Genomic DNA, 57,671 nt, shown 5'->3' with positions numbered 1-57,671 from the left:
ATATATTTTCTAAAATATCAAAATTGCTTGTCACGCCATAACCCAGCCTTAATCCAGGTAATCCAAAAAATTTAGTAGCCGCTTTAATTATAAATAAATTCTTATTTTTTTCTACATATTTTAATAGAGAATAATCTTGTTCATTCACAACAAATTCCATAAAAGTTTCATCTACAATAAGTAGTTTATTATTCTTATTTAACAAATTCATAAGATCTACTATATACTGAACATTTCCAGTCGGATTATTAGGATTACAGATAAATAGGCTATCAAATCGCTCAATTTTTTTTTCTATCTCAGCAATATCAAATGCGAAACCTTTTTCTTTGTGGAGTAACAAATCAACTACTTCTAGACCATTTAAAGATGCAGCTCTCCCATATTCTGAAAAAGTGGGATTTAGAATCGCCATCCTTTTTCCAATAGACTTCATAAGTAAATATATTATTTCAGTTGCTCCATTACCTGGTATTATGTACCTAGTATCAACTTTTAAATAACTTTCTAAATTATTTCTAAGATTTTGATAATCTATATCCGGATAGCTTGTGCATAGTTTAAACCCTTCGTATACATGTTTTTCTATATTTTTTACTGTGTTTGGATTTATATTAGAACTAAAATCTATTATATCTTCTGGTTTTTTATTATATAGTTTTGCTAGGCTATTTATATCGGCACCATGCCCTAATTCTTTCATCTAATCACCTCTATTCTTTAATTTGGTTTAGCTTAAAGTTTAATTTAAAAGATATTTAATTTATTATATATATATAAATATTACCTTATTTTTTACAGTTTAATTACAAAGCAAATTAATTAAAGTATAAACTAACGTAAATATAAGCAGTGATACTAACGAAGACATATACATTATTCTATTCGTATCCATTATATTTTCTACATTTATATTTGTCATTTTATCTCCAATTGTGGGCTTATACACTTCTTTTCCGAAATACACATTTGTTCCTCCAAGTTGTATACCTAGAGCTCCTGCAACCGCGCCCTCTGAGAGTGCACAATTTGGACTTTTATGATTTTTCCTATCTCTAATTCCAATCTTAAAACTATTTTTTGCATTATATCCCAAGATCATACTTGCGATTGGCATAAATAAGACTGACAATCTAGCGGGTACGTAGTTGACTATATCATCTAATTTCGCAGAAGCAAATCCAAGATTTAAGTACTTATCATTTTTATATCCTACAGTTGAATCCAATGTATTTATTGCCTTATACGCCATCGCAAGTGGTGCTCCACCTACAAATGCATAAAACATCGGCGATATGATGCCGTCAACTGCGTTTTCAGCAACGGTTTCAACAGTAGCTCGTATTATCTCTTTTTCATTTAACTCGGTTGTGTCTCTTCCCACTATATAAGATAATTGGATTCGTGATTTCTCTAAATCGCCAGTTTTTAAAACATTATAGACTTTTATCGCTTCATCTTTAAGACATTTTGTTGCTAAAGTTGTGTATATTACAAAACCATTAACTAAAATATACAATATATAGTTAAATTTAAATATATTTACAAATAGATATGTGACTATATAGGCTATAGCTACTGTAGCTATACAAAGTATAAAACCTCCAAATTTAAGAAGACCTTCAGTTTTAAAAACCCTTCTAATAAAACTCTCTAGTGTTTTTATTAGTTTTCCAATATACTTGACTGGATGGGGAAATGAATATGGATCCCCAATTATTAGATCAAGTATATATCCTAAATAAATAGATATTAAATTCATTCTTATTCATTTCCTCTTATTAAAAAATTCTTTAAACAGTCTATGTTATCATAAAAATGTGTGTGTAGATAAGTGGCTAAAGTATTTTTCTTACTGTAGCCTCCATCCCACTCAGACAATATTTTTGAATCTCTTTCTTTTACCATTGTATATGAACAATCCTCTGAACTTTCAAATGTAGAATGGTGAAATTCATGCCCTCTAATAACCTCTCCCTTATTAGATAAAACCGTATCAATTTTAGCGATTCCATAACAATATCCAAATCTTTTTAGAGAACTCGTCATTTTGCTAGTCCCTTCAAATATTCCAACCATGTCATAACTAACATCATCTAAATCTTTTAAATTACTTCCAAGATACATAAGGCCACCACATTCTGCATATATAGGTGTTCCATTTTTATGAAAGTTTAGTATAGAATTTCTCATATTTTCATTTATATATAGCTCTTTTGCATAAATTTCAGGAAAACCCCCGCCAATGTAAATATAGTCAGACTTAGGGACTTCTTTATCATTAAGTGGACTAAAAAATTCCACATTAAGACCTATTCTATATAAAAGATCGATATTTTCTCTATAGTAAAAATTAAATGCTTTATCAAAAGCAACTGCTATAGTTTTCCCGTTAGCATATTCTCTAAGATTCTTTGATTCAATCATCTGATCTAAATTGTAATCACTTGAAACATATTCGCTTTCCGAAATCTCTAGAATCCTATCAAGATCTACATACTTTTCTATCTCAGAAGCCAGTATATTAAGTTTTTGTTCTAAAGATTCTATTTCCATACTTGGTATCAACCCCAAATGTCTACTTTCTAATGAAAGTTGGTTATTAGGTGGTAAATAACCTAAAACTTCAACTCCACAGTATTTTTCTATAGATTCTTTTACAATACTAAAATGGCTTTCTGTCTTTATATTGTTTATTATAATCCCTTTTATATTTACATTTTTATCTAACTGTTGATACCCCAGCACTGTTGCAGCGCTTGACGCACCCATTGCCTTCCCATTGATAACTAGAATGACCGGGGATTTTAGAATTTTCGAAGTATACGAAGTAGTACAATTGTCTATATCTGTTCCAAAACCATCATAAAGCCCCATAACGCCTTCGATTATTGAAATATCTGCATCTACAGATGACTCTGAAACAATGTACTTTATCTTTTCATCATCTAACATATAAGAATCTAGGTTTCTAGAATATCTACCAGTTATAAATGTATGATAAGATGGATCAATATAATCAGGACCCACCTTGAAAGGTTGAACTTTCAGGCCTCTATTTTTAAGCGCTTTCATTAAACCAAGAGATATGGTAGTCTTACCAACTCCACTGCTTGTTCCAGCAATAACTATCTTCCTCACTGCTTCACCCCAATTCATAATAATAAAGATTAATAAAAATTGTGTAGTATTTATTATTTCATGATTTCATATATTTTTTTAATATCTAGATGTTCTCTTAAGAAATCTGCTAATCTATCATACTCTTTATTTTTATAATCTTTATAAGATTTAATATTGCTATCTAAACTTTGTAATCCCTTTAATTCTCTTATATTATTTAGAAGTGTCCTGGTAAATTCGATATCATCAAATATTCCATGTATATAGGTACCTATTACATTTCCCGCATTGTTTACACTACCCTCTGTATAACAGACCTTTTCACCAAGCTTATCAACTATAGTATCTAAACTTTTAGCATTCTGTCCTAAACTGGAATTTCCCATGTGTATCTCATATCCTGTGATAGCTTTGTTTCTTAATCCTTTTAGATAAACACCTTCGCCTGTGTTTATTCTAGCCTTAACTTGGGTAGTGGTTTTTTCTTTACTAAATGTTGTTTGAATATCCAAAAGCCCAAGACCCTCAATTTCTAATGTATTTGATTCTATAAATTCTGGGTCTTTTAACTTTTTACCTAACATTTGATAACCTCCACATATTCCAATAACCAATCCACCTTTTCTTTCAAATGCCTTAATCTGTTCATCGTAACCGTAAGTTTTTAAATACTTCAAATCCTCTATAGTATTCTTGGTACCCGGTATTATCACAATATCTGGATTACTCATAAATTCTCCACGTTCTACATATCTTAAACTTACATCTTCCTGAGTTTCTAGAATATCGAAGTCTGTAAAATTTGACATATACGGAGTTCTAATCACTTCAATATGTATATCTTTTCTTGAAGACTTTTGCTTAAACTTATTAGTAACACTATCTTCGTCTTCAATATTTATGTCACTATACGGAATTACACCTAAAACTGGGATTTCTATTATTTTTTCCAACATTTCTACTCCACTAGCAAGAAGTTCTTTTCTACCTCTGAATTTATTTATTACAACTCCCTTTACTCTATTTCTATCTGCTTCATCCATTAAGTTTAGTGTCCCGACTACAGATGCAAAAACGCCGCCCCTGTCTATATCAGAGATTAAAATAACAGGAGCATCTGCTATTTCAGCCATTTTCATATTTGATATGTCTCTATCCATCAGATTTATTTCGGCTGCACTCCCTGCCCCTTCCATAACAACCACATCAAACTCAGTTTTAAGTTCTTCAAAACTCGTTTTTAAAATATCCATAAGCTCTAATTTATAGTCATAGTATTCATTCGAGTTCATATTGCCAATTGGTTTTCCTAAAACGACAACCTGTGAGGCATTATTTCCTGAGGGTTTCAGCAATACTGGGTTCATAATGGCTTTTGGTTTTATATTGGCTGCTTCAGCTTGAAAAGCTTGAGCTCTTCCAATTTCTAAACCTTCTTCAGTTATAAATGAATTCAGAGCCATATTTTGAGACTTGAAAGGAGAAACCTTATATCCATCTTGACTAAATATTCTACACAAACCCGCTGCAATTATACTTTTACCTACATTTGAAGCCGTTCCCTGTAACATCACTTTTTTACCCATTTTATCACCTCATTCTATATATTTATGTTCGGATCTACTAAAAAAAGCCCTAATTTTCGGAAATTAGGACTTATACTATCATCATGCTATATATAAGTAAAAATCTTTCACCCCGAAGACTCTATAACAACCAAATAAGGCAGGTATCCTGGCTCGACTTCAACCTAGTCCTATAACCTTCCCATCCTAGGATAGTGGCTTTTCTATAGTTTCGTCAGTCTTACAGTAGCGGGGGCTGCAAAGGCATTTAACCTTTTTCCCTTTTAATATTTAATAACCTTCTTCAGTATTATTATTCTATTTTAAAAACTCTGTGTTATTTAGCATCGTTAAAACGGAAAATCCGTTTTCTATTTCGACAACTGATACAGAGGCGTTGTCAATTTTATAATTCCAGTGATTTTTATAATCCTTTGAAATCAAATACGCAACTATATTTCTAATAGTTCCAGCATGAGAACATATAACAATCGTTTTGCTTTTCTTTGAATTTACTCTTTCTAACTCTGAACTAATATTGTCCAATTCCGAAATATTCGTATCTAAATTTAACGTATCTTTAATTATAGAGTCTAATTCTTGTGAAACTCTGTTATAAGATTCTATAAGAGATTCTCCATTAGGAAACTTATAATTATTTCCTTCTTTTATAAGTTTTAAGTATTCAACCGGGAATTTTTCTTCGATTTCTTTAAATTTCCATCCATCAAAGTCACCAAAATCGAGTTCATTGAGATTTTTTTTAATTCTAATATCTATACCCTTATAACCAGCAAATAAATCTATAGTTTTTTTTGTTCTAGTTGAGCTAGATGTATAAATTTTGTCAACAGTTTGATACTTTAGATAATCTGTTAGTTTCTCTACCTGATTTTTTCCTGTCTCACTTAAATCACATTCACTTATGCCAGACAACTCACCTTTTTCATTAGCACATGTAGCAGCGTGCCTAACTAATATTAATTTTATCATATTATCACCATATAATTATTATAAAAATAAAAAAATATATAAAAATATTATATAGAATATTTCTGAAAGTTCAATTGTACACCCTAGTATATCACCTGTAATACCATCTATTTTTGAGTATACATGTCTTTTGAATATCTCTACAAATACAAAAACTACTGCTATAGTAAAAATTATTCCTAAAAAGTCGAATCTATTAAGCAGAAACACCCATTTACCTAAAGTAAAAATAATAGCTATACAATATATCATAGCAGTACCTATCATCGTAATAGTTGCTTTTCCAATAAATACATTCCCCATACCTTTTTCTCTAGGTGATTCTGTTTTATACAATATCCACATTACAGCAAATCTTGAGACCATAGGCATAAATAAAACAGCCCACAACATATTTTCTACTATAAAACTATGTATAAATGCGACCTTCAATAGTACTAAAAATACTATAGCCAGTAATGAATTTGTTCCCAATCTTGAATCCTTCATTATCTCAAGCATCTTTTCTTTATTCCTATAGCTATAAAGTGCATCAAAAGTATCACCTAATCCATCTATATGAAGACCACCTGTAAGTAACACTTCTACCAATACTATTAAAACAGATGTTACTAATGCAGGGAATATATTTAACGATAATAATCCAACAAAGTATGCAATAAGTCCCACTACAAATCCTACAAGAGGGAAATATACAATTCCCTTGTAAAATTCTTCATCAAATCCTAAATTATATTTTATTGGTATCTTTGTTAAAAATTGTAAAGTTAATAAAAATCTTTTCATATTTACCCCTTTATCTTCATAGGAATTCCACAAACCACAAAAAACACTTCATCACTCATTTTTGCAATGTATTGGTTTACCTTACCAGCAATATCAGTATAAATTCTACTCAATTTATTATCAGGCATAACCCCCATTCCAAGTTCATTTGTGACAAATACAAAATACAGATCAGTATTTCGTATTTCAACCATCAATTTTTCTATTTGATCATAGATGTATTCTTTCATCTTATCTATCTCATCTGTACTCATATTTTCTATATCTAGGCCGTAGTCAAACATTAAATTATTGACTAGGAGCGTTATGCAATCTAGTATTACAGTTCTATATTTAGAACCGATTTTCTGTATTTCTTTATGTACATCTTTATATATTTCATATGTATCCCATTCACTACTTCTTTGTTCTCTGTGTTTTTTTACTCTATCAGCCATTTCTTCGTCAAACGGTATTGAAGTAGCTATGTATGCAGTACTGTTATTTTGACCTGAACATAAAGATTCTGCGAAGCAGCTTTTGCCTGACCTAGAACCTCCAGTTACAAGAACTATATTATTACTCATAACCTATCTCCCCATATCTATTTCATCAAAAGTAGCCATGTTTTTATATGTAAAGACAGCCGCATCGATTATATTAAAACCTAGACAAGCTCCACTACCTTCTCCAAGTCTCATATTCATATCCAAAAATGGACTTAATTTTAAAATTTCCAATGCCTTTTTCGCCCCCACCTCTGATGATAAATGAGATGATAAGGTATATTCTAATACTTTAGGATTTATTCTGTAAGCAATTAGTGCTGCTGCATATGATATATATCCATCTAGTACAACTGGAATTCTATTAGCGCTGCATCCTAGAATAACTCCAGCCATCGCTCCGATTTCAAACCCACCTACTTTGTGAAGCACATCTATTCCATCTGTTGGATTTGGATTGTTTATCTCTATAGAATTTCTGATTACTTGAGCCTTATGTTTAAGCTTCTCTGCTTTTAATCCTGAACCCTTATCTGTTATCTCCTCAGGATCGCATCCTGACATTACAGAAATTATGGCAGTAGTCGGCGTCGTGTTTGCAATTCCCATCTCACCTATACCTATTATTTTATAATCATTGACAATACATCTTTCAGCTATCTCTATCCCTATTTCTAAAGATTTTACAGCTTCTTCTCTTGTCATTGCTGGTCCCTTTGCCATATTAGACGTGGATTTTCTTATCTTGTAATCCAAAACTCCTTCAAGTTCTTCATCAGAGTTGATTCCAACATCTACAGCAACTACATCAGCTCCGACAAATTTGCTAAGGGCTCCGACACCACATATACCCTTTACAAAGTTTGGAAATTGAAGTCTTGTTATATCTTGTGAGTCTGGTGCAACGCCTTCCTCATAAACACCATGATCACATGCAAAAGCAATTATAGCTTTTTTTTGCGTATCAAAATCGTCATTTTCGTATATTCCTGCTAACTTTATACATATATCTTCAAGTTTTCCTAAACTTTCTTTTGGGTGTATCAATCTATCTAGCCTCTTTTTAGTCTTATCCATAGCTTTTTCGTTTAGAGAATATATATTTCTCGAAATACTTTGTAATAAACTCACGTTAATCCCCTTTCTGTTTTTATTTTTATATTACTAGTTTAGAGTAAATTTTACATCATATAAAATAAACTTTAAAATTTTTTTGTCGGTAATATACATTTTACACTTATATTCAATATATTACTCCTTTTATAAATAATTTCCCAGGAAATTATTCTTTTTTTTACATAAAAAATTATTGTATATATTTTTCAAACTTTAGCAAGAATATAAATATCAACAAAAAAATTTATATGTTAGGAGTTATATAATATGAATAGCCTTTCAAAATATGAAAATCTCTACAACAATGGTTATAAATGTATATACTACAATAAAATAAACAGTAAGCATACTGTTTATTTGAAAAACTTCGAAGACGAAAAATCTGAAACATTAGAATTTCCAAACGACAGTGATTTCAATAAATTCAAAGATCACATTAAATCTCAAAAGTTTTATTAGCAATCAAAATAGGGAGTTTACACTCCCTATTTTGTTATAACAGCCTTTGTAATTAACTTAAGCAATTCTTCTCTATCTGCTTCCAATTGTTTTTTTCTGTCTTTATACTTTTGAAAGTTAACAATTTGCGCCTTAGATTTTTTCATAATCTCACTTCCTATTTCATTATTAACTTATTTACTTATATTCAATATAAGTAGTCATATTTCCTTCTAGAAAAATACAAAATATTTAATAAGGTACTATAATAAAACTTATTTTTCATTATAATGTATTATTCTACAATATCTAAAATAACATTAATTTTTTTTAAAATCAAATATTTTTATTAATTTAACTATTGGTAATTATTACTATATTATTATTATAGATGTTTTTTCAATTTCTTATACATTATTTAGCTATTTCTTTTTGAAGCCATTCTATTGCAATATCTAATTGTTTTGATTCATCTTTTTCTTCAATTGTCGGCTTTATTCCCTTTTCATTTATATAGTCTCCGTTTGGCGTAAAGTATTGAGCTGTTGTTAGTTTATATCCTGTACCATCTTTTAGACCTTTGACTGACTGCACCAACCCTTTACCAAAAGTCTTCGTACCAACAGATATACCAGCTTTATTATCAATTATAGCTGCAGTTAATATTTCAGATGCTGATGCACTTTCACCATTTGTTAAAACAACTATCGGAAGCCCAAGCTTTCTTTTGTCTGATTTGATATATTCAGTATTTCCCTTATTATCCTTTGTGTATACGATTGTACCTTCACCTATAAGGGCGTCTGCTACTTCACCTACTATTTCTAGATTACCACCCGGATTACTTCTTAGATCAATAACTAATCCTTTTATATTCTTTTTCTTTAATTTGTTTAGTTCTTTGTCGAAATCGTCATAAGTCGTATTTATAAACTGTTTAATTTTAATGTAACCTAAATTGTCATCAACAACTTTGCCTTCGATAGTATGATCTACTATTTCTTCTCTTTTTATTTTAAATTCCTTCTCTTTACCATCTCTTTTTACCACTAAGTCCACAGTGGTTCCTTCTTTTCCTTTTATAAGGCTAACAGCCTCATCAGAATTTTTTGCAGAAACTAATTTCCCGCTAACTTTAACTAGAATATCGCCTTCCTTTATACCGCCTTTCTGAGCTGGAGATCCATCCATCGGTATAACTGTTAACTCACCTACTTCTGACGAGCCTATATACATTCCTACCCCTACATAAGAACCTTCATTTTCTTCCATTAGTCTATTCATCTCTTCTTTTGTATAATAAGTTGAATATCTATCTTCTGTACCTGCAAACAAGCCTTTTATAGCGCCATCAACTAAACTCTCATCATTTGGTTTTTTATAGTAGTCTTCTTTTATTACTGATTCAAGCGCCAAAAGTTTGTTATATTTTTTGTACTGCTCATATGTATCTCTTTCGATCATAACTTTGTCGCCCAAAGCGAGCGTAACTGTTGAAGTTGTTAAAGCCGTTAGAACAACCAATACTATCGCAATGAGTAATGCTTTTTTCTTTGATATCATTAAGTGCATCTCCTTTTAAATAAACTCTTATATATTATATGTTTTACCTTTTTTTTAATACGTTTAACTAAATTAATTATTTAATTGCATTAAAAAATTAAATAATATAATATAGTTGTAAATCATGTTCACATTATAACATAGGGAAAGGAATTTAATATGAAAAAATCTTTAAGAAAGAATATTTTAGAAATCAGAGAAAGTATGAACCATAACTTTATAAATGATGCATCTAATAACATAATAGATAAAATTTTAAACCTCAATGAAATTGTAAATGCAGAAAATGTAATGGTCTATTTGGACTTTAGAAATGAAGTAAAAATGGATAGACTAGTTAAAGAGTTAAAGTCTCTTGGCAAAGTAGTGTGTAGTCCTATTACAATAATTGATCAAAAAAAATTAATTCCTGTTGCAATTACAAATTTAGAAGAGGGAATCACTATAAGTGATTATGGAATACGTGAGCCCATAGTTTCAAATTTACATATAAAAGTCAAGTCAATCGATTTAGTGATTGTACCAGGAGTAGCTTTTGATTTAAATAAGTATAGGGTCGGTTACGGAGCGGGACTGTATGATCGTTTCTTAGAGAATATAAGAACTGATACTAAAACAATCGGAGTTGGTTTTGATTTTCAAATTTTAGATAATGTTCCGACTGATCCTCACGACAAGCAGCTAGATATGATTATAACTGACAAGAGACATATTCTATAAAATTAATTCGTCATATATAAGATACAAATAAATATTAAAACAAGACCCAGGCTGTAAAGTACATTTTCTACAACCTAGGTCTTGTTTGTCTATTTATCTCTTGTGATTTTTATTTTGTAATTTCAAGTTCAACTCTATCCGGAAGGTTTTCTAAATTAGTCTCTACTATTAAATAAGGCATGGAATCTTCTTTATCTTTATATCTTGCCTTTACCCTTATTACTTCTTTCCCATCCTCATCAAACTTTTCTATACTGTCCATTTCAATACCGTACTTCTTTTCCCCCCTTGTAACCATTATGTATATTTTATTTCCCATTTTCGCAACTAAAGCTCTTTCTTCATTTGTGTATTTATCCATCATATCTAGTATCTTTTCCGGAACTGCTTCCCTTTGGAGTACTGTATAATCTATAGGTTTTGTCTTCTCTACAAACATGCTTGGAATAACTAAAAAACCACCTAGCACAAGTACTAAAATAATGATTCCGTATACTAAGCCCTTCATATTAAACCTAATTTTCAAATTTATCACTCCTATCTAATTACTAATATGATTTTTCATTATTAATTAGACCTTTTATTATTTTTCTGTTTAAAAAATAATAAGTAAAAAGAGAGCTATTTTTTTAATAGCTCTCCCTATATATACTTTATATTTATTTTTATATTTATTTATACGTATTACATTACTTATTTCTAACTATTTTAGCACCTTTTTTTTGATACTGTGATACATCTCCCCATTTGCCTGTGATTTGTCTCACAAGTGCACAAACTAGGATAAGTACTCCCATGTAACCTGTATATGGATACAGTATACCGACAAGTTTATCAAAAGGTAAGAAACCTCCTACTAAACCTAATATTGTAATTATGAGTACAGTTATTTTAAATTTAGGAGAATCTTGTGTTACAAGTCTATTTGTTACTGACCATAATAAAGGTGTTGCAGTTGTGTATATACCAAGTATAAGTATAACTGAGAATGCTACCCCCACTAAAGGAGATATTTTATCAGCTAAAAAAAGAGCTGGTATCGCTTTAGTATATAGATTCCCTATATCTGAAAGTATTGCCAAATGCATTACTATAGCCGCTGACATAAGTGCAACTGCGCCTATTATTCCACCCCACATACCTTCTTTTTTGGTTTTGGATGTGGCTCCAAGTCCAGTTAAAAACGCCATAACTATAATAACATTATAACTTGCATAAATAATACCTGATAAATACTCATTAGGAGTCGGCTTCGCAACATCTAAAGTCTTAATCAAGTCAGCACTTGCTGCTAAATTTCCAAAATTTTTATATAAACTTATAGCACCTACGAAAATCGTAAATACAATTATTATTGGTCCTATACCACCAAGTATTTTAGATAATTTATCAAGTCCTAAAGAAACTGTTATGAAAGCTACTACTGCCATTCCAATTCTACCTACCATTGGATGTAGACCATAATACTCCGTGAGTGTGGCACCTGCTCCTGATATCATTACTACAAATACTCCAAATAAGAAAGCCGGGCCAAACCACTCGAAAAACGTTCCTAAAACTCTACCACAAAATACATGGTAAATTTTATTATCATCTTTAAGTTGTAGTTCTTTTCCTTTCATCATTAGCAATGCGCCAATCCACATAAAGACTATCATAGATATAATTCCCGCTACAATTCCTCCATAACCGTAGAATGTGAAGAATTGCATAATTTCTTGACCTGTTGCAAATCCTGAACCTATAACTGTCGCAACATATGCTCCAGCAAAACTTATTATCGTTCCAAAACTGGCTTTATTTTCATTCATAATGTACCCCCCTCTAAAACATTTTGCTCCACTCTAAAAGCCTAAAAATTAGAAATTTTCTGACTTTATAATGTTTTTTTAATTATATAATAATTCCATTCTCTAAGCAAGATTTCAAAATGCAATCATTTAATCTATTTTTAACAAAAACCCTATTTATTTAGCTTATAATTAACATTTTATTTTAATTTTCAAACTAAAATAAGGTATTTTATATAAATGACTTGAAATAATCAATTCTGATTATTTTTTTTCATATTTTAAAGATTAGAATTAAGTATTAAAAATAATTAGTTCTTATATATCTCTATATATTATCCTTCTATATTATAGTATTAACTCCTTTAAAATTAAGTCTAAGCTTTTAATTTTTAATTATAATAAATTTAATTTTTCATATATTTCTTTTGTCCTATATTTACTAAATAAAAAAAGCACTTCACAACAATATAAATATCGAAGTAAAGTACTTTCTACATTTTAATAACTTAAATTTTTAAATTCCATTACGTTTATGGCTTTAATTGAATAATTATAAAAATTAATTATTTAAGGCCTCTTTTACTGTATTTACTATATCATCAGAAGTTAAGCCATATTTTTTAAGTAATTCAGCGGGTGTACCTGATTCTCCAAAAGTATCTTTAACTCCTACCTTTTTAACACATACAGGTGACTCCTCAGAAACCACTTCACTAACAGCAGATCCAAGTCCACCTATAACACTATGTTCTTCTACTGTTACGATTATTTTTGTCTTTTTAGCTGATTCTAATATTAACTCTTTATCAATAGGTTTAATAGTAGACATATTGACTACTCTTGCACTTATTCCTTCTGATGCAAGCTTATCCTGCGCATCTAGAGCTTCACTAACCATAATACCACAAGCTATAATAGTTACATCTTCTCCATCTTTGATAACAGTCCCTTTTCCTATTTCGAATTTATAGTTCTCATCAAATATAGTAGGTACCGCACTTCTACCTAATCTAACATATACTGGTCCATTATAGTCAGCTGCTGCAAATATCATTTGCTCAGTCTCCTCAGCATCTGCTGGAACTAATACAGTCATGTTAGGTATAACTCTCATCAAAGCTATGTCTTCAATGCTTTGATGTGAAGCACCGTCTTCTCCTACAGTAAGTCCTGCATGTGTAGCACAAACTTTTACGTTTAATTTTGGATAACATACTGAGTTTCTTATTATTTCATATGCTCTTCCAGTTGCAAACATAGCAAATGTGCTTGCAAAAGGTATTTTACCAGTTGTAGATAGCCCGCAAGCTGCCCCAATTAAGTTTTGCTCCGCTATCCCCATATTGAAAAATCTTTCTGGAAATTCTATTTTAAAGTCGTGAGTTTTAGTTGATTTAGATAAATCTGCATCTAAAACCACTACATTATCATTTGTTTGCCCTAATTTTACTAAAGCTTTACCATATGCTTCTCTTGTAGCTATTTTACTCATTGTCGTTACCTCCTAACTCCGCAAGTGCTCTTTCAAGCTCTTCATCGTTTGGCGCTTTGCCATGCCATCCTGCTTGATCTTCCATAAAAGATACGCCTTTACCTTTTATAGTTTTGGCAACTATCATAGTAGGCTTGTCGACTGTTGATCTTGCCATATCTAATGCTGCAAATATTTGATCAAAATCATGACCATCTATTTCTATCACATTCCATCCGAACGACTTAAATTTATTTACTATCGATCCTACGTCCATAACATCTTCAATATTTCCATCTATTTGAAGTCCGTTGTTATCTAAAAATACAACCATGTTATCTAGTTTATAGTGGGCTGCACTCATGGCTGCTTCCCAAACTATACCTTCTTGGATCTCTCCATCACCAAGTAAAGCATATATATTCCACGGTGCATTATCTAATTTTGAGGCCATAGCCATACCACAAGCTGCTGAAAATCCTTGTCCTAAAGATCCTGTAGATATCTCAACTCCAGGCGTCCCTTTCATATCAGGATGCCCTTGCAACATTCTGCCTATTTTTCTTAGTCCATTTAACTCCTCTTTATCAAAGTAGCCCTTCTCAGCTAAAACTGCATAAAGAGCAGGGGCTGCATGTCCTTTTGATAATACAAATCTATCTCTATCTTCCATCTTAGGCTTTGAGGAATCTATATTCATTTCATCAAAATATAGAGCAGTAAGAATTTCAACTGCTGATAGTGACCCCCCTGGATGTCCTGATTTAGCGTCATGAACCATCGTAACTATATCTTTTCTAATAGTACATGCGCGCTCATTTAATCCTTTATGGTCTCTCATTCGATTACCTCCCTTAAATTATTAATGTTTGTCAATTCCTTACTATTATATCACTTTTGAATTATTTTTTTTATGTTTTTTTCAATTTGTAACATATAGTATCATTATAATATTATTTACTTAAATTTTCAAAATATATGCTGAAATACAAATTCCAAGTAATAGCTAAAACAGATCGTTTTTTTATTCCATTAACATATTATTATCAGGGATTCTTTTACATATTTATAATTATTTACTAATGACCTAAAAAAGAGCCTCAACATTGTTAAGACTCTACGATAAATTCTAGTTTATAGAACAAATAGCCCTAGACTTATCTGAAGACCAGCTTCAACCTTCATCATCATATCTTCATCAAGGCAACCAATTTTTTCTCTTAATCTTTTTTTGTCTATCGTTCTTATCTGCTCCAATAAAATTACTGAATCCTTATTAAGTCCATATTCATTAGAACTAATTTCAACATGCGTAGGTAATTTTGCCTTGTTTATCTGCGAAGTTATAGCTGATACTATCACAGTAGGGCTGTATTTGTTACCGACATCATTTTGTACAATTAAAACGGGTCTTACTCCCCCTTGTTCCGATCCAATTACTGGACTTAAATCTGCGTAGTACAAATCCCCACGCTTTATATCATTATTATTAGTACTCACCTTTAGCAATCTCCCCCTCATCTTTTTCGTCGGAAGATAAAACTTCTATTGTCATTCCAAGTTCTGCTAAAGATAAATTAATTTGACCCATTTCTTTATAACCCGCTTTCATCGATTCATTTGAAAAAATCCTTTTTTTCTGAGTTATATAGAACTGAAAAGCTGCTTTTGCAAAATCTTCTCTATTAGTATTCTCCAACTGAACTATTGTATCAACTTCAGTTATAAGAGAATCAGGTAGAGTAAATTCAATTTTTTCATTATAGTTATCTTGCACAAAATCGCCTCCCAGAATATACTTTATAACCTATTTTAACAAATAACTAGTCACTTTGGCAATTCTATTATTTTCCATGTATACTCTATCAACTCTTCTTGATACCATACACAGAACTTCGTAGTTTATAGTACCTAAATCTTTAGCTATTCTCTCTGCGGTTGCTTCACCTTCTCCAAATAGTATAACCTCATCGCCAACTTTTATGTCTAAATCTTTGTCTATTCTTACCATAAGTTGATCCATACAAATTCTACCAACTACATCACACATTTGATCTTTTATTAAAACTTTTGCATTTTTTTGTAGTCTAGTAAATCCATCTGCATAGCCAACTGCAACAGTCGCTACTGTTTCAGGTTTTTCAGCTATATAAGTAAATCCATAACTTATACCGTCACCCTTTTCCACCCTCTTAATGTTCGTAATTGTAGATTTAAACTTAAGTACAGGTCTAAGCTCTATTCTATCTTTAAAAACTTCATCTGATGGATAGTGGCCGTACAGCATTATTCCCGGTCTTACCATATTGAAATTTGCCTCAGGTAAATCAATAGTAGCTGCGCTATTTGATACATGCTCTATAGGTGCACTTACCCCTTTTGCTTTTAATCCTTCCACTACAGACATGTAATTTTTAAGTTGCTCTTTTGTCTTAGTCTTATCAGTCTCATCAGCAGTCGCAAAGTGCGTATACAGTCCTTCAAGTTCTATATTATCCAATTTACTTATTTTTGCTATTTCATCAATTGATTGTTCATTCGGCTTAAAACCTATTCTATTCATACCAGAATCTATCTTTACATGAATCTTAGCTTTTATACCTAAACTAGAGGCAACTTCGGCTATTTTCTCTGCTATTTCACTTTTATATACTGTTAATGTCAAATTTGCAGAAACAGCTTCTTTTATACTTTCTTCAGTAGTATACCCCAACACAAGTATTGGTGTTGTCACACCATTTTGTCTCAACTCTACTCCCTCTTCAGGTCTAGCAACAGCAAAGTAATCTACATTTTCTTTTTCAAGTGCTTCTGCTATCTCTACTGATCCACACGAATATGAGTCAGCTTTTAATATACAGCATATTTTAACATCTTTTTTGATAAGTTTTTTAATTCCCGCTAAGTTATATCTCAAGTTGTCTAGGTTTACTTCCACCCAAGTAGGTGCTACTGTTTTTTTCATAATCAAACCCCCATCATCATTTGAATTTAAATTCTTTATAGTCAACTATAAACCTAGGAGTCCCTTCAATGTCTAAGATCTCCATTTTTTCTGGAAATTTAGTTTCTGAATTTATATACAGGAGTTGTTTATTAAAATACTTCATATCACCTGGTATATTTGTCTCTAGCACTAAATCACCATTCTTTAACTTCATATTTACTTCCTCATTTTTAAGGTAATTTTTTATAAAATCACCTATAAAAAGATACTGATTGTTTTTACCAGCATTAGGAAGTTCTACCAAGTCGTCGATCTCTGGGTTCTTTACTAAGATTTTATCGCCCTTGTACTCGATGGTTTTACCTTTAACATGTTCTGGTGAGATAACTTCTAGTCTATAATTGTCCGTCTTTTTGTATGAGTGAATATATTCATACTCATGAGGACTTTTATTTCCTACCACCTTTACCTTTGCTTTACATGTGTACTCATTCATTGTATAAATTTTATTTTGAAAATCTTTATACACTTCTTCTTTTGTGGACGCTCTCTTTTGGCAACCTATAATGATTATAACCATCGCCAAAAACATAATACCTAAAATAGTCCACTTCTTTTTCACATAATTCCCCCTAATAAAGTTTATTCATTATATAATGCCTTTATTATATCGTATCTACAAATTATGCCTTTTAGTTTACTGTCGTTATCTACCACGGGTACTCGGTTTATAGATTTTTTAATCATGATATTTGCCACATAATCAAAAGAATCATTTTCGTTGACCATTATAATATCTTTTGACATTAAATCTTCTACCTTATAAGCTGCTACTTTTTTTATGTCATTTTCCATCTTTCTTATATCATCTAAAAAAATTATTCCTTCAAGCAGATTAACAAACATCGGAGGTTCAATGTACTTTTCCTTTTTAATAATATCTGTTTCAGAAATTATACCTACTACCTTATTTTCAGAGTTTATTACTGGAAGTCCACCAATTCTTTCCTCAATAAGAAGCTTTGCAACATCTGCAATACTATCTTCTTCTTTTGCTACTATAACGTCAGTAGTCATCACTTCTTTTGCTGTTTTATTCATATGAAATCACCCCTAGTTCTTTAAAATTACAATTGCATTGGCTACAGCGTATTCTTTACAGTGGGAAATCGAAACTTTAATTTCTAAAACATTATAATCTATGCAAATTTTATCTAGATTATTATACGTTTTAACCATCGGCTTTCCATCTTCATTTCTAAGTACTTCTATATCTTTGAAGTTAAATCCTCTAATTCCAGTCCCAAGAGCCTTGCTAATAGCCTCTTTTGCAGCAAAATTACCTGCTATACTATGAGGTTTATATCCATTTGACTTAAAAAGTTCTATTTCTTTTTTAGTAAATATTCTCTTTAAGAACCTCTCATTTTTTTCAATTGCTTTGGCTAATCTACCAATTTCAACAATATCTGTTCCTATATCAAGTATATTCATCTGTTACTACTCCATATGTTTTATTTGCTTTATAACATTATACTACAAAATAATATAATTTATCTAAACATTTTAAATATTTATATTCTTTGCCATTTTGCAATTTTTATGTTACTCCACATTTAAATTATACCTTATACTGCCAATAATTTTCTATATAGTGGACTTTAAAAATACAAAGGATGCCATAAGTAGTTTAAATTACCGTATGACATCCTTATCTTTATATGATCTTATACTTTTTATAACTAAAAAATTTCTCTAGTTTGAACTTAATTTGTATTTGATTCTATTTAGAATTTCTTGCTTTAATCATTATAATTTTTTATTAAAAATTAATTAACGCTAAGATTCTCAGATTCAGTATCTGAATCTTCACCAGTAAGAAGGCCTGTAATTTTTTTATTAAACATAAGAATCACTACTACACCAATTACAAGCATAATAGGTATAGCAATAAAAACTTGCATTAGACCCATCTTTTCAATAATTCCTTGAACATAACCAGATGCTTTATTAGCAACAAAAGTAGCTGCTGTCCATACACCCATTAATAGAGAAAGATATTTAGATGGTGCAAATTTACTTACTAGAGAGTTACCTAAAGGTGAAAAACACATCTCTCCTGTTGACTGGAAGATTATAAATAGTATCAGCCAAATTACACTTGTTTTAACAGTTGCCGGCGCTCCTACACCTCTAGTTACTTCAGCTAATATCACGAATACAAAGCCTATTGCCAAGAAGAAAAAACTCAGAGCCATTTTTTGAGCCATAGTTAGGTCACCTTTTTCCCTCATTGATAGTTTAGTCCAAATTAGAGCCATAATAGGGCCTAGAGCTATACACATAACACTATTAAATGTAGTCTCAACCCACATTATAGGTATTTCAAAACTCCCAACTTTCATATTTACATAGTCCTTCATATATAGTGCAAGAGAGGATCCTGCTTGATTGTAAAATACCCAGAAGAGTATTGAGAAGAATGATAACAAGAATATACCTATAACTCTGTTTCTTTCTTTTTTAGTTAGTGGCTTACTTGATTTATTTTTAGATATGTCTGCATTTCCTGATTTATCAAGAACTTTTTGAGGATATTTACCTGCATCACCTAGATAACGAGATAATAGTGTAAATATAGCCCCACCTAGTAAAGTTACAATACCTGCAAGCAAGAAACATTGTCTAAATCCTAATACAGTTACTCCACCTACAACAGTTGCAAATACGGACGTGTATAGAATACCTATACTCATAGAACCAGCTAAAGCTCCAATATTTACAAAAGTATAAGATATTGAAAAAGCTGAGTCTTTTCTTTTCGGATCATCGTATAACTCACCGATAAGTGCACTAAGGTTTCCTTTAAAAAATCCGGTACCAATAGATATTAAAATAATCATTGCATGAACCCACATAACACTAGTTGCAAAATACCCAACTATATATCCTATTCCCATAATTAGAGAACCAATCATTACGCAGTATCTAGCACCTATCCATCTGTCGCAAATCATACCACCAAATATTGGTGCTAGATACGTAAAAGATATTAAATTTGCTGCGATAACAGCTGCATCAGCATTGTCTAGCCCTAGCCCACCTTTTGCAACTGTCTCTGCTAAAAATAGTAATAATAGCGTCTTACATCCATAATAAGCAAATCTCTCAAATGTAAATGCTAAACTGCAAATATACAACCCCTTCGGATGTTTATTTGATACACTTGCATTTGTACTCATTAAAAAACCCCCTTTTTATTGTTATAGTTTTATCAGTTATTATTGCGCACTTCCTATTTAATCGTAGCACTCAAATAATTTAATTTCAATAAATAAAAGAGATTTTCGTTTGTCATTTCACCACATAAATCCGTATTTTTCAACATTTTTATGATAATACGATATTTATATACATATTTCTAAATAAAATATAGTATAAAATTTAAAAGGACATTATTCCAAATACATAATAAATATAGTTATAATTTTAACCTTATTTTAAAAAATAAAACCATCTTCCTTAGCTTATCTTTAAAGAAGATGATTTTATTTTATATTTATAAATTATTATTTCCAATTTGCCGATTGTGTCAATATTACTGTTTTCTCTTTTTGAACATTGACAAATCCCTCTAGGATACTTGCGTCTTTAAAATTTCCATCTATCTTTATACGTAGATCCCCTTTTTTTAGCCCGGCAACGAAAGGAATATGATTTTTAAGAACAGCTCTATCGCCTTCAGTAGTTCTAAATATAACCATTTCCACGTCATCCTTGTAAAAAACTTCATCAGGAGTAACTACTTCTAGCGAAAATTTACTAGCCATACCTATGCACGCCCCTTAGCTTTTTCTCTAACTTCTTCTATAGCTCCTGCAAATAAGAATGATGACTCAGGTAAATCATCGTGCTTTCCTTCAAGTATCTCTTTAAATCCTCTCACAGTCTCTTTAACTGGAACATATTTTCCAGGTAAGCCAGTAAATTGTTCTCCAACTGTAAATGGTTGAGATAAAAATCTTTGTATTTTTCTAGCACGAGCAACTATAATCTTATCTTCGTCAGATAGCTCATCCATACCAAGTATCGCTATGATATCTTGTAGTTCTTTATATCTTTGAAGTATCGATTGTACCCCTCTGGCAACTTCGTAATGCTCTTTACCAACTATAGATGGATCAAGAACTCTTGACGTCGATTCAAGTGGATCAACAGCTGGGTATATACCAAGTGATGATATTTGTCTCGATAAAACTGTCTTTGCGTCTAGATGCGAGAATGTAGTCGCTGGCGCAGGGTCAGTTAAGTCATCCGCTGGTACGTAAACCGCTTGAACAGATGTTATTGATCCTTTTTTAGTAGATGTAATTCTCTCTTGTAGAGTACCCATCTCTGTTGCTAGTGTTGGTTGGTATCCAACAGCTGACGGCATACGTCCTAGAAGAGCCGAAACCTCAGAACCGGCTTGTGTGAAACGGAATATGTTATCAACAAAAAGAAGAACATCTTGTCCTTGTTCATCTCTAAAGTTTTCCGCCATTGTCAGTCCAGTTAAAGCAACCCTCATTCTGGCACCAGGTGGCTCGTTCATCTGACCAAATACAAGAGCAGTCTTATTTATAACTCCTGACTCAGTCATCTCACCATAAAGGTCGTTACCTTCTCTAGTTCTCTCTCCAACTCCTGCGAAAACTGATATACCACCGTGTTGTTTGGCTATATTATTTATTAACTCTTGTATAAGAACTGTTTTACCAACTCCAGCCCCACCAAATAGACCTATTTTTCCACCTTTTAAGTATGGTGCAAGTAAATCAACTACTTTAATACCTGTTTCAAGTATTTCAGCTGTTGTCTCAAGTTCATCATATTCCGGTGCTGGCCTATGTATAGGTAATTTTGGAGCGGACTCTGGTGCAGGTTTCCCATCTATTGGTTCACCAAGAAGGTTAAATATTCTACCTAATGTATCATTCCCAACAGGAACGCTTATTGGTCCACCTGTATCTTCTGCCTCCATACCTCTTACAACTCCGTCTGTAGCACTCATTGCAATACATCTAACTGTATCGTCACCTATATGTTGTGCAACTTCGGCAACTATTTCTTTGTCTCCTAACTTAATTACTAATGCATTTAATAAGTTAGGTAGGCTTTTCTCATCTTCAAATTTAACATCTAGTACGGCTCCGACTATCTGTACTATTTTACCTACATTTGCCGCCATTTCCTAACCTCCCTATTTTAGAGCGTTAACTCCGCCAACTATCTCCGTTATCTCTTGAGTTACGGCTGTTTGTCTAGCTCTATTGTAACTCAATTCAAGATCTGATAGCATTTCATTTGCGTTGTCTGTCGCAGATTCCATCGCAGTTCTTCTTGCACCTTGCTCTGATGCGAAAGATTCTATAATTCCTCCATAGATTACGCCTGTTACGTAATTAGGAATTATATAGTTCAATACACTTCCTGGCGATGGCAGATATTGCACCTTTGATCTAGATTTCTTTTCTTCTTTTATTTCTTCTGAAGTTTCATCTTCAAATACTAGCGGAAGTAATTTTATAAGTTTAACTTCCTGAACAAGTGGTGACTTGAATTTTGTATACGCAAAATAAACTTCATCCACTTCTCCATTCTTATATAAATCCATTAATTTTAGTGATATTTCAGATGTATCTGCATAAGTACAACCCTCTACAGCTTCTACTGATCCAGCTACATTATAATCTCTTTTCGAGAAATATTCATAAGACTTTTTACCTATAGTTATTACTGTTTCTTTTTTGCCATCCATATGGTTAGCAGCTTCCTTTAGGACATTAGAGTTATACCCTCCAGCAAGACCTCTATCCCCAGCAACAACTACATAGCATCTATTCTTAACTTCTCTTTGTTTCATAAAAACATTATTGACTTTAGTTGAGCCAGCGATATCTTTAACAGTATCATATAAAGTCGCAAAATATGGTTCTGTGCTCTCTGCTTTTTCTTTTGCTTTTCTAAGCTTAGAAGAAGAAACCAGTTCCATAGCTTTTGTGATCTGCTTAGTACTTTCAACACTGACCATACGAGTCTTAATTGCTTTAATTCCTGCTCCTGCCAATTACTTTACCTCCTTTTTTAAAAAGGATTACGCTTCAACAACAAATTTTCCTTTGAAATCTTTTATTGCATCTGTTAATTTAGAAGCGAAGTCTTCTCCTGCTAATATTTGTGCTGATATCTCTGGATAATTGTCGTTTACGAATCTATATAATTCAGACTCAAATCTAGGTATATCTTTTATTTCTATATCTTCTAGGAAGTTGTTGATTACAGCATAGATTATCATAACTTGATTCTCAACACTGATAGGTTTATGCTCATCTTGTTTTAAGATCTCAACAATTCTTTCCCCTTGAGCAAGTCTCTTCTTCGTATCTTCATCTAAGTCAGATCCGAATTGAGAGAATGCTGCTAGCTCTCTATATTGTGAATATGCAAGTTTTAATGTACCTGCAACTTTCTTCATTGCTTTTATTTGCGCAGAACCTCCAACCCTTGATACAGATATACCAGGGTCAACCGCTGGTCTAACTCCAGAGTAGAATAATTCTGGCTGTAAATATATTTGACCATCTGTTATAGATATAACATTAGTAGGTATATAAGCAGAAACATCACCAGCTTGAGTTTCTATGACAGGTATGGCAGTCATTGACCCCCCACCTAATTCATCAGATAATTTAGCTGCTCTCTCTAGTAGTCTAGAGTGTAAGTAGAATACGTCTCCTGGATAAGCTTCACGACCTGGTGGTCTTCTAAGTAATAGAGACATCTCTCTGTATGCAACTGCTTGCTTACTTAAGTCATCATATACTATAAGTACATGTTTACCATTGTACATAAATTCTTCACCCATAGCTGCTCCAGCATAAGGTGCTATATATTGTAGTGGTGCAGATTCAGAAGCTGTAGCTGATACAACTATCGTGTAATCCATAGCCCCACCTTTTTCTAAAGTGTTAACTAATTGCGCAACTGTTGAACGTTTTTGTCCAATTGCTACATATATACAAATAACATCTTTGTTCTTTTGATTAAGTATCGTATCTATGACTATTGAAGATTTACCTGTTTGTCTATCCCCAATTATAAGCTCTCTTTGTCCCTTTCCTATAGGAATCATAGAGTCTATAGATTTGATACCTGTTTGTAGTGGCTCAAATACTGATTTTCTATCTATTATACCTGGTGCTTCAGATTCTACTGGTCTAGTTTTTTCGTATTCAATATGTCCTTTACCATCTATAGGTTGGCCAAGTGAATTTACAACTCTACCTATTAATCCGTTACCAACAGGAACCTCAACTACTTTACCTGTTCTTTTGACAATGTCACCCTCTTTGATTCCATCATCATCGCCAAGTATAACGGCACCTACAACTTCTTCTTCAAGGTTTAGTGCCATACCATATACTTCTCCTGGGAATTCTAATAGTTCTCCAGACATTGCTTTCTCTAATCCATAAACACTAGCAATACCGTCACCAACTGTTAGAACACTCCCAGTGTCTGTCAATTCAATTTTATTTTCATAGTCCTTTATCTGTTGCTTTATTATAGAACTTATCTCTTCAGGTTTTAAGTTCATGGGTTCACCGCCATTCTTAAGATATAACTTGAGATAGTTGTTCTCTTAAATTACTCAAGCGAGTTTTTATAGTTCCATCTATCTCTTCATTTCCAAGTCTAACTAGAACTCCTCCTAGTATAGTCTCATCAACTATATTCTCTAATATAACATTTTTATTGTATTTACTTGAAAGTTTAGTTTGAAGTTCATTCAATTCAGTTTCACTCATTGCGATAGCGCTTATAGCTTTACCTTCAAGTATATTATTTTTTTCATTTATCAACTCTTTATAAGAATCTCTAATGTCCTCAAGACAGACTATTCTATCTTTGTCTACTAAAATTTTTAAAAAGTTTTTTACATTGTTACTTATCTGATCTGAAAAAACTATATTTAACAGATTCTTTTTTTCTTGTTTGGCTACTAAAGGCGATTTTAAAGCTTTAGTTAACTCATTGCTAGATTTAATTGAATCTAGAACTTCATTGAGTTCTTTGTACAATACATTTGATGAGTTTTCTTCTTCACCTATTTGAAATAGGGCTTCAGCATATCTACTTGCTACCACATTTATCATTTAGCTTCCCCTACCTCATTAATAAAGTTGTTAATAAGCTCTTCATGTTTTGCCTTATCTATATCTTTTTCGATAACTTTAGCCGCCGCAAGTAACGCTATATCAGATACACTTGCTTTAATATCATTCATAGCTTTTTGTCTTTCTTTTGCTATTTCTTCGCTAGCCTTTTCTTTAATATGTGCTGCTTCTTGTTTAGCTTCGTTAACTAATTCCTCAGACTTGCTTTCTGCTCTAAGAGTAGCTTGTTTGATGATCTCTTGACCTTCTCTCTTAGCAAGCCCAACTTTTTCTTCGTATTCCTTTTTAAGCGATATACCTTCAGCTCTATTCTTTTCACCTTCAGTTATATTAGCTTGTACATCTTTTTCTCTAGCTTCAATTATTTTCATAACTGGCTTGTATAAAAGCTTATTTATAATGAAGAATACTAAGAATGTATTGAAAATCTGAAAAAAGTATTCTGCTGATAAAGTTACCAATGGCTTAAGCTCCATTATAAGCCTCCTTCCTTGAAATATAGCTTGTGATTTGATTTACCAATTGAAAGTATAATTGATAATAAGCTACGACCTAACCCTTAAATAATTGCTTATTCTTATAACCATGGGTTAGCAAATACAAGGATTATAGCTATAACTAGACCATATATTGCTGAAGACTCTGCTATCGCGTCTCCCAGTAATAGTGTAGACATTATGTCTCCTTTAGCTTCTGGTTGGTTACCAACTGCCTCTGATGCTTTACCTGCTGCATAACCTTGACCTATACCTGCACCTATACCTGTCATAACTGCTAGACCTGCTCCTATTGCTGATCCTGCTACTGCAATTGCTGTTGCCATATCCATAATAACTTCCTCCTTAAATTTACATAAGTTTTATTTTTTATATTATTGAAAATTACTCTACTTCTGCTTCAGATCCCACAAATACCATTGTAAGCATTATAAATATAAATGCCTGTAGACATCCCGCAAAGATATCAAAGTATAAATGTAGTGGAACCGGAATTACTAATTGACCAAATGGGATAGTTACATTAGGTATCAACGTAGACAGATAGCCTAAGAATTGATACACTAAACTCATTATTATAGTTCCTCCCATTATATTACCAAAGGGACGGAAACTCAATGATATTGGTCTTGCTATCTCACCAACTATATTGATAGGTAAGAATATCGGCACTGGATCTATAAATCCTTTGAAAAATCCCATACCTTTGTTTTTTAGAGCTGTGTAATAAATCATAACAACTGTTATTGTTGCCCACGCAAGTGTAGTATCTAAATCTACTGTAGGCGATCTAAGACCCACAAGCCCTATGATGTTCGAGAATAAAAAGAATAAGAACAAACTACATATATAAGGAATTATAAATGGCAGTGTTTTTATTGCTCTTTCTCCCATTGTTTCTTTGACCAGCTTATTAAGTGATGTTATTGCAAATTCTAAAAAAACCTGAACTTTGCTTGTAGGATCTTTTTTAAGATTTCTAGTTAAAAGATAAGATGCAATAGCCAGAAAAGCTATGATAATCCAACTGACTATTACAGTCTCACTTAGCCAAAAATCACCAATTCTAAGTATATATTTTGCTTGATAATTCATGCTCTACTCCTCCTTTCTGTAAATTTATCTATTAATAATTTCTTAATAAATATAACAAATTGTGGACTTACTAGTCCCAATGCTGATCCAAAAACATTTAAATGAGGAGCCTTAACTGAAACAAATAAGACTGCTATACTTATCGCCATCCTAGTAACATACCCAAATGAACTTTTAAGTTGGGATTTAAATTTAGAGGCAACCTCAGGCGATAAAGATCGTTCGATGTTTATAGCGAGTAGTCTGAAGTTTAACATGGCAATTAGACTTCCAAATATAATACTAGTTACCATTGGTCCACTAAAATTACCTGTTATAACTAAAATTGCAATAATAATAATATCAAATACTACTATTCCCTTTGTAACCCATTTCACTTGAGCAGCTAATTTTGCATCCAAATTATCACTTCCTTTTTGTGAATACTATCAAAGTTTTATATGAACTACTAAATGCTCCTCCAACACCTAATATTAAAAATATTATTGTAAGTATGGGGCTAGTATCAAACTTAGCATCTAAGAATCTTCCTACTAAAGTACATCCTACTATACACACTGCGATAGTCAACCCCAGTTGTGTTATTAAAGACAGTGCCCTCAAGATTTCTCTTCGCTTCTTTCCATCCATAAGTAATGCTACCTTTCCACTAGAGAGAGTTTTTTAAAATAATTTAATACCCGAATAAATTATTTTATTATAGAACACAATATAGTTTTTTTCAAGTTTTTTAATTAATATTAATTAATTTATTTTAACCAGTTTAACTAAAACATGTAAATTAATTATGTAATTTTAAATACTATTTTATTATTTAAACTGTATAAGTTCTACACCTGCTTCTTCTAATAATTCCGTGGATAAATCATCTGGGTAATCACCTTTGTATATTATTTTTCTGATTCCTGCATTTATACACATTTTTGCGCATAAAATGCATGGCTTAGTAGTTACATACATTACAGAATCTTTAATACTAATTCCATGGTATGCAGCTTGTACTATAGCATTTTGCTCTGCGTGGAGCGCTATACATAATTCGTGCCCTTGTCCAGACGGTATATTCATTTGTGCTTTTGGACAACCTCTTGTATCACAATGTCCGATTCCCTTTGGAGCTCCATTATATCCTGTAGTAAGTATTTGCTTTTCTTTAACTATTACAGCCCCTACCTGCCTTCTTATGCAAGTTGATCTAGTCTTTACTACCTCTGCTATCTCCATAAAATATTCATCCCATGATGGCCTCACGTATAATCAACTCCTCTATTGGTGTATTATGTATGAATATTAAAATAAATTTTAATTATTCATATTGAATTAAAAAGCTAATAATAAATATTATAACACCTTAAAAAAATTTGAGTATACTTTTTATACGTAATAATTAATATTTTGATACAATTTGCATAGGAAAACCATAAACTTGCATTTTTCGACATATTTATCTACATAATTCACTTTAATATGGCAAAATTTTTCTTCTAAGAATAGCTTCTAATACTCCTCCAGCTATACATCTTCCTTTATCAGAAATAGTAAACGAATTTTTTACTTCGTTTGCTCTCGGGTCTATATCCGAAATTTTCAGTTTATTTTTTACATATAACCCATCTTTTAATAGTCCTCTTAATACACCATCAATTGTTGCTCTAATTTCGTGTTTTTCACCAGTCTCATCGTTTCTTATATATGCAAGTAGTTGGTCTTTTTCTACAACATCTCCAACTTTGGAAACGTTTTCAATAATACCTTCGCAACTTGCGTACATAACTCTTTCTTTTGTAAACCCTCCTATTGCTCCTGGTTCGCCTGTATTTGCCATTGCATACCCATTCGTTATTATCCTTCCAAGGTTATGTCCTCTCATAGTCTCTATAACCATATCGACATCTTTTCCAGCGCAAAATCCCGGTCCTAGAGCTATTGTAGTCTGCGCCATAGACATATTGGTACCAACATTATACTTCGCAATAATAGCATCTACAAGTACATCTGGTTGAATTTTTGACAACGTTTGACATTGTGGGTCAATTATTAATGGAACTTTCTCATCATCTAAAACACTTTTTATCTCATCTAAATCATCACACAACTTACATCTTACACCTTCGACCTCTACTTCACCTTCGTACACAGCTTCACAAAAAGAAACTTGTCGACGTATCGCCTGTGGTTTTTCAATTTCCAATGCTATTACCTTATAGCCACTTTTGTGCAACTTATGAATAACTGCAGTTGATAAATCCCCTGCACCTCTTACTACTACTATACGGCTCAATTTTTTCACCTCTATTAGTTCATTCATCAAATTTCAAAACTTAAAGTTTATATTTTTTTGTTAATATATTATTTATCCACTTAATATACTAGCAAATTATATGCCAACTTTAATTATTTGATAAATCTACAAAAACTTGCAAAATACTTGCTTTCATTAATATTTGGTTAAATTTAATCTATATACATTTCTCATATCAAGAATTTTATCGATTTGATAAATTTATTTTGAGAAATATTTACATATTATATGCATTTATCTCAAATATTATATTCTTTGTTCTTACATAAATCAACTAAATTTATGTTAAAGATACATTAATTTTTTCTAGAACTTATTTTTCAACATGATTCTACTTTTTTTAAGACAGAGAGTGGTAAAGGAGTTGCTTTCTACTCTAACATAATTGCTTATAGGATTATAGTTAGCAATATGGTCTTGATAAATTAAATTACATAAAATAAATAACCAATATTTATAAAATAAAAACCTGTATCAAATTGTCTAATCTCAATTCAATACAGGTTTACCATTTTAAACTTTACGATATCTACTTAGTACCGAATAATCTATCCCCAGCATCGCCTAAACCAGGAACTATATATCCATGATCGTTTAATTTCTCATCTATCGCAGCAACATAAATATCAACATCAGGATGATACTTATGAACTTCTTCAATACCTTCTGGAGCTGCAACTAAGTTAACTAATTTTATACACTTAGCTCCATAACCTTTAAGAACATCTATCGCAGCAACTGCCGAACCACCTGTTGCTAACATAGGATCTACTACAAGTAATTCTCTTGATCCTATATCTTCTGGAAGTTTACAGTAGTACTCATGTGGCTTTAGTGTTTCTGGGTCTCTGTAAAGACCTACATGGCCTACTTTAGCTGCTGGTATTAAATTTACTAACCCGTCTACCATTCCTAAACCAGCTCTAAGTATTGGTATTATAGCTAATTTTTTTCCTGATATTACTTTTGATTTTGTTAGTCCCATAGGAGTCTCAATTTCAACATCACTTAACTGCATGTCCTTTGTTATCTCATATCCCATTAACATTGTTATTTCTGTTAATAGCTCTCTGAAATCTTTTGATCCCGTATTTATGTCTCTCATAAAAGTTAATTTGTGTTGAATTAGTGGATGATTTGTTTCTGTTACTTTTCCCATTTTTTATTCCTCCTATTATTTGTTATATTTTTCTTCTATTGATTTAATTATATTGACCCTCTTTTCGTGTCTACCGCCTTCGAATTCTGTTTCTATCCATGCGTCTACTATCTCAAGAGCTAGTCCTTTGCCGAGTACCCTCTCACCTAATGACAACATATTAGCGTCATTATGAGCCTTTGACATCTTTGCTGAAAATGTGTCAGATACAACTACACATCTAATACCAGGAATTTTATTTGCAGCAAGGGATATACCTATACCAGTACCACAGCATAGTATACCATAATCTACGTCTTTTGAAACTACCGCTTCAGCAACTTTTTCTCCATAAATAGGGTAATCTACTGAATCAATATTATTTTTTGTTCCAAAATCTACACATTCGATTCCTTTTTTCTCTAAGTGTGCTATTATTTCTTTTTTTAAATTATAGCCTCCATGATCGCTTCCAAGTCCAATTTTCACTTTATTGACCTCCAGAAATTATATTTTTTCAATTATTTTATCTACTGATTCTTTAATCTCATTGTAAGTAATTTTGTAAGTTTCTAAATCTCCGCCATACGGATCTGAAATATCACTTTCCCCAAGATCAGCAAACTCTCTAAAAGTATACACTTTATTTATACATTTAGGAACAGCTTGTACTAAAAATTTTTTATGAGTTTTAGTCATAGTTAAAATTAGATCAGATTTATTTAAAAGATCTTCTGTTAATTCAGTACTTTTATGGTTAGATAAATCAATATTTCTATCTCTCAATATTTTTATTGAATTTTCAGATGCCCTCATTCCATTTGCAGTAGATAATCCTGCAGAATATACATTGTAATCTTTTATATTTTTACCCGAATTTTCAATTGCTTCCTTTAACAATCTCTCAGCCATAGGGCTTCTACATGTATTTCCTGTACATACTACTAATATATTCAAATATACCACTCCTTTTAAGCTTTAATTATTTTATATCCCGCAGATTTTAGAAGTCTATTCATTATGGCTCTTCCAACCCCATCTATCGGAAAATTCTCTGAATATATTTTGTCAACTTTGAGCTTGTCCATCTCTATTAAAGTATCAAATAAATGACTTGCAACTTCCTCTAAAGTATCTCCAAGTCCTATTACTATTCCATCATAGTCTTTTTTTCTGTCATTAATGCACATTACACCTGAAGTCATGCCCTCTTCCTTATCCAATTTTACCATATTATTAATCTTGTTAACCACATCTTTTTTGTCACCAGCTACAATAAAAACTTCCGCATTTGGAGAATAATGTGTGTACTTCATGCCTGGAGCTTTGGCTTTAATATTATCCGATTTTTTATTTAATGATGGATCAACTTCAACTTGTCCAAGCGCTTTCTCTAGATCTTCTTTAGTAATACTACCAGGTCTTAGTATCATCGGAATATTAGATGTTAAGTCTACAACAGTTGATTCTAGTCCAAAGTTACAATCATCACCAGCAAGTATCCCTGATACACGCCCTGTCATCTCATCTATTACATGTTTAGCTTTCGTTGGTGAAGGTCTCCCCGAAATATTAGCAGAAGGAGCCGCTATAGGCACTCCAGCCTCTTTAATCACCTGCCTAGCAATTTTATGAGATGGCATCCTTATAGCCACAGTATCAAGACCACCACTAGTTCTATTTGGAACTATATCTTTCTTTTTGAGTATAATTGTAATTGGCCCTGGCCAAAATTTATCCATTATTATTTTGGCATTTTCATTAACCTCTGATGCTAAATCATATATTTCCTTTTTATCATATATATGAACAATTAGAGGGTTGTCACTTGGTCTTCCCTTTGCTTCATATATTTTTGCCACAGCATTTTCATCTAACGCGTTAGCTCCTAGACCGTATACAGTTTCTGTTGGAAATATAACTGTCTCACCTTTTCTTAGAAGCCCGGCAAACTCCTTAATCTTTTGTTTATCTTGCTCATCTATATTATCTACATTTATCTCATATATAGCTGTCTTCATCTTACGTATCCCCACCTTCTCAATTATGATTTAGATATAACCCACTATCAGTGTTCCAATTAAAAAACCCAAAACACAGTACATACTTCGCGATTTTGGAAATATTTCCTCTAATACAACGTATATCATTGTTCCAGCAGCCATAGCTAAAAAAACACCTATAAGAGAACTGAATATTCCCGCAAAGTATACTCCTAGAAAACTTCCTATTCCCATCGGTATGCCTGCAATTAGTGTTAATAGTATAACCTTACCTAACTTCATCTTGCTTCCAATAAGACCAAGAGCCATTGCTAACCCCTCTGGAATATTATGAAGACCAATTACTATGGCAAGTGTTATACCTAACTTTTCTGTCGACATAAATGAAGAACCTATTGCTAGTCCCTCTGGAAGATTATGCATAAGTATACTTATAAAAATTAAGTATCCCGATCTGGCATCTCCAGAAAAGTGAAGTTTTGTTTTTATGTACATTGTCAATACAGCACCTAAAAATGTGAATAATACAGCACCCAATATCCCCATTGCATTCATTGATTCTCTCATTAAATCGAAAACTACTACTGCCAACATTATTCCACCAGATAGGCCCATAAAAAAATTTATATATTTGTCTACTTTTTTCCTAAATAAAGCAGAGATTAATCCACCCATTCCTGTTCCTACGACACCGGCTATTAATCCAATCATTGTCACCTTTAGTATCATATTATCCCCCCTGTATATAAAAAGTATATACTTCGAGATGGTATAACATGACTACATATACATACAAAAAAAGTTGTCTCAAAATCTGAAGTAATTCTTAGATTGAGACAACCCTTTAATTTCTATTATATTGCCGTCATTTTTTCTGTTTGATCAACAGTAATTAAAGCATCTATCATTTCGTCTATATCACCATCTAAAAATGAATCCAGCTTGTATAAAGTTAAGTTTATTCTGTGATCACTTATTCTTCCTTGTGGGAAGTTATAAGTTCTGATTCTCTCAGATCTATCTCCAGTACCTACTTGACTCTTTCTCTCCGCTGCTATATCTTTGTTCTGCTCTGCTAAAGCTTTATCGTAAAGTCTAGCTTTTAGTATCTTTAATGCTTGCTCTTTATTCTTTAACTGTGATTTTCCATCTTGACATGAGACAACTTCACCTGTTGGTATATGAGTTACCCTAACAGCTGAATCCGTTGTATTTACACTCTGTCCACCATTTCCAGAAGAACGGAAAACGTCTACTCTAATATCATTTGGATTTATATCTACTTCTACATCCTCAACTTCTGGTAAAACTGCCACTGTTGCAGTTGAAGTATGGATTCTACCACCTGATTCTGTAGTAGGTATTCTTTGAACTCTGTGTACTCCTGATTCATATTTAAGTCTTGAGTAAGCTCCCTTTCCTTTTATCATAAATGAAACCTCTTTATAACCGCCAACTCCAGTCTCATTAGAACTAAGAAGCTCCATCTTCCAGCCTCTTCTCTCAGCGTATCTAGTATACATTCTGAAAAGATTTCCTGCAAATAGTGCGGCTTCATCTCCACCTGCTCCACCTCTAACCTCTACGATAACACTTTTGTCATCATTAGGATCTTTTGGAAGTAGTAATATTTTTATTTCGCTCTCAATTGGTTCTACTTTTTCTTCGTTCTCTGAAAGTTCCATTTTTGCAAGTTCTCTTAGATCTTCATCCGATTCTTCTTGTAAGATTTCTTTTGACTCATTTATATTATTTAAAACTTCTTTGTACTCTCTATATTTCATTATTATCGGCTCTAAATCCGAGTGCTCTTTAACATATTTTTGCCAAGTTTTTTGATCGTTTATTATTTCAGGATCTCCGATTTTTTCGCTCAAATTTTTATATGTATCTTCTAATACTTCTAATTTTTTTAGCATAACCCTCACCTCTTCATCGTAACTTCTCAGTCTTATATTTTATCATAAATTAATCCCTATAACAACTCTATCAATTGATTGTAGGTCTTTCTTTGTGTATATTTTTTTAAATCCCTCTTCTTTAAGTATATTTGTTACGTCTTCTGCCTGGTCATGTCCAACTTCATAAGCTAACATTCCACCATGCACTAGATATTTTTTAGCTTCTCTAGTTATGTTCCTATAAAAATCTAGACCATCTACTCCTCCATCTAGAGCTAGTGTGGGCTCAAAATCCTTAACCTGTGTTTGAAGTTCATTCATATCAGATCTTCTAATATACGGCGGATTCGAGACCACAACATCAAACTTTAAATTCTCACTTTCAATAGCGGAGAATAAATTTGATTTTTTAAAAGTCACCCTATCAATTACATCATTATCAATAGCATTTCTTTCTCCTATTTGCAGTGCTTTGTCTGATATATCTAGCGAAATCACTTCACTGTCTTCTAAGTACTTAGCTAAACTAACAGCTATAGCTCCTGATCCAGTTCCTATTTCTACTATTTTTATTTGATCTTTAGGTTTTTTTGAGTTGTTATTTTTATCTTTGTATATTTCTATAATCTCTTCAACTAATATCTCTGTATCTGGTCTTGGTATTAATACACCTTCTGCTACATAATAATCAAGACCCATAAATTCTCTGTTATTTAATATATAAGCAATAGGTCTTCCTGATAACCTATCTTCAAACATTCTCATGAATTCTAGTTCTATTTCTTTTTCTAATTCTGCATCTATATTCATGTGTATATAAATTCTATCGACATCACCCAATGCTCTACAAAGTAACATTTCTATATCTAATCTAGCTGTATCGCTTATGTCTAATAATTTATCTGAGTATATTTTTATTAAGTCTCTGATAATCATAATATCTCCCTTTTTTCTCCATTCAATACGGTTTTTAAAGACTCTAAAGCTACCTCTAGTTGATCATCATCAGGATCTTTTGTAGTAAAGTACTGTAGCATCATACCTGGGTAAGCTATAACTCTGGTTAACTTATTGTCGTATTTTCCAAGCAATCTTATAATCTCATAGGCAATTCCTGAAACGACTGGTATGCATATAATCCTAACAGCAATCCTTACAATAGGATTTGGCCAACCAAAAAATGAGAATAATATTATAGATGTAGCCATAACTATAAACAAAAAATTAGTTCCACATCTAGGATGAAGTCTTTTAAATTTTCTAGCATTTTCTACTGTCAACTCCTCATCGTTTTCATAGCAGTGAATTGACTTGTGCTCAGCTCCGTGATACTGAAATACTCTCTCAATGTCTTTACTTTTTGATACTAATACTATATATGTAAATAAAATACATATTCTTATCATCCCCTCAATAAGATTTAATATAATATCATTTTTTATAAAACTAGCGAAAAGGCCACCTACAAGTGTAGGTATCAGTACAAATAATCCAACTGATAATACCATAGCAAGTGCCATTGATAAAAATATTATCACATCATTTGCTTTATCTTTAAATATCTTTTTAATAAAAATATCGAACTTATCTTCTTCTTCATCATCTTCTTCCAAAAAAACCTCAGAAGAATAGTTTAAACTTTTTACTCCTTCTATCATAGTCTCTATCATAATCAAACCACCTCTTATAAAAGGTACTTTGTCTAATTTTTTATCTCTTACCCAACTTTTTATTGCCTCTTTTTTAACGGTGATCTCTCCATTTGTCATTCTAACTGCAATTGACCTATGGTCTTTCGATTGCATCATCACGCCTTCGATAACCGCTTGACCACCAACTGATTGTTTTTTCATAGTCCACTCCTTTAAATATATCTTAATATAAATAACTTATAAGAATTTTAACATATTTAACCGAATTTGGGTAATAAAATAGGAGTTGGTACGCTCCAACTCCACTTTTATAACATTTAGTCCATATTGAATCTCTTTTTGAACTTGTCGATTCTTCCACCTTTTTCCACATTCTTTTGTTTACCTGTGTAGAATGGATGGCACTCTGAACAAATTTCAACTTTTATTTCGTCCTTAGTTGAACCAGCAATAAAAGTGTTTCCACAAGCACAGTGTACTTCAACTGGATTGTATTTTGGTTGTATTTCTTTTTGCACTAGAATCACCTCTCTCTTTATTTAAACATTAACTTTAACTTTTAAGTTATTTTCTACATTAACAACTACACCATTATAGCACAAGTTATTATGGCATTCAAGAACATTTTGTTCCTATAATTCCAACTTATGTTTGTTTTTTATTATATTTTATACAAAATTTTTTATTGTTAGAATTAATTTATATATATCTCAATTATCATGTATTACTATTTGTTGTAAATTTGCTATTTAAACATTATTTATATAGATTTACTCGATTTAATAAACTCATCATTATTTTTTGTCTTTTTTAATAATTCTATCATTTTATCTGTAATTTCGAGAATAGAGTTGTTGCTCATTTCTCTTCTTAGCTTCCATAAAACAGACTTTTCTGCTTCTGAAAGCAGTAAGTCTTCTCTTCTTGTTCCTGACTTGTATACATCTACAGCAGGGAATATTCTCTTTTCAGCTAACTTTCTATCTAAGTGTAGTTCCATATTACCTGTACCCTTAAATTCCTCAAATATTAGGTCGTCCATTCTAGAACCTGTCTCTACTAAGGCAGTTCCCAAAATAGTCAAAGACCCACCTTGCCTGATATTTCTAGCCGCTCCAAAAAATTTCTTGGGTCCATAAAGCGCTCCTGGATCCAAACCTCCGGATAAAGTTCTACCAGTTGGAGATATAGTTAAATTGTAAGCTCTTGCGAGTCTAGTTATACTATCTAAAAGAATAACTACATCCTTACCATGCTCAACCAATCTTTGTGCTCTATTTAATACCATCTCAGCTACTTTGACATGGTGACTTGACGCCTGATCAAAAGTAGAGTATATAACTTCTCCATCTATTGACTCCTTCATATCTGTAACTTCTTCTGGTCTTTCGTCTATCAATAATACAATTAAATCTACATCAGGATAGTTTCTAGATATGCTGTTTGCGACACTCTTTAGCAATACTGTTTTACCAGCTTTTGGAGGTGCTACAATAAGACCTCTCTGCCCTTTTCCTATCGGAGATATTAGATCTATCAACCTTGTAGCAATTTCACTTTGGCTCTTTTCTAAATTCAATCTTTCCTCTGGATATATCGGAGTCAAAAGTTCAAAGTTCACTCTATTTATTGCAGTATCAGGATTTTCATCATTAATTTTTTGTACGTACAATAACGCTCTAAACTTTTCTCCACTCTTAGGATGTCTTGTTATACCCTTTACTTTATCACCAGTTTTCATATTAAATCTTCTAATTTGAGAAGGTGATACGTAAACATCCTCTTCTGTAGATAAATAATTTGAGCCCCTTAAAAATCCGAATCCATCTTGAAGTATTTCTAATACCCCAACTACTTCATCTTCTTTAGATGTATTAAACTCATCAACAATTTTTGATTCTTCAACTTGTTTAGGCATGTAATTTACCTTTCCATTGTTGTAATTTGACCTATTAACTTTATATGTAGCTTTATCAACTCTATTACTTGAATCACATTTGTTATTAAAATCGTTTCTATTATTATTTTCGCTTTTGCTATTCATTTCTTTATTAACCATATCTCTATTAACAAAATCTTTGCTACTTACTTCATTTCGAGTTTTGCTTTCATTGATATTTTGATTGTTTCTTTCACCGGAAACAGATTTATTAATTTTTGTATCTCTTGCTGTATATTTAGTTTCTCTAACTTCCTTCTGTTCTATTTTTATTTTTTCCCCTGAAGCATTTTCACTTGCCTCTGTTTTTTTATTTGTTTCCTCTTTTTCTTCCATAGCTTTCTTTATAAGATCAATTAGCTCTCCCTTTTTGTATTTGCTAATAGATTTTATATTCAATTCTTTTGCAACCAATCTAAGTTCAGTCAACGTTTTAGTATCTAACTTAGGTTGCGTCTCAATATCTATACTCAAAATAATCCTCCCTATTTTTAAATTATAAACTTTATGTTTGAAATTTTTATTAGAAATATAAGGCATGAAAAAGAAAAGTTGTGTTTAGATGATTAACTCTTATAATATCACTATTTATATATTATGGTCAATAAGTAAGATTTAATACTAATTTATGGAAATATAGATAAAAAAAATAGATAAATACAATTTTTGAATTTATCTATTTAATAAACTTATTTTCATATTTTACAATACACCAGCTATCATACTCAACACAGCCGTTATACTAGAAAGTACTAATACGCCTACAATTCCAAGAGCTATAATCTTGTTCGCCTTTTTTTGTTTTTTTGTAGTCAAATTTACTCACCCTCAATTTTGCTAAAATTATGTTAAATTATTTTCCACTTTTAACATTATCTATTTTTTCATTTTGTTCATTTCTTTTGCAAACTGCTTTTAGATAGTCTAGGAAGTTATCTTTCAGGTCTTCTTTCTTTAGTGCAAAATCCACTGTAGCTTGTAAAAAACCTAATTTATCTCCAACATCGTATCTTCTACCCTCAAAGTTGTAAGCATACATAGCTTCCTTTTGAGATAATATATTTAAAGCATCAGTAAGTTGAACTTCTCCACCTTTACCAGGTGGCAAATCTTTTAATATTCCAAATATCTCTGGTGTAATTATATATCTACCAAGAATAGCTATGTCTGATGGAGCTTTATCCGGACTTGGTTTTTCAACTAAATCTTTAACTTTGTAAACTTTATCTTCAATATGTTTTGCAGAGATTATACCGTATTTGTTAGTATCTTCATGCTTAACTTTTTGTACTCCCAATACTGTTGTTCTGTATTCTTCATATGCATTCATAAGTTGTTTTAGACATGGAACATCATTATCTACTATATCGTCACCAAGCATAACTGCGAACGGCTCATCACCAATAAAGTGTCTAGCACAGTAGATTGCATCTCCTAGACCATTTGGTTCTTTTTGTCTTATGTAGTGTATATCTATCATGTTTGATATGTTTTGGACTATTTCTAATAATTCTTTCTTGCCTTTTTGCTCCAATTCTAGCTCTAGCTCTACAGATTTATCAAAATGGTCTTCTATTGACTTTTTATTTCTACCTGTTATTATAAGTATTTCTTCTATACCTGATGCTACAGCTTCTTCTATTATATATTGTAAAGTTGGTTTATCAACTATGGGTAACATCTCTTTTGGTTGTGCTTTTGTGGCGGGTAAAAATCTTGTCCCTAAACCAGCTGCAGGAATTACTGCCTTTTTAACTTTCATTTGCATAAAATCAGTCCCTCTCCTATTTTAGGTTAATTTAATTTAAACTATGATTAATACTCTGGAATTAAAATATTAAAAGTGCAATAGATTTGCTAAACTGCCGTTAATCTCGATTGCACTTTTAATATATTGTAACATTAATTTGTTCTATTTTCTATTTAATATTAAATTATTTTTTCCAGTTCATCAACCAAGCTATTGAATTTATTTATAGTGTTCTCTATAGGTTTGGTATTTGATAAGTTAACTCCATGTTTTTTTAATAAATTAATAGGATAATCTGATCCTCCCTCTTTTAAGAAGTTAACGTAATTTTCAGGACCATTTTTAAGTATATCTTGAGCAAATGTGACTCCTGCGCTACATCCAGTTGCATATTTGTATACATAGAAACTATTATAAAAATGAGGTATTCTAGACCAACCAACTTTTGACAGTTGATCTAATTCATAATCTTTGCCGTAGTATTTCTGAAGTAAACTTCCCCATAAATCGTTTAGAACTGCAGCATTAACACTTTTTCCTTTTTCCGACATCTCATGAATTTCTTTTTCAAACTCTGCATACATCGTCTGAGTAAACAAAGTACTCTTGATTAGGTCTAAGTATTGAGTAATATAGTATGCCTTTTCTTCATTGCTTTTTGCATTTCTTATATACTTCTCATATAGTAAAGCTTCATTAGTTGTAGATGCTACTTCATGAGTAAAGATAGACGGACTAGAATTGTAGTAATTTTGGTTTTGCGATGACATATATTCGTATACTGCATGTCCCAATTCGTGTGTTAACGTGGAAACAGCGTTAATAGAATTATTATAATTTAATAGTATATAAGGGTGGTTTCCGTATACTGACAGACAATATCCACCACTAACTTTATTTTTTCCAGAATATACATCTATCCAACTTTCATTGAAGGCCTTGTATAAAACATCACTGTACTCTTTACCTAGAGGAGCTAAAGTGGAGTAAACTATGCCTTGAGCTTTATCGTAACCTATATTTTCCTGTAAAGGTTTGACAATTGGAACATTCATATCGTAGGTATATACTTTATCCACTTTTAAAGCTTTTTTTCTAAGTGACGTGTATTTATGAAGACCGTTCATATTATTATTTACCACTGTTATTAGGTTATTGTACACCTTTTCATCTATATTATCTGATTTTAGGTACATCTCAAGAGATGAATCATATCCTCTCGCATCAGAATAAAAAATATTTTTCTTAACTTGACCCGACAGAAGCCCAGAAAGAGTATTTATGTTTCCATTATATGCATTAAACTCTTTTTGGTAGGCAGTCTTTCTGACTTCTCTATCATTTGACTCCATTTGGGTAGCGTATTCAGCTGGAGTCATATCAGTGTTCTTATCCATATTATTGAAAAGTTCGTAAACTTTACCCGGAAGACCTGTAATATATGACGCTTTATTTAATACACTTTCTGATTTATCATCCAAATAATAAAACTTATTCCTTCTTACCTCCCTCAAATAATTACCGTATTTTTTATTTATTTTTTTGTTTGATATTATTTTTTTGTATTTATTATTTGGTATTTTTAATATTTCAAGCTCTAATTTCGAACAAATAGCAGAGTATTCACTTGCTACTTTATTTAATTCTTCGTTCATATCGATGTATTTATAGTCATTTTTATTTATATCTTTTTTTAGTTTTGGGTACGCACAGAGCTTATCAAATCTCATATCCAGCTTTTCTTTTATTTCCAAAGCAAACGATAAATGCGTTTGAGACTTAGCAGCTTTACCTATGTAATTTTTAAGCTCCTTAGTATCTTTTTTAAAACTATTTACTTCTTTTTTCCAATGGTCATCGCTCTTAAATAATGAATTTAAATTCCAACTGACTCTCATACTATTAGTATTATCTTCTACTTTATTAGTAGCATCTTTTTTGTCAGTTTTGGATTCATCATTATTATTATTCATAGTTTCTACTCTATTCTCAGGCGTTTGGTTTTGTTTAAAATTATTTTCAATACTAAATAATGCCATACAAAAAACGCATACAACCAAAGGCAACATTTTTTTAAACAAACTTTTACTCATAATAAGCCATCCTTTCAATCTGTCTAGTTAATACTTAGGATGGCTTTTTTTTGATAAATTATTCAATCTTTGTAAGTATATGAACATACATTATTTGTATAATAATCTATATATTTTTTGTTACTATTTATATTTATCCACAGGCATTATTTATTATCAACAATTAAGAATACGTTTTTTTCAATATTGTTTTTGCTAATTTTTTATAATATTATTAAATTAAATTAGCTTATTAACAAATTTATACACTTTATCCACAATTTTGTGCAATTATCAACTGTTTTTTGTGTATAACTCTTGAATGCATTAATAAGACTCTATTTTTTTATCCACAAACTATCCACAATTTGTCAACAAATTAAACACACTATTTTAAGCATATTTTTGTAACTAAAACAGTCATATCATCTTCGATTTTCTCTGATTGTAGTTCTAAAGCTCTATCTAAAATTGAATTCGAAATCTTCTTAGGATTTGTAGTTTTTATACTATCTAAGTAGTATATTAACCAATTGTCGCCTAGATCTTTATTCCTTCCAGAATCAACTATTCCATCAGATACCATTATTACAATATCTCCATCGTTTACTTTTGAGTTTTTTCTATCTATATTAACATCAGAAAGTATTCCAACCGGAAGCGATGATGAAGATATAAGATCAATGTCTCCATTATCTCGTTTAATATACGTTGAACATGCACCCATTTTTATAGTATCTAGAGATCCACGTCTTAGATCGACTATACCTAAATCAAGCGTAGAAAACATTTCGTCAGATGATTTTAACATTAACATATTATTTATTGTATCGATAATTATTTCATCTTCTATCTTAGCATCTATCATTTTTTCTAAAATATCTATTGTAGCTGAAGACTCTTCATATGCTTTCTTTCCTTTTCCCATACCATCACTTATTGCCATCATATATTTGCCATCATTTATCTCCATAAATGTATAATTGTCACCACAAAGTATATGTCCATCTCTTGACATAGCAGATACTTCAGTTATAGCCTTAAATTTCTGAGCTTTTACAAATGTTGCCTTACATCTATCTCCTAGCGAGTTACACCCTACTTTTCTAACCGATAATTCCTCTCCTACAATGTCTGTAAGAGCTTTTTTTATTTTTTCTTCACACACCTTTCCATCTGTACAAGTAAGTTTCTCTACTTCAATTTCAAACTCGTTATTTGATTTAGTTATGTAATTCACCTTTTCAACGTCTACATCATATCTCTGGAGATTATCGTAAATGCTCTTCTCTTTTTCCAAGTCTAACATTATATTGTTTTCTAAATCCTGAGATAAAGACTCTATAGATTTAGAGATACTTCTTATTTGATTTGCTATAAGTCTTCTATTTTCCGAAAATTTAGTGCTCCATTCATAATCTAATACAAATAATCTGTAATAGTAATTTGCCATCTTTACTATTGATTCTGGCTTCATACACTCCTTCCTAAAATTTTCTGGTATATCTTTTACAGTTAACTCTCCTCTATCTTCAATTCTTTCAAGAATATTGTATATCATGGTGTAAGTATGATTAAATCTGGTCTCCCAACACATTCTCTTCATACTGCACGCCCTACATTCATCATTGTGTATCATATCAACAACACTTGCTATGTCTCTTTGATCTAATACTCTATCTTTTTCTCTAATCCTATCAAATGTATTAGCTAAATCACTGTAGGTCTTATAAATATTATTTAATCTATTTTTGGTTAAATCTTTGCTTCTTACTATGTAATCATTTACATAATCATTTGAAGCAACATTGCTTTTAATTAGTTTCCCAACCTTTGAAAACACTTTTTCTGGAATTGCAATAACTACAAGACAAGCTATTAAAATATCTCTAAGCTGCATTAAATTTGAAGAAATTCCTGTACTGTATGTGTATATTATCATCCAGCTTAGAATATACCCTAGTATACAAAGTATTTTGTTAATCTTGTTAAAAGCTCCACTAACAAGACCCGCAAAAGAATATATCCCCATATATACTGCGGAAGTTAAATTGTTTATCAAAAAAGCTATTCCTACAACAACGCCACAACTTGCCCCCATAGTTGCGCCACCAACAATAGATGTCATAAGAACAACAATAGTAGAAAGAACAATCCTGACAGAAATACCAAATATGGTGACTTCACCTAAACCCATTATAGTGAAAGTTACCAATAAACTTATCGATATGGCTTCTTCAGGGCGGACTGAAAGCCGATTTTTTATATTTGTTAATAAATTTACTCCATAAGAAAATATATATACCGATACAAATAGAATAATACTTTCAGTTAAAGCCATTAATATTTCATAAGTTGTGTTACTAGAAAACAATCCTTGACCAACCGAGATGGGTAAAACCACCCCGGCACCCACGAGAGCAAGCAAGGCGGTGCTTTCAATCTTTTTAATTCTATTGCTAAATAGCATAAATAAAATCAGACAAGCACAATACTTAGCAATGAATAATGTACTATTTGCCGATAAGATCGTACCTATAACCGTTGAAGCAAAAACAGGTACTTTATACTTGTCCCACTTTATCATACAAACAAAAAAAGCTATCCCCAAAGGAGCTATAGACTCCACAAGTATTGATCTACTTAGTAAAAATCCCATAACCATAAATGATATCATTGTAAATGTAATGTATTTACCTACAATTTTAAAATTACTCGTTTTTATAAAATCTTTTTCTAGAACCGCAGCACTTCTTTGCATTTCTAAAACCCCCTCTTTTGTTTATATCAAGAGTTTATCAAAAGCATAGAAGTTTTTTTGTCATATTCAGTTGCCAAACTCAAAAAAAATTCTTACAATTTTTTTGACTTCTGACATATTAATCCCTCTAAATTATCGTACTCACTCACGGTTATTTCCTCTATTTCAAGTTTTTCCATTATTATTTTTAGTATTCCTACACCAGCTGTTATAATATCCGCTCGCTTTTTCTGCAATCCAGCTAGTTTTTTCTTGTCACTTAATGGTATTTCTATGAGGTTTTGTAGAATTTGCTCAACATTTTTTATGCATATTTTACTGTTGTGTATTTTTTCCATTGAGTAAACTTCAAGTTTTTGATTAATTGCAGACAAAGATGTTATTGTTCCCCCGATACCAACGAAATCCTTTATGTCGATCATACTTCTTATGTCGTCAATAGTATCAGCTATTTCTTTTTCTACGAACTTTTCTAATTTCCCAAATGCATTTTTATCTATAGGGTCTTCCTTTAAGAATTTTTCTGTCATTCTAAGTGCACCTATATTCTCACTCTTATTGTACTTTATACCAGATCTATCACCCACGGTAAACTCAGTTGATCCTCCGCCAATATCCACAACTAAAACATTTCTATCCCCATTTAGCCCCTCTATAACCCCTATAAGTCCTAAATTTGCCTCAGAGTCTCCACTTAATATTTCAACATCTATTTCCGCTTCTTTTTTAGCTCTAATGATAAATTCTTCACTGTTCATACTATCTCTAAGTGCTGATGTTCCCATGCAGAAAATCTTTTCACATCCTTCTTTTAAACATATTTTTTTGAATTCAATTAAAGCTTCAATATTCCTAGTTATTGCTTCTTCTAATATAAAACCTGTCTTATCTACTCCTTCGCCAATTCTAGTTGTATTTACGAATTTTTTTCTATTAATGATGTTACCACCTACGACCTCTGCCACTAAAAGTCTCATCGAGTTAGTGCCAATGTCTATTGCAGCTAATTTCATAAAATCACTCCTTTATTATTATTTTAATATAAAAATAGCAATGTATCCAAGTTGAGACCAAAAGTCTACAATTTATAGATACATTGCTATTCTTATATTTTCATAACACAGCTTTCACTTATTGATTTATATCTATGTACACAGTTTCATTAGGCTTAACCATATTTAGTCGTTTCCTAGCAGTCTTTTCTAGGGTTTCATTATTAATGGACTTAGTTGATCTCAAGTTTTTGATCTTAGAATCTGTAGTTTCTATTTGATCGTTTAAACTAGCTATTTCAGCCTTGTACTCGTTGTATTTAGTATACTCGAATTTAAATCCACTTATCATACCAAAAACTGTTACTACAAGAAACAAGCTTATAGCGATAAACTGACCTGAAAATTTTTTTCTTACGTTCATTACTACTCCCTCTCCTTGATATTAATCTGAGTATATCTAGTCAATAATTTTATTTACTTTTTGATTTTGATTTATCAATTTTATTTGGTTTCTTTGTTTTTTTAGATTTATTATATTTCTTATGCTTTTCCTTTTTCTTCGCCTTTTTTGGTTTAGCTAGCTTATCTATCTTTATAGTTTTTTTGTTCTTTGCGTTTTTAGATTTTTTATCCATACTCCTTTTAATACCTATAATTATATTGGGTATATAAAATATGATATCAAATAGTAAATGCATTGAATAGATTATAACGTAATACAAATTGTTTATAAAAGCGACTAAACCTAACACCACTTTTTTAAATAAATTTGAAGTAAAGCATATTAATTTACTGATAAAAGACAATATGTATTTACTTATGGTGTTGTAATAAATAAGAAAACCTACTATTAAGGCGACAAAATGATAATACCTTAAATCAAAAAATTCGGTAAGATTAATAGTCAAGAAAATTACTAATGTAGCAAAAATCCAAAATATAATATCAAAGAAAATCGAAAAACAACGCATAAATTTAAAATTAAATTTTAATGCCCTATAAAAATCAAACAGAACACCGATTATTACTCCACCGTAAATAGTCGCATAGAATATTCCCACATCTTGTGTAAAAGGTATCATCTACTTAAACACCTTCTTGAAGAAACTCTCTTGAGGTTTTCTAGGCTTTGCGTAAACAATTGAATTTATGGTACCTTCAATACTGATTATTTTTTCATCGATACTGAGTTTACTCATATCCAAATTCTCGCCCTCAATTACCATTTCTCCAACAGACGTCTTTACCTCTACCCTTTTATCATTAAAAGAGTAAATATGCTCTACGCCAGAAATAACTAAGTTTGATCTATCTTTCAAAGTTATATTTTGTTCCATAATATCCCTCCAGTACATATTTCATTAATACTACTATTAAATATACTGGAGTTCAAATGATTTTATTCTAAAATTTTGTACATTTCTTTTGCATCGTTTTTTAGCACATGTTCTTTTATCTCAAGCACTTCAAACTTCATTTTTTTCTCTCCAAACTGTATCACAAGTACATCGCCAATTCCAACAACTGAAGATGACTTTGCAACTTTACCATTTATAGTCACTATTCCTTTTTCACATGCATCCTTTGCTACAGTTCTTCTTTTAATAATTCTAGATACTTTTAAATACTTGTCTAATCTCATAGTATCCTCCCTAAACATTTAAAGAAAGTGTGGAGATTATCCACACTTTCTTTAAAATCAAAATAATTTAGTATTATTTGTTTATCATATCTTTAAGACCTTTTCCAGCTTTGAAAACAGGTGCTTTAGAAGCTGGTATATCTATAACTTGCTCTGGGTCTCTTGGGTTTCTTCCTTGTCTAGCAGCTCTTTCTCTAGTTTCAAAAGTACCAAATCCTACTAATTGAACTTTTTCATTATTTACAAGAGCTTCTTGAACAGAGTTCATAAATGCGTTTAATGCAACCTCTGCTTCTTTCTTTGTTAATCCACTCTTTTCTGCCATTTTTGATACTAATTCAGCTTTATTCACGATACTTACCTCCTAAAAAATTGTTTATGTTTATAATATAGACCTTCACCCACTATAAAGATAAAAGTTCTAGATTTTTGACAAAATACCTTTTTAATTATTATCATCTTTTTGTAATTTTGCCTGATTCCAATACTTGTCCATTTCTTCTAAAGTCATATCCTCAAGCTCTTTATGTAGCTCAAAAGACTTCTTTTCAATATATTGAAACCTTTTTATAAATTTAGCTGTTGTGTTGTTCAGAGCCTCCTCTGAATCTACATCTAAAAACCTAGCCAAATTTACAATTGAAAATATCAAATCACCTAACTCTTCCTTTATGTATTTTATATTCTCGGCTCTGCATTCGTCAAGTAATTCCTGATATTCTTCTTCAATCTTTTTAAATACATCTTCTACATTATCCCAGTCAAATCCTACAAGTGCTGCTTTTTTTTGAACTTTTGTAGCCTTCATCAGAGCTGGAAGACTCTCCGGTATCCTAACCAAACTATCTGTAATGGTGTTTTCACCCTTTTCTTCCTTTTTAAGCTCTTCCCAAGTCTTTTCTGAAAAATCACTTCTATCACCAGCATTGAACACGTGAGGATGTCTGCTAATCAATTTTTTGCATATACCACTCACTACTTCTGATAAGTCGAAATATCCTTCTTCTTTTCCGATTTGACAATGTAGTACAACTTGTAATAAAACATCTCCAAGTTCTTCTACTATTTCTTCATCATCATTGTTATCAATAGCATTTATAAGCTCGTATGATTCTTCAATTATAAATTTCTTAAGAGATTCATGTGTCTGCTTTTTATCCCAATCGCAGCCACCAGGCCCCCTAAGCTTCTTTACTATCATTTCCAAATCATGTAGTGTATTATACATTTTATTTGAACTTTTAGGTATATACAAGCTAGTTAAGTAGTCAAATTGGTTTTCATTTCTATCGAGTTCATACAGCTTAACTGTTTTATTACTCTCCAATCCATTGACTCCAGCTGCTTTAACTATATATATAACCTGATCGTACTCATAATATTCACTTAATTTCAATTTTACGTTAGAAGCAGTAAAATTATCATAAATTTGAGTTATAATCATGCTTTTATTTGTGTCTATATATATATCTTCAAGTTCGAATGCATCAAGAAGTTGAAATCCCTCTGATGGGTCTTCAGATAAATAATTAAATATTGCATCTACAAAGCTCATAGACGGTATTGTAACGACCTCTATTTGATTTCTGTGTGCAATGTCTTCAATTATACCGACTGTTTTCTCCGCAACCCTCGGATGTCCTGGCACTGCATATACTAAATCATCCCCTTTAATTGATTCATCAATTATGAACTCTGAGATTTTAGCATATACATTTTCAAAGTTTTCTTCACTTTCGTAGAAATAATCCAATGAAGTATATTCTATCTCAGATTTTAACTCATCAACTATAGGGTGTTTTTCAGTTCTAAAAAAAATCTTTGAGTTTGACTTTAAAGCTTTAATAGCTCCTTGACTTATTAGAGATATATCTCCAGGACCTAGACCTACAATGCTTATCTTACCCATAATATCACCTCTATCAGCATATTGCAATTGTTTGAATAAAATTGATAATTTATAATACAATTTTTTGTTTTATTAGATATTATTTCCAATGTTCTCAAAATTATTCTAACATTATCTTATAAGTTTAGCTTTCTTTAGTGATTTGTATATTTTATCCCCCTTAGGCATAGTAAGTATTTCTTCTTTTGTTATTGCCCCTATACCAAGTACGGCTAAAACATATACTAATCCACCTACACAAATAGCTATAACTGTAGTTAAGTTATTCCCTAATAATCCAACTAAGAAACCATAACATACTTTTACAACTATATACATAGTCATAACAGTTATTAAAGGTTTTATAATAAATTCTCTAGTTGAAAGCTTTAATCCCATGAATCTCCTAATGTACAGTAGGTTTATAAATGCAGCTACTAAATAGGCTGTAACTGTACCAAGAGCTGAACCTAATATATTTATATCATGAATTCCAGTCAATGTATAGCTTATAATTATTTTAAATACCATACCTGTTACCAACGCAACAACTGGAACCATCGGTTTTCCCATACCTTGTAGTATACCATTCGTAGTCTGAATTAGCCCTAAGAATATAGCACAAGGTGCAAGCGTAAATAGGATAATTCCGATACCAGCTGACTCTTTAGGGAATAGAAGTTGCATTATAGGAGTTGCTAGCGATGCAAGGCCAAAAGCACATGGTAAAACTATAAGTAAAGTAACTTTAATTGCACTTTTTGTATCTTTTCTAGCTTTAAATTTATTTCCTACAGCATATGATGCCGAAATTGATGGAACTAAGCTCATACTAAGTGCTGTAGTGATTACCATAGGTAAATTGACTATAACCATAGCCATCCCTGTGAGTTGACCAAACATAGAATTCGCCATCTTATATGTAAAACCGGCACTCATTAATCTATCGATTACGATTACATTATCTATCATATTTACAAGTGGCATAACGCAAGCACCAATTGTTATGGGTATTGTAACCACAAGTAAATTTTTAAGTATTCTTGAAAAACTCTCGACATTAAAGTTTGGGCTAGATTCAATCTCCAATCTACGCTCTCTCTTTCCTATCAGATAAACAACTATTAAGAATATAACAGATGCTATAGATCCAAGGGTAGCTCCTGATATAGCTCCTGCGGCCCCAAATTTTACACCATATAAACTATTTAAAGCATATGCAAGGTAAAGCCCTAAGCCAACCCTTACAAGCTGTTCTATAATCTGTGATAAAGCTATCTTTGTCATTTCACTTCTACCTTGGAAATATCCCCTATATGCAGACATAACCGGAACAAATAGAAGTGCTGGTGCTATAGCTTTCATCGAATAAAGTGCATTTGGATTTTTCATAATGTTTGTAACTATAAATTCAGATCCAAAGAATAGGATACAGAAAACAATTAAACCCGTAACCACAAGTATGGTACGAGATACTTTAAATATTCTATGTGCTCCTCTGTGATCATTTACAGCAACTTTTTCAGATACCAATTTAGCTACTGCTGTTGGAAAACCAGCCGTCGCTAAAGTTAAAAACAATGTATAAACTGGATAAGCAGCTTGGTAGTACCCCATACCTTCAGACCCAATCATATTGCCAAGTGGGATTCTGAAAAAGGCACCAATTATTTTAATCAATATACCTGCTGCTCCAAGTATAAGCGCACCCTTTAAAAAAGAGTCCTTATTTTTGTTATTAGCCATAACGCAACCTCCAAATCGTTTATATAACAAACTTTAATATACCATATTTTCAATATCATATACAATAATTTACACAAAAACTTCAAAAGACCTCTATATTAAGAGGCCCTTTATAATTTATTGAACTTGTTTTCCTAAAAAGTTTGCAGCAATTCTAAGGCTTTTTTCTTCACTTGCAAGTGATGCATCTTCATCTTTAGATAAAAGTATAATAGCTCCTATACAATCACCTGAATCACTTACTATAGGCACTATAAATTGCCCTGAGTAGTCTTTTGGATCATCTCTATGAAGTGATATCATTTCATCTCCTTCAAGATATTTTGTATTTCTATTTGATATAAAATCTTCTAAATCACTGCTTATATTTTTTTCTTTGTAATCCTTTTTTGATATCTTAGATACAGCTATTATTGAATCTGAATCTGTTACAACAACACCGTATCCATATACTTCTCCTAATGATTCAGCGTAAGTTTGAGCAAATTCGTTTAATTCTCCCATAGGAGAGTATTTTTTCAATATAACTTCTCCATCTCTCGCTGTAAAAATCTCTAGTGGATCTCCTTCTTTAATTCTAAGAGTTTTTCTGATTTCCTTCGGAACAACTACTCTACCAAGATCATCTATTCGTCTAACTATTCCTGTTGCTTTCATATTGTATAATACCTCCATATAAAACTTTAAGTATATTTTTACCAAGATAAAGAATTATATGCAAAAAAAGCTACATCATTTTTTGATATAGCTTTTAAATTTGGTATATAAATACATCTATCGTTTGTATTTAGCTATTTTTATCTATTTTTAGTTACTTTTTTAGAAAGTAACTTTTTTTATGATCTTTTCGTTTCTATCTATCTTTGCTGACTTAGTAAGTTTATCAACTTTTTCTGAATATTTTTCTCCAAGAATCGATTGTTTAATTGTAGACTTTGCATCTTCAAACGAAGTTTCATCTTTCTTTTTATTTGTTACTTTTATAATATGGTAACCGTATTGTGACTCAACTAATTCTGAAACTTCCCCTACTTTTAGGGAAAATGCTGCTTTCTCAAAAGGCTCAACCATTTGTCCTTTTCCAAAGAACCCTAATGAGCCGCCAGATGAAGCCGAACTATCTTGTGAATATTTTTTGGCTAACTCAGCAAAATCTCCTCCACCTTTAACTTCTTTAAGTACATTTTCCGCTTTTTTCTTTGCAGCTTCTTTTTTGTCTTTTGATAGCTCTTTATTATTATCATCTACTGTCTTTATAAGAATGTGAGATGCTTCTACTTCCTCTTTGTTAAACTCATCTTTATGAGTGTTGTAGTATTTTTTCATTTCAGTTTCATTGACTTTTGTATTTTCATAAAACGCATCTTGATATCTTTGAAGTGCTAGACTCTTTTTCTCTTGGTTAGTCAAGAAAGCATCGTCTATTCCAATTTCATCAAGTTTCTTTTTATAATCTTTGTTTGATTCAATATTTTTCTTTATTTCACCAACACTTTTTTTAATCTCTGCATCAGTTGGTATCAAATTGTCTTTTTTGGCCTGATTATAGATCACCTCAGTACTGATTAGCTGTTCAAGAATACTGTCTTTCATCTGATCTCTAAATTTGACACCCTCAGATACCTCTTGATCCAAAATTCCTTCTCCATATTGAGATTCAGCAGTTATTTTAGTTATATCCAACATTTTTTTGTATTCATCTTTAGTTATTTCAGAATTATCTACTGTAGCCACTGCATTTGAACTTCCACTGCATGCAGTTACTGATATCATTGTAAGTAACGATACGGCTAATGTTATTAATTTCTTCAAATTTAAGCACCCCTCTTATCTTTGCGATTTTTTAACTCCACACATTTTTTCTAACAGTTCTTCTAGTTCATTCACTATATTATAACCTATTTTTTCCTTTGTCTTATATTTAGTTATAGGCTCAAGGAATATTTCGTCTTTAATATGTCTTATTTTCTCTATCTTTAATTGTTTACATAGAGTTTTTATATATGCTATCTTAAGAAGACAATTTACTGAATTAGGTATATCAGAGAATCTATCCTCCATTTCTTCTTGAACATCGTACATATCTTGTTTTGACTCTATTGCGGCAATTTTTTTATACATTTCTATCTTTGTAAGTTCTCCATCGATATATGAATCAGGTATAAATGCATTTACATTTAATTCTATCTCTACATCAACTTCTTCTTTTATATCTTCGCCTTTTATCTTTTTAATTGCATTATTTAACATTTTAACATAAAGATCATATCCTATTACAGCCATATGACCATGTTGTTGAGATCCTAATATATTTCCTGCACCTCTTATCTCAAGATCCCTCATAGCTATTTTAAATCCTGAACCAAACTCGGTAAATTCTCTTATAGCTTTTAATCTTTTTTCTGCTACTTCACTTAAAGACTTATCTTTTTCGTACATAAGATAAGCGTAACCCTGTCTGGTACTTCTACCAACTCTCCCTCTCAACTGATAAAGCTGAGCAAGACCCATCTTATCTGCATCGTATATTATCATAGTATTGGCATTTGATATATCCATACCTGTTTCTATAATAGTTGTACACACTAATACATCAAATTCTTTATCTAAAAAACCAAGAATTATATTTTCTAAAGTTTTTGAAGTCATCTGCCCATGAGCAACTGCAACCCTTGCATCTGGCACCAACCTTTTGATCATACTGGCCATTTCTTCAATATGTTCTACTCTGTTGTATACAAAAAATACTTGACCACCTCTTCCCAATTCTCTTTCAATCTCATCCTGAATAATACTTTCTTTATTCTCAGTTACATACGTAATCACAGGATGTCTCTCTTGGGGAGGCTCTTCTATTACACTCATATCTCTTATACCACTCAGAGACATGTGTAATGTTCTCGGTATTGGTGTAGCTGATAGAGTAATAACATCAACTGTGGATTTGATTTTTTTTAGAGATTCTTTGTGTTTAACTCCAAATCTCTGCTCCTCATCTACAACGACTAGACCTAAACTTGGCAAATCTATATCACTAGATATAATTCTATGAGTTCCAATTAAAATATCAACTAGTCCTTTTTTTGCATCTTCAACAATTTGTCTTTGCTCTTTAGGTGTCTTAAATCTACTAAGTACTTCCACCCTAAGTGGATACGATGCGAATCTCTCTTTAAAGGTATTGTAATGTTGTTGTGCAAGTATAGTAGTTGGAACTAGCACTGCAACTTGTTTTTGATCCATACAAGCTTTAAAAATAGCTCTTATCGCTATCTCTGTTTTTCCATAACCAACGTCACCGCAGATTAGTCTGTCCATTACCTTATTTGATTCCATATCTATTTTTGTCTCATCAATAGCTTTTAATTGATCATCAGTTTCTTGATATGGGAACAGTGATTCAAACTCAGATTGCCATGGAGTATCTTTAGAGAAGTTATAACCTTTTATCTTTTCACGCTTAGCGTAAAGCTCTACTAACTCTTTAGTCATATCTTCAATTTCTTTTTTGACTTTTGTCTTAGCTTTTATCCACTCACTGGCACCTAGTTTATTTAATTTTACTTTTTCTACTTCAGCTCCTATATACTTTTGGACCTTGTCCATCTGGTCAATCGGTACATATAGATTGTCCCCGCCCCTGTAGACAATTTTCATATAATCTTTTTTGATAGCGTTTACAGTTATTTGATCGATACCTGCATATCTACCAATACCATTATTCTCATGAACTACATAGTCACCTTTATTTAAATCCAAAAATGATTCTATAGTTTGACCCTTTTTATTAGATTTTTTCTTAGGTTTTGATGTCCTTCTATGAACCCCAATCATCTCATTGTCAGTAATTATAGTAAATTTTATAGATTTATATTGGAATCCACGACTTATATTTCCTTGTGTAATTATTATTTGAGATGATTTTATTTCTATATCTCTATTATTGGATACATTTGCTTCTATTCCTCTTTCGAATAAACTTTCCTTTAACTTTTCTGCTCTATCTATCGTGTTTGTTGCCAAAATTACTTTGTGTCCATTGTATTTTAAATTGTTTAATTCTTCTACTAAAGATTCAATCTTTGCATTGAAAGTTGGAATTTCTCTACATTCAAAGTTAATTATTTTCTTAACTGAAAAATGACTTACAGCTTTAGGTAATAAAGTATTTAGTATAAGTTTTTTATCTTTTAATAAATGCTCTATATCGTGATAACTGTACAGTAATTCTGCCTGTCCCTTTAGAGCAAGTCCTCTCTCTAAATTCACTTTATAGTTTTCTTTAAAAGTATTTGAAAGGTTCTCAAACTTTTCTTTAAATCTAGCAATATCACTTAAAAATACTACAGCATCCTTGTTCAAATATGAAAATAAACTTTTTTCATCTGTATCGTAAATATAGTCAATATAATTTTCAACACCCTCAAAATATATTTTATTTGAGATTTTGTCTATATTCATAAAAGTATCTTCATCAGTATTGTCTGTTGTATCCTTCTTTAGTTTAGAAACTGCTGTATCGATTTTTTCAGGATAAATAAACTCTCTTGAAGGTGTTATAGAGAAAACATCTATCTTATCTATTGATTTTTGTGAAAGAACGTCAAAAGTTCGTATAGAATCTATTTCATCATCAAATAATTCCATACGAATTGGGTTTGAATATTCTAAGGAAAATATATCAATTATACCGCCCCTTATGCTAAATTGTCCAAATCCCTCTATTCTAGAAACTCTCTCATAACCTAAGTTTACAAGTCGATCAGTAAGATCTTCTAGATTTATGGTATCTCCTATTTTATACGAGAATATGTTATTTATTAACATATCTTTAGGTGTATATTTCTTTAAAATGGCTTCAATTGAAGTCACAAGTATAATATCCTCACCTTTTGCCAGTCTAGTTAATACTTTTAATTTTTTTGCTTCTTCAGATCTGTCTTTTGCTTCTAGGCGATAAAAGTATATATCTTCAAATCCCAGATACTCCACCTTATCTTTGACATAAAAACACAAGTCCTCATACACTTTCTTTGCTTCCAACTCACTGCTCGCTATAAATAAGGTCTGTTTTGATGTGTCCTTAAATAACGAATACGTAATATGAGGTTTTTGTACTTGCAATAGACCATTTATTAGAAGCGATCCTTGCCCGTCTTTTACATAATTTAGTGCATCTTTATATTCCTCTGAGTTTCGTAAAGGATATACAAAAACATCATTCATGCTACTCTCCCTCTCGCTATATATTATATTTATTCATTGCTAATTCTAAATTTTCTCTGATAATTGTATCTACTGATTTACAAGCCTTGTCTATTCCGCTTTCTATATCTGACTGTTCTTCTTTTCTAAATTTTGAAAGTACGAAGTTCGCTAAATCCTGCCCTGGTTCAGGCTTAGACACACCAACTCTTACTCTTGGAAATTCTCCAGACCCTAAACATTTGATTATAGATTTCATTCCATTGTGGCTACCTGCACTTCCTTTTTTCCTTATTCTAATCCTTCCTACATCTAAATCTATATCATCGTAGACAACAATTATATTTTCAAGATCTACCTTGTAGTAGTTATATATATCTATTAAAGTTTCCCCACTTAAATTCATATAAGTTTGTGGTTTGACAAGCAATACTTTTTCTGTCCCTACTCTACATTCTCCTATAAGAGCTTTGTGCTTCATCTTTGTAACACTAGCTCCGTACTCTTTAGCTAATATATCAATAACGTCGAATCCGACATTATGTCTTGTATGTTCATATTGTTTACCTGGATTTCCTAATCCTACTATTACAAACATTTTTTACCTCCTTATGTTATTTTATATAGAAAGCTTACGTACAGCTCTAGCAATCTATTTTCTGTCAATATTATGATTATTGTTGCTAGCGATATAAAAGGAGTAAATGGAATCACCCTTCTAAGCCTATCTCTTTTAAATATAATAATTACTATGTAGTAGAAAAATGCTGTTAAGAATGACAACCCTATCAGATAAAGAGCTTCTCCCCTTCCAAGCGCAAAGCAACATAAGCCATAATAACCAACATCCCCATAACCGAGAGATATAGTCGTTACAGCTAATATATATGAAATAGTCACTCCTATAATTAAATCAAATACATAACTCCACTCTATACAACCAAGTTTCAAAGAAATTATAAAAATAATTCCTTGAACCATTATACCACTAAGTACCGTTGTGTTATTAAACCCTCTAAACTCTTGTGTTTTCAAGGTTATAAGCGTTTGATTATTTTGGAATTGTCAGTTAAATGTCAGTTGACACAACTTATCCACAGTTTTTAACCTTATCTAAGTGACTAGGTTATCTAATTATAATCTAGTCACTATCTTTATAATTTTAACACACTTAAATATTTTTTTCTCTATTTCTTTTTTTATTCATTTATATTTCATTAAAACTTCATTAGCAAAATAGGAAAATGTTTACATTTACATTATCTAAACGTTGTAGGGTGTATCACATGATCATCTTTAGGATTAATATGAGATAATTCTGTATCAACTAATGAATTCCTCTTTGAACTGCATAGTGTCCATATATCTTAATTTATCTATAGTCTGGTCTAACTTCTCATACTTTTATGGATATGTACAAAACATAATGAATTATAAACTTTTATGATAATAATTTAAATTATCCAGTTTTGTCATTTTAATGACCAGTTTTGTATATAAAAAAGGATTATATCTAAATTTGCAGAAAAAATATTTAAATGAATAAATAAATTAAATATCGAAAAATAGAGTTATTTATATTAAAATGCTTCATTCGATTATTTAGTAAGAGAAGGTAGTGTCGGCGTTATATAATATTAATTTAAACAAGGAGGTTTTTTCTATGAAAAAATTAAATAAAATATTTACTGTTATTATTTCAATTGCTATGATATTGGTATTAAATGTTCCTGCATTTGCTGCTACAGAGTCAGATATAAAAAATTTAAACTCTGATCCAATTCAATATACAGTTTATAATGAAAAAGGCGAGATTGTTGAAGAAGGATTGATACCAAAAAATAATAAAGGGAGATATGCCTGGTC

61 protein-coding genes, 1 pseudogene and 1 riboswitch (1 of these 63 running past the window's edge) are annotated in these 57,671 nt (G+C 31.4%); of the genes and pseudogenes, 3 read left to right on the top strand and 59 right to left on the bottom strand.

Annotated elements, in window-relative coordinates; translation table 11 throughout:
* From KQI18_RS12560 to cobT, 8 genes are all read right to left on the bottom strand, one after another.
* On the bottom strand, positions 1-703 hold the 5' portion of the coding sequence (locus KQI18_RS12560) for an aminotransferase class I/II-fold pyridoxal phosphate-dependent enzyme (protein ID WP_216468298.1). Its footprint begins 365 nt before the window's first position; only the first 703 of its 1,068 coding nucleotides appear in the window; the start codon lies at positions 701-703; the stop codon falls past the left edge of the window.
* A 99-nt stretch (positions 704-802) separates the two neighbouring features.
* Positions 803-1,762, bottom strand: a complete 960-nt coding sequence (gene cbiB, locus KQI18_RS12555) for an adenosylcobinamide-phosphate synthase CbiB (protein WP_216468297.1) — start codon at positions 1,760-1,762, stop codon at positions 803-805.
* Between the two features lie 2 nt (positions 1,763-1,764).
* Positions 1,765-3,141 (bottom strand): cobyrinate a,c-diamide synthase, encoded by a 1,377-nt coding sequence (locus tag KQI18_RS12550; RefSeq protein ID WP_216468296.1) that lies wholly within the window; start codon positions 3,139-3,141, stop codon positions 1,765-1,767.
* A 53-nt stretch (positions 3,142-3,194) separates the two neighbouring features.
* On the bottom strand, positions 3,195-4,709 hold the full coding sequence (locus KQI18_RS12545) for a cobyric acid synthase (protein WP_216468295.1): 1,515 nt from the start codon (positions 4,707-4,709) through the stop codon (positions 3,195-3,197).
* Positions 4,710-4,829: 120 nt separating this feature from the next.
* A riboswitch (cobalamin riboswitch) is annotated at positions 4,830-5,006 on the bottom strand.
* The gene (locus KQI18_RS12540; protein ID WP_216468294.1) at positions 5,007-5,681 is read right to left on the bottom strand and encodes a histidine phosphatase family protein; all 675 of its coding nucleotides are present in this window, start codon (positions 5,679-5,681) and stop codon (positions 5,007-5,009) included.
* Positions 5,682-5,699: 18 nt separating this feature from the next.
* Positions 5,700-6,467 carry an adenosylcobinamide-GDP ribazoletransferase gene (cobS, locus tag KQI18_RS12535; protein WP_216468293.1) on the bottom strand — a complete coding sequence of 256 codons (768 nt, stop codon included), beginning with the start codon at positions 6,465-6,467 and terminating at the stop codon, positions 5,700-5,702.
* Between the two features lie 2 nt (positions 6,468-6,469).
* Positions 6,470-7,033, bottom strand: coding sequence for a bifunctional adenosylcobinamide kinase/adenosylcobinamide-phosphate guanylyltransferase (gene cobU, locus KQI18_RS12530; protein ID WP_216468292.1), 564 nt, complete (start codon positions 7,031-7,033; stop codon positions 6,470-6,472).
* Between the two features lie 3 nt (positions 7,034-7,036).
* Positions 7,037-8,083, bottom strand: a complete 1,047-nt coding sequence (gene cobT, locus KQI18_RS12525; RefSeq protein ID WP_216468291.1) for a nicotinate-nucleotide--dimethylbenzimidazole phosphoribosyltransferase — start codon at positions 8,081-8,083, stop codon at positions 7,037-7,039.
* A gap of 252 nt (positions 8,084-8,335) precedes the next feature.
* Here cobT and KQI18_RS12520 point away from each other — a divergent pair, with 252 nt between their 5' ends.
* Entirely contained in the window at positions 8,336-8,527 is a 192-nt protein-coding gene (locus tag KQI18_RS12520; protein WP_216468290.1) for a hypothetical protein, read from the top strand.
* A gap of 393 nt (positions 8,528-8,920) precedes the next feature.
* Here the strand turns inward: KQI18_RS12520 and KQI18_RS12515 are convergent, their stop codons facing one another.
* Entirely contained in the window at positions 8,921-10,069 is a 1,149-nt protein-coding gene (locus KQI18_RS12515) for a S41 family peptidase (RefSeq protein ID WP_216468289.1), read from the bottom strand.
* A gap of 159 nt (positions 10,070-10,228) precedes the next feature.
* Here KQI18_RS12515 and KQI18_RS12510 point away from each other — a divergent pair, with 159 nt between their 5' ends.
* Positions 10,229-10,789, top strand: a complete 561-nt coding sequence (locus tag KQI18_RS12510; RefSeq protein ID WP_216468288.1) for a 5-formyltetrahydrofolate cyclo-ligase — start codon at positions 10,229-10,231, stop codon at positions 10,787-10,789.
* Positions 10,790-10,898: 109 nt separating this feature from the next.
* Here KQI18_RS12510 and KQI18_RS12505 read toward each other — a convergent pair whose 3' ends face one another.
* From KQI18_RS12505 to KQI18_RS12265, 50 genes and pseudogenes are all read right to left on the bottom strand, one after another.
* Positions 10,899-11,324, bottom strand: a complete 426-nt coding sequence (locus KQI18_RS12505) for a hypothetical protein (protein WP_257431977.1) — start codon at positions 11,322-11,324, stop codon at positions 10,899-10,901.
* A gap of 154 nt (positions 11,325-11,478) precedes the next feature.
* Complete coding sequence (locus KQI18_RS12500; RefSeq protein WP_236887767.1) at positions 11,479-12,600, bottom strand: hypothetical protein; 1,122 nt, start codon at positions 12,598-12,600, stop codon at positions 11,479-11,481.
* 541 nt (positions 12,601-13,141) lie between these two features.
* Entirely contained in the window at positions 13,142-14,074 is a 933-nt protein-coding gene (locus KQI18_RS12495; protein WP_216468286.1) for a transketolase family protein, read from the bottom strand.
* A complete protein-coding gene (locus KQI18_RS12490) occupies positions 14,067-14,894 on the bottom strand; it encodes a transketolase (RefSeq protein WP_216468285.1) in 828 nt (275 codons plus the stop codon). The genes KQI18_RS12495 and KQI18_RS12490 overlap by 8 nt, the downstream gene beginning before the upstream one ends.
* A gap of 293 nt (positions 14,895-15,187) precedes the next feature.
* Positions 15,188-15,574, bottom strand: coding sequence for a type II toxin-antitoxin system PemK/MazF family toxin (locus KQI18_RS12485; protein ID WP_216468284.1), 387 nt, complete (start codon positions 15,572-15,574; stop codon positions 15,188-15,190).
* Positions 15,543-15,830, bottom strand: coding sequence for an antitoxin (locus KQI18_RS12480; RefSeq protein ID WP_216468283.1), 288 nt, complete (start codon positions 15,828-15,830; stop codon positions 15,543-15,545). The genes KQI18_RS12485 and KQI18_RS12480 overlap by 32 nt, the downstream gene beginning before the upstream one ends.
* Positions 15,831-15,860: 30 nt before the next feature.
* Complete coding sequence (gene alr / locus KQI18_RS12475) at positions 15,861-17,018, bottom strand: alanine racemase (RefSeq protein ID WP_216468282.1); 1,158 nt, start codon at positions 17,016-17,018, stop codon at positions 15,861-15,863.
* Between the two features lie 16 nt (positions 17,019-17,034).
* Complete coding sequence (gerS, locus tag KQI18_RS12470) at positions 17,035-17,622, bottom strand: germination lipoprotein GerS (protein ID WP_216468281.1); 588 nt, start codon at positions 17,620-17,622, stop codon at positions 17,035-17,037.
* 20 nt (positions 17,623-17,642) lie between these two features.
* Complete coding sequence (locus tag KQI18_RS12465) at positions 17,643-18,101, bottom strand: CBS domain-containing protein (protein WP_216468280.1); 459 nt, start codon at positions 18,099-18,101, stop codon at positions 17,643-17,645.
* A gap of 12 nt (positions 18,102-18,113) precedes the next feature.
* Positions 18,114-18,494 (bottom strand): holo-ACP synthase, encoded by a 381-nt coding sequence (gene acpS / locus KQI18_RS12460; protein WP_216468279.1) that lies wholly within the window; start codon positions 18,492-18,494, stop codon positions 18,114-18,116.
* 335 nt (positions 18,495-18,829) lie between these two features.
* A complete protein-coding gene (locus tag KQI18_RS12455; protein ID WP_216468278.1) occupies positions 18,830-20,242 on the bottom strand; it encodes a peptide MFS transporter in 1,413 nt (470 codons plus the stop codon).
* Positions 20,243-20,569: 327 nt separating this feature from the next.
* A complete protein-coding gene (locus KQI18_RS12450) occupies positions 20,570-20,830 on the bottom strand; it encodes a F0F1 ATP synthase subunit epsilon (RefSeq protein ID WP_216468277.1) in 261 nt (86 codons plus the stop codon).
* A gap of 2 nt (positions 20,831-20,832) precedes the next feature.
* A complete protein-coding gene (gene atpD / locus KQI18_RS12445) occupies positions 20,833-22,230 on the bottom strand; it encodes a F0F1 ATP synthase subunit beta (protein WP_216468276.1) in 1,398 nt (465 codons plus the stop codon).
* A 12-nt stretch (positions 22,231-22,242) separates the two neighbouring features.
* Complete coding sequence (atpG, locus tag KQI18_RS12440) at positions 22,243-23,109, bottom strand: ATP synthase F1 subunit gamma (protein ID WP_216468275.1); 867 nt, start codon at positions 23,107-23,109, stop codon at positions 22,243-22,245.
* Between the two features lie 27 nt (positions 23,110-23,136).
* Complete coding sequence (gene atpA / locus KQI18_RS12435) at positions 23,137-24,639, bottom strand: F0F1 ATP synthase subunit alpha (protein WP_216468274.1); 1,503 nt, start codon at positions 24,637-24,639, stop codon at positions 23,137-23,139.
* Positions 24,640-24,655: 16 nt separating this feature from the next.
* Positions 24,656-25,198: a F0F1 ATP synthase subunit delta gene (locus tag KQI18_RS12430; RefSeq protein ID WP_216468273.1), complete on the bottom strand. Its 543-nt coding sequence runs from the start codon at positions 25,196-25,198 to the stop codon at positions 24,656-24,658.
* A complete protein-coding gene (atpF, locus tag KQI18_RS12425) occupies positions 25,195-25,695 on the bottom strand; it encodes a F0F1 ATP synthase subunit B (RefSeq protein WP_216468272.1) in 501 nt (166 codons plus the stop codon). The genes KQI18_RS12430 and atpF overlap by 4 nt, the downstream gene beginning before the upstream one ends.
* A gap of 101 nt (positions 25,696-25,796) precedes the next feature.
* Positions 25,797-26,042 carry an ATP synthase F0 subunit C gene (gene atpE, locus KQI18_RS12420; protein WP_216468313.1) on the bottom strand — a complete coding sequence of 82 codons (246 nt, stop codon included), beginning with the start codon at positions 26,040-26,042 and terminating at the stop codon, positions 25,797-25,799.
* A 58-nt stretch (positions 26,043-26,100) separates the two neighbouring features.
* Positions 26,101-26,811 (bottom strand): F0F1 ATP synthase subunit A, encoded by a 711-nt coding sequence (gene atpB / locus KQI18_RS12415; RefSeq protein ID WP_216468271.1) that lies wholly within the window; start codon positions 26,809-26,811, stop codon positions 26,101-26,103.
* Positions 26,808-27,212 (bottom strand): ATP synthase subunit I, encoded by a 405-nt coding sequence (locus KQI18_RS12410; protein ID WP_216468270.1) that lies wholly within the window; start codon positions 27,210-27,212, stop codon positions 26,808-26,810. The genes atpB and KQI18_RS12410 overlap by 4 nt, the downstream gene beginning before the upstream one ends.
* Before the next feature lie 4 nt (positions 27,213-27,216).
* Positions 27,217-27,441: an AtpZ/AtpI family protein gene (locus KQI18_RS12405; protein WP_216468269.1), complete on the bottom strand. Its 225-nt coding sequence runs from the start codon at positions 27,439-27,441 to the stop codon at positions 27,217-27,219.
* Between the two features lie 180 nt (positions 27,442-27,621).
* On the bottom strand, positions 27,622-28,062 hold the full coding sequence (locus KQI18_RS12400; protein WP_216468268.1) for a deoxycytidylate deaminase: 441 nt from the start codon (positions 28,060-28,062) through the stop codon (positions 27,622-27,624).
* A gap of 211 nt (positions 28,063-28,273) precedes the next feature.
* Entirely contained in the window at positions 28,274-29,092 is an 819-nt protein-coding gene (gene yqeB / locus KQI18_RS12395) for a selenium-dependent molybdenum cofactor biosynthesis protein YqeB (protein ID WP_216468267.1), read from the bottom strand.
* Between the two features lie 550 nt (positions 29,093-29,642).
* Positions 29,643-30,272 (bottom strand): uracil phosphoribosyltransferase, encoded by a 630-nt coding sequence (upp, locus tag KQI18_RS12390; RefSeq protein WP_216468266.1) that lies wholly within the window; start codon positions 30,270-30,272, stop codon positions 29,643-29,645.
* Positions 30,273-30,287: 15 nt separating this feature from the next.
* Positions 30,288-30,740 carry a ribose 5-phosphate isomerase B gene (gene rpiB / locus KQI18_RS12385; protein WP_216468265.1) on the bottom strand — a complete coding sequence of 151 codons (453 nt, stop codon included), beginning with the start codon at positions 30,738-30,740 and terminating at the stop codon, positions 30,288-30,290.
* A gap of 18 nt (positions 30,741-30,758) precedes the next feature.
* Complete coding sequence (locus tag KQI18_RS12380) at positions 30,759-31,217, bottom strand: low molecular weight protein arginine phosphatase (protein ID WP_257430863.1); 459 nt, start codon at positions 31,215-31,217, stop codon at positions 30,759-30,761.
* A 5-nt stretch (positions 31,218-31,222) separates the two neighbouring features.
* Positions 31,223-32,272, bottom strand: a complete 1,050-nt coding sequence (locus KQI18_RS12375; RefSeq protein WP_216468263.1) for an L-threonylcarbamoyladenylate synthase — start codon at positions 32,270-32,272, stop codon at positions 31,223-31,225.
* 30 nt (positions 32,273-32,302) lie between these two features.
* Positions 32,303-32,983 carry a ZIP family metal transporter gene (locus KQI18_RS12370; protein ID WP_216468262.1) on the bottom strand — a complete coding sequence of 227 codons (681 nt, stop codon included), beginning with the start codon at positions 32,981-32,983 and terminating at the stop codon, positions 32,303-32,305.
* Positions 32,984-33,108: 125 nt separating this feature from the next.
* Positions 33,109-34,173, bottom strand: a complete 1,065-nt coding sequence (gene prfA, locus KQI18_RS12365; RefSeq protein ID WP_216468261.1) for a peptide chain release factor 1 — start codon at positions 34,171-34,173, stop codon at positions 33,109-33,111.
* Positions 34,174-34,215: 42 nt separating this feature from the next.
* Positions 34,216-35,091, bottom strand: coding sequence for a peptide chain release factor N(5)-glutamine methyltransferase (gene prmC, locus KQI18_RS12360; RefSeq protein WP_216468260.1), 876 nt, complete (start codon positions 35,089-35,091; stop codon positions 34,216-34,218).
* Positions 35,088-36,008, bottom strand: a complete 921-nt coding sequence (locus KQI18_RS12355; protein WP_216468259.1) for a DUF1385 domain-containing protein — start codon at positions 36,006-36,008, stop codon at positions 35,088-35,090. Before KQI18_RS12355 ends, prmC begins: the two co-directional genes overlap by 4 nt.
* A gap of 116 nt (positions 36,009-36,124) precedes the next feature.
* On the bottom strand, positions 36,125-36,325 hold the full coding sequence (rpmE, locus tag KQI18_RS12350) for a 50S ribosomal protein L31 (RefSeq protein WP_216468258.1): 201 nt from the start codon (positions 36,323-36,325) through the stop codon (positions 36,125-36,127).
* A 242-nt stretch (positions 36,326-36,567) separates the two neighbouring features.
* Positions 36,568-38,220, bottom strand: coding sequence for a transcription termination factor Rho (gene rho / locus KQI18_RS12345; RefSeq protein ID WP_236887765.1), 1,653 nt, complete (start codon positions 38,218-38,220; stop codon positions 36,568-36,570).
* 379 nt (positions 38,221-38,599) lie between these two features.
* A complete protein-coding gene (gene galU, locus KQI18_RS12340) occupies positions 38,600-39,514 on the bottom strand; it encodes a UTP--glucose-1-phosphate uridylyltransferase GalU (protein WP_216468256.1) in 915 nt (304 codons plus the stop codon).
* 161 nt (positions 39,515-39,675) lie between these two features.
* Complete coding sequence (gene pepF, locus KQI18_RS12335; RefSeq protein WP_216468255.1) at positions 39,676-41,589, bottom strand: oligoendopeptidase F; 1,914 nt, start codon at positions 41,587-41,589, stop codon at positions 39,676-39,678.
* 367 nt (positions 41,590-41,956) lie between these two features.
* Entirely contained in the window at positions 41,957-44,329 is a 2,373-nt protein-coding gene (gene spoIIE, locus KQI18_RS12330; RefSeq protein WP_216468254.1) for a stage II sporulation protein E, read from the bottom strand.
* A gap of 92 nt (positions 44,330-44,421) precedes the next feature.
* Positions 44,422-45,342, bottom strand: a complete 921-nt coding sequence (locus tag KQI18_RS12325) for a Ppx/GppA phosphatase family protein (protein ID WP_216468253.1) — start codon at positions 45,340-45,342, stop codon at positions 44,422-44,424.
* 118 nt (positions 45,343-45,460) lie between these two features.
* Complete coding sequence (locus tag KQI18_RS12320; RefSeq protein ID WP_216468252.1) at positions 45,461-45,745, bottom strand: FtsB family cell division protein; 285 nt, start codon at positions 45,743-45,745, stop codon at positions 45,461-45,463.
* Positions 45,746-45,794: 49 nt separating this feature from the next.
* Positions 45,795-45,959 carry a hypothetical protein gene (locus KQI18_RS14255; RefSeq protein WP_236887773.1) on the bottom strand — a complete coding sequence of 55 codons (165 nt, stop codon included), beginning with the start codon at positions 45,957-45,959 and terminating at the stop codon, positions 45,795-45,797.
* 186 nt (positions 45,960-46,145) lie between these two features.
* Positions 46,146-46,406: pseudogene (gene yabQ / locus KQI18_RS14520) on the bottom strand (spore cortex biosynthesis protein YabQ); the annotation flags it as partial.
* A complete protein-coding gene (locus tag KQI18_RS12310; RefSeq protein ID WP_216468250.1) occupies positions 46,407-46,661 on the bottom strand; it encodes a YabP/YqfC family sporulation protein in 255 nt (84 codons plus the stop codon).
* Positions 46,662-46,723: 62 nt separating this feature from the next.
* On the bottom strand, positions 46,724-46,966 hold the full coding sequence (locus KQI18_RS12305) for an RNA-binding S4 domain-containing protein (RefSeq protein WP_216468249.1): 243 nt from the start codon (positions 46,964-46,966) through the stop codon (positions 46,724-46,726).
* Between the two features lie 73 nt (positions 46,967-47,039).
* Positions 47,040-47,318 (bottom strand): HU family DNA-binding protein, encoded by a 279-nt coding sequence (locus tag KQI18_RS12300; protein ID WP_216468248.1) that lies wholly within the window; start codon positions 47,316-47,318, stop codon positions 47,040-47,042.
* Between the two features lie 93 nt (positions 47,319-47,411).
* Positions 47,412-48,875 (bottom strand): nucleoside triphosphate pyrophosphohydrolase, encoded by a 1,464-nt coding sequence (gene mazG / locus KQI18_RS12295; protein WP_216468247.1) that lies wholly within the window; start codon positions 48,873-48,875, stop codon positions 47,412-47,414.
* Between the two features lie 111 nt (positions 48,876-48,986).
* Positions 48,987-50,600 (bottom strand): putative polysaccharide biosynthesis protein, encoded by a 1,614-nt coding sequence (locus tag KQI18_RS12290; RefSeq protein WP_216468246.1) that lies wholly within the window; start codon positions 50,598-50,600, stop codon positions 48,987-48,989.
* Positions 50,601-50,717: 117 nt separating this feature from the next.
* On the bottom strand, positions 50,718-51,257 hold the full coding sequence (locus KQI18_RS12285) for a stage V sporulation T C-terminal domain-containing protein (protein ID WP_216468245.1): 540 nt from the start codon (positions 51,255-51,257) through the stop codon (positions 50,718-50,720).
* A 162-nt stretch (positions 51,258-51,419) separates the two neighbouring features.
* Positions 51,420-52,412: a peptidylprolyl isomerase gene (locus tag KQI18_RS12280; RefSeq protein ID WP_216468244.1), complete on the bottom strand. Its 993-nt coding sequence runs from the start codon at positions 52,410-52,412 to the stop codon at positions 51,420-51,422.
* A gap of 15 nt (positions 52,413-52,427) precedes the next feature.
* On the bottom strand, positions 52,428-55,826 hold the full coding sequence (gene mfd / locus KQI18_RS12275; protein WP_216468243.1) for a transcription-repair coupling factor: 3,399 nt from the start codon (positions 55,824-55,826) through the stop codon (positions 52,428-52,430).
* 16 nt (positions 55,827-55,842) lie between these two features.
* Positions 55,843-56,403 (bottom strand): aminoacyl-tRNA hydrolase, encoded by a 561-nt coding sequence (gene pth / locus KQI18_RS12270; protein ID WP_216468242.1) that lies wholly within the window; start codon positions 56,401-56,403, stop codon positions 55,843-55,845.
* A gap of 11 nt (positions 56,404-56,414) precedes the next feature.
* Positions 56,415-56,786, bottom strand: a complete 372-nt coding sequence (locus KQI18_RS12265) for a hypothetical protein (protein WP_216468241.1) — start codon at positions 56,784-56,786, stop codon at positions 56,415-56,417.
* 682 nt (positions 56,787-57,468) lie between these two features.
* Between KQI18_RS12265 and KQI18_RS12260 the strand changes: the two genes are divergently transcribed.
* Positions 57,469-57,671, top strand: a 203-nt coding sequence (locus tag KQI18_RS12260) for a hypothetical protein (protein ID WP_216468236.1), incomplete at its 3' end; no start/stop codon positions are given.

It is taken from the genome of Metaclostridioides mangenotii, from assembly GCF_018917235.1.
Taxonomy (GTDB): Bacteria; Bacillota; Clostridia; order Peptostreptococcales; family Peptostreptococcaceae; genus Metaclostridioides.
The sequence above is the reverse complement of the archived record's forward strand: the minus strand, read 5'-3'. Positions and strand labels throughout refer to the sequence as shown.

What these genes read in the sequence shown, in the direction of transcription:
- prfA (WP_216468261.1), bottom strand. Translation starts at nt 34,173, where the DNA reads ATGCTAAAAAAATTAGAAGTATTAGAAGATACATATAAAAATTTGAGC.
- KQI18_RS12405 (WP_216468269.1), bottom strand. Translation starts at nt 27,441, where the DNA reads ATGGATGGAAAGAAGCGAAGAGAAATCTTGAGGGCACTGTCTTTAATA.
- acpS (WP_216468279.1), bottom strand. Translation starts at nt 18,494, where the DNA reads ATGAATATACTTGATATAGGAACAGATATTGTTGAAATTGGTAGATTA.
- KQI18_RS12465 (WP_216468280.1), bottom strand. Translation starts at nt 18,101, where the DNA reads ATGAATAAAACAGCAAAAGAAGTGATGACTACTGACGTTATAGTAGCA.
- KQI18_RS12485 (WP_216468284.1), bottom strand. Translation starts at nt 15,574, where the DNA reads ATGAGGGGGAGATTGCTAAAGGTGAGTACTAATAATAATGATATAAAG.
- atpB (WP_216468271.1), bottom strand. Translation starts at nt 26,811, where the DNA reads ATGAATTATCAAGCAAAATATATACTTAGAATTGGTGATTTTTGGCTA.
- KQI18_RS12510 (WP_216468288.1), top strand. Translation starts at nt 10,229, where the DNA reads ATGAAAAAATCTTTAAGAAAGAATATTTTAGAAATCAGAGAAAGTATG.
- KQI18_RS12540 (WP_216468294.1), bottom strand. Translation starts at nt 5,681, where the DNA reads ATGATAAAATTAATATTAGTTAGGCACGCTGCTACATGTGCTAATGAA.
- KQI18_RS12545 (WP_216468295.1), bottom strand. Translation starts at nt 4,709, where the DNA reads ATGGGTAAAAAAGTGATGTTACAGGGAACGGCTTCAAATGTAGGTAAA.
- KQI18_RS12355 (WP_216468259.1), bottom strand. Translation starts at nt 36,008, where the DNA reads ATGAAAAAACAATCAGTTGGTGGTCAAGCGGTTATCGAAGGCGTGATG.
- KQI18_RS12265 (WP_216468241.1), bottom strand. Translation starts at nt 56,786, where the DNA reads ATGGTTCAAGGAATTATTTTTATAATTTCTTTGAAACTTGGTTGTATA.
- KQI18_RS12500 (WP_236887767.1), bottom strand. Translation starts at nt 12,600, where the DNA reads ATGAATGAAAATAAAGCCAGTTTTGGAACGATAATAAGTTTTGCTGGA.
- KQI18_RS12490 (WP_216468285.1), bottom strand. Translation starts at nt 14,894, where the DNA reads ATGAGAGACCATAAAGGATTAAATGAGCGCGCATGTACTATTAGAAAA.
- KQI18_RS12305 (WP_216468249.1), bottom strand. Translation starts at nt 46,966, where the DNA reads ATGAGATTAGACAAGTATTTAAAAGTATCTAGAATTATTAAAAGAAGA.
- cbiB (WP_216468297.1), bottom strand. Translation starts at nt 1,762, where the DNA reads ATGAATTTAATATCTATTTATTTAGGATATATACTTGATCTAATAATT.
- KQI18_RS12495 (WP_216468286.1), bottom strand. Translation starts at nt 14,074, where the DNA reads ATGAGTAAAATAGCTACAAGAGAAGCATATGGTAAAGCTTTAGTAAAA.
- KQI18_RS12515 (WP_216468289.1), bottom strand. Translation starts at nt 10,069, where the DNA reads ATGATATCAAAGAAAAAAGCATTACTCATTGCGATAGTATTGGTTGTT.
- KQI18_RS12325 (WP_216468253.1), bottom strand. Translation starts at nt 45,342, where the DNA reads ATGAAATTAGCTGCAATAGACATTGGCACTAACTCGATGAGACTTTTA.
- atpD (WP_216468276.1), bottom strand. Translation starts at nt 22,230, where the DNA reads ATGGCGGCAAATGTAGGTAAAATAGTACAGATAGTCGGAGCCGTACTA.
- KQI18_RS12370 (WP_216468262.1), bottom strand. Translation starts at nt 32,983, where the DNA reads ATGATACTAAAGGTGACAATGATTGGATTAATAGCCGGTGTCGTAGGA.
- KQI18_RS12285 (WP_216468245.1), bottom strand. Translation starts at nt 51,257, where the DNA reads ATGAAAGCAACAGGAATAGTTAGACGAATAGATGATCTTGGTAGAGTA.
- pth (WP_216468242.1), bottom strand. Translation starts at nt 56,403, where the DNA reads ATGTTTGTAATAGTAGGATTAGGAAATCCAGGTAAACAATATGAACAT.
- cobS (WP_216468293.1), bottom strand. Translation starts at nt 6,467, where the DNA reads ATGAAAAGATTTTTATTAACTTTACAATTTTTAACAAAGATACCAATA.
- mazG (WP_216468247.1), bottom strand. Translation starts at nt 48,875, where the DNA reads ATGGGTAAGATAAGCATTGTAGGTCTAGGTCCTGGAGATATATCTCTA.
- mfd (WP_216468243.1), bottom strand. Translation starts at nt 55,826, where the DNA reads ATGAATGATGTTTTTGTATATCCTTTACGAAACTCAGAGGAATATAAA.
- alr (WP_216468282.1), bottom strand. Translation starts at nt 17,018, where the DNA reads ATGAAAAAAACAGTAGCACCTACTTGGGTGGAAGTAAACCTAGACAAC.
- atpE (WP_216468313.1), bottom strand. Translation starts at nt 26,042, where the DNA reads ATGGCAACAGCAATTGCAGTAGCAGGATCAGCAATAGGAGCAGGTCTA.
- upp (WP_216468266.1), bottom strand. Translation starts at nt 30,272, where the DNA reads ATGGGAAAAGTAACAGAAACAAATCATCCACTAATTCAACACAAATTA.
- galU (WP_216468256.1), bottom strand. Translation starts at nt 39,514, where the DNA reads ATGCAAATGAAAGTTAAAAAGGCAGTAATTCCTGCAGCTGGTTTAGGG.
- atpF (WP_216468272.1), bottom strand. Translation starts at nt 25,695, where the DNA reads ATGGAGCTTAAGCCATTGGTAACTTTATCAGCAGAATACTTTTTTCAG.
- pepF (WP_216468255.1), bottom strand. Translation starts at nt 41,589, where the DNA reads ATGAGTAAAAGTTTGTTTAAAAAAATGTTGCCTTTGGTTGTATGCGTT.
- KQI18_RS12450 (WP_216468277.1), bottom strand. Translation starts at nt 20,830, where the DNA reads ATGGCTAGTAAATTTTCGCTAGAAGTAGTTACTCCTGATGAAGTTTTT.
- atpA (WP_216468274.1), bottom strand. Translation starts at nt 24,639, where the DNA reads ATGAACTTAAAACCTGAAGAGATAAGTTCTATAATAAAGCAACAGATA.
- spoIIE (WP_216468254.1), bottom strand. Translation starts at nt 44,329, where the DNA reads ATGCAAAGAAGTGCTGCGGTTCTAGAAAAAGATTTTATAAAAACGAGT.
- KQI18_RS14255 (WP_236887773.1), bottom strand. Translation starts at nt 45,959, where the DNA reads ATGGATAAAAAATCTAAAAACGCAAAGAACAAAAAAACTATAAAGATA.
- KQI18_RS12520 (WP_216468290.1), top strand. Translation starts at nt 8,336, where the DNA reads ATGAATAGCCTTTCAAAATATGAAAATCTCTACAACAATGGTTATAAA.
- prmC (WP_216468260.1), bottom strand. Translation starts at nt 35,091, where the DNA reads ATGATTATCAGAGACTTAATAAAAATATACTCAGATAAATTATTAGAC.
- KQI18_RS12310 (WP_216468250.1), bottom strand. Translation starts at nt 46,661, where the DNA reads ATGGAACAAAATATAACTTTGAAAGATAGATCAAACTTAGTTATTTCT.
- KQI18_RS12290 (WP_216468246.1), bottom strand. Translation starts at nt 50,600, where the DNA reads ATGGCTAATAACAAAAATAAGGACTCTTTTTTAAAGGGTGCGCTTATA.
- cobU (WP_216468292.1), bottom strand. Translation starts at nt 7,033, where the DNA reads ATGAGTAATAATATAGTTCTTGTAACTGGAGGTTCTAGGTCAGGCAAA.
- KQI18_RS12320 (WP_216468252.1), bottom strand. Translation starts at nt 45,745, where the DNA reads ATGAACGTAAGAAAAAAATTTTCAGGTCAGTTTATCGCTATAAGCTTG.
- KQI18_RS12430 (WP_216468273.1), bottom strand. Translation starts at nt 25,198, where the DNA reads ATGATAAATGTGGTAGCAAGTAGATATGCTGAAGCCCTATTTCAAATA.
- KQI18_RS12455 (WP_216468278.1), bottom strand. Translation starts at nt 20,242, where the DNA reads ATGAGTACAAATGCAAGTGTATCAAATAAACATCCGAAGGGGTTGTAT.
- KQI18_RS12375 (WP_216468263.1), bottom strand. Translation starts at nt 32,272, where the DNA reads ATGAAGACAGCTATATATGAGATAAATGTAGATAATATAGATGAGCAA.